Here is a 57,671-nt window from a genome sequence, read left to right as displayed (position 1 = left end):
CTTTTTTACCTGAGCTGTGGTTTGTTGTTTGCGTAGGTATGATTGCCCTAGCCTACTCGGTGTACTTGCTTTATACAGGCGTGCCAATACTAATGCATATTCCACAAGAGCGCGGCTTTATTTATGCCAGCTCTGTTGTTACCTGCGGGCTAATTTTATTGGTAATAATTTTAGCTGTAACCGCAATACTTTGGACTAACGGCATTGTGAGTCCAATGTTTACCTAATCAACCACGTTGTTTGATATGAAGTGTTCCCTTTCTTTCCTTCGCAAAAAAGGAGCTAATTAGCTCCTTTTTTTATGTCTGACTATATTTAATCACACATTAATCAGCTTCGTTGGCATCTTGATTGTGTATTTCAAGGCCTGATGACATGGCGTTTTCGCGGTTACTTTTAGCCGAGTCGTTACGTAATTGATCGATATGGTTTAAGTAATCTTGATCGATATCGCCAGTAATGTATTGCCCATCAAATACAGAGGTTTCAAACTTAGTAATTTCTGGGTTTTCTTGGCTTACAGCGGCAATTAAATCGTTTAACGATTGAAAAATTAAGCCATCAGCACTGATGCTTTGGTTAATGTCTTCAACTTCACGGCCATGCGCAATAAGCTCTGCGGCAGATGGCATATCAATACCATACACATTAGGAAAACGAATTTCTGGTGCTGCTGAGGCAAAATACACATTTTTTGCTCCGGCTTCACGGGCCATTTCTACAATTTGTGCCGAGGTTGTACCGCGTACAATTGAATCATCAACCAGTAAAACGTTTTTACCTTTAAACTCACGGTCAATCGCATTTAGCTTTTGACGCACTGACTTTTTACGCATTTCTTGGCCAGGCATGATAAATGTACGACCAATATAACGGTTTTTAACAAAGCCTTGGCGGTAAGGTAAATCAAGCATGCGGGCAATTTCTAACGCCACATCGCATGAGGTTTCAGGAATTGGGATAACAACGTCAATGTCTTTATCGCTCCACTCACGCGCAATTTTTTCACCCAGTTTAGTACCCATATTTACACGCGTTGCGTAAACCGACATACGATCGATGGTTGAATCTGGGCGAGCAAAATAAACAAACTCAAAAATACACGGCGCATAAGAGGCTTTTTCAGCACAACTTTGTGAATGAAATTGGCCATCTTCAGTTACGTAAATCGCTTCACCTGGCGCAACGTCACGCACAAATTCAAAGCCGTCTGGCTTTAATGCTACGCTTTCTGAGGCAAACATGTACTCAGTGCCTTTAGGGGTTTCACGCTTACCAAATACCAAAGGACGGATACCATTTGGGTCACGAAATGCTAAAACACCGTGGCCAATAATCATCGCAATAGCGGCGTAGCCACCGGTTACTTTGTTGTTTACTTCGGTTACTGCAGTGAAGATGTCTTCAGCGTCTAAATGTAATTTGTCAGACTTACTTAGCTCATGTGCCATGATATTAAGTAGTATTTCTGAGTCAGACGTTGTATTAACGTGACGACGCGCTTCTGAGAACAGTTGCTGCTTTAGAGTTTCAGCATTGGTTAAATTACCATTGTGCGCAAGTGCAATACCAAATGGTGAATTAACGTAAAACGGCTGCGCTTCAGATGAACTTGAGGAGCCAGCAGTAGGGTAACGTACGTGGCCAATACCAATTGTGCCTTGTAGTCGTTTCATATGGCGGGTGTGAAACACATCCTTTACTAGGCCATTTGCTTTGCGCAAGCTAAACGTATTGTTTTCAATGGTAATGATGCCCGCGGCATCTTGACCTCGGTGCTGCAAAACAGTTAAGCCATCATAAATCGCCTGATTAACAGGAGATGTTCCGACTATCCCAACGATACCACACATGTAATTTATCCTCGCCGATTAACGGTTTACTGAATTTAAAAAGCTCGAGTTGTTTTCTAGGTACGAAAAGAACCATTCAACAACAAAGCCAAATTCTGGAATCAAAATAGAATTGCCCCACCAGTGCGTGTTTGGTGCACCAGTAAAAGCATCAAGAAAGAAGAGTAACGCGCTCACGACCAACACGCCTCGTAACGCACCAAAAACAATGCCGAAGACACGATCGGTGCCAGATAAACCAGTACGTTGTACAAGCTCACCTAAAATGTAGTTTAGTAAACCGCCTAACAGTAGCGTCGCAAAGAAGAGTATGGCAATGGCCGCCGCATTTCTTAAAAGGGGTTCAGAAATACTTGTTAGGAAGGAAGCTAAATATTGGTAAAACAAACTAGAGATGATAAATGCGCAAGCCCATACTGCTAATGACATAGCTTCTTTAACAAAGCCGCGTATTAAACCGATGATGGTAGACAGTGCAATGATGCCAAGAATGGCGTAATCAACCCAGATCATATTAACCAATTAGTCGCTATTTTGGGGCGCATTCTATACCCAAACCTCGTTAATATGCAAGTTAAAGCGGGAGATAACCAGCAACTAGCACGTACAAAAACTTATCACTTTAACGGCTATTTTTAGCCCTTAAAAACAAAAAAAGCTTTCTATAGTAAGGCCTTTTAAAATCAATTAGAGACGCTGTATTGAGTGACTTTGCCGTTTAACTTAGTAAGCGCTTTTAGCTCGGGTAACTTTTTGGTCAGCTCCCCCCTATCAAGCGAGGGACCAACAAACACTTTAGTCAATGTGCCATTTGGCGTTTTAATTGGTTTTGTAAACGTTTTAAAGCCTTTCGCTTTAAGCTTAGCTTGTAAGGCCTTAACATTGGCGGCATGGGAAAAACTACCTAGCTGGATTACATAGGCCATATCAGTGAGGTTTTCTTCACTTTTACGTGGTGCAATAGGTTTTGCTTTTACCGGCTCTGGCGCTTTCGCTACAGGCTCTGGCGCAGTTTGAGGCTCTATGCTTGCTTCGACTATTTCAGGCTCTGCTGCGTATTCGCTCTGTTTGCTTGTTAGCACATCGTCATCGGCAGCTATGTCTTCAATTTGCTCTTGTTTTAAAGGCTCAGCCTGCGCTACTTTTTCATCTATAGACTCTTGAAGGTCAATAGTTTTAAACTCAGAGCGTTCAGGGATAGCTTTAAAGCCCTCTTTGTAGTGGACCTTTTCGCCATCGAGTATATTAGGAATAAACACAATTGCTGCGATCACCACAATACTGGTTCCGACTAAACGATTTATAAAACCTGAGTTCACCGACTTTCTCTCTATTTTTTAAAGTAGTTTATAGCATCTGCAACAGTAAAAAATGACCCAAACACAATTAAAAGCGTATCACTTTGCTGTGTAGGCATAATTACATTAAGTGCATCGTGCACACTATTATAGCGTTCATGCGTGCCTGTATGAGGTATAGTTTGCAACGCCGCGGCCATATTTTCAACGTTATCGCCACGAGGTATGTGCAAGCTAGTAAGAGACCAGTGATCAATTACATGGCTTACCTCTTTAAGTACACCCGCTTTATCTTTATCAGCAAGCATAGCGACTAATGCATGAATTTTAAAGCCTTTATCTTTATAGCTTGCAAGCTTTAGTGCTAAATAACGAGCAGATTCGGGATTGTGAGCTACATCGGTAAACACTAAAGGTGCAGTGCTTAACTGCTCAAAGCGTCCCTCAACAACTAAGTTAGCTAAACAATGCTTAATTACCTCATCACTTGGCAATAAATTTAGCACAGCTAAGGTTGTTAAGGCCGTTGCTGCATTTTGTGCAGGGATCGCTGGCTTATCTAACAGCAAATTATAATTTTTATATTGCCATGTAAAATGCGCTTCGTGCTCTTTGAATATAAAATCAGTACCGGATATAACCATGCCTGCTTTAATATCGGCACCGTAATCGGTCATTGTATGTGGTATGTTTAAATCACCAATAATAGCCGGCGTGTTTTGACGAAATATACCTGCTTTATCATAAGCAACTAACTCTCGTGTATCGCCTAGGTATTCTTTATGATCTAAATCTATGGTGGTGATCACGCTTGCATAAGGTGTAACAATATTGGTGGCATCAAAGCGCCCGCCCAAACCAACCTCAAGCAGCACATAATCAACCTCAAAGCGTTTAAAAATAGCCAGCGCACCTAGGGTGCCATATTCGAAATACGTAAGCGCCGTATTAGCGCGACCTTGCTCTAGCGTGTTAAAGGCATCCACATGGTATTGATCATCAAGCTCTTGGCCATTTATGCGCACACGCTCGTTGTATCTAATTAAATGAGGAGAGGCATACGTACCTACGCTGTAACCTTGCGCAAGTAATAGCGATTCTAAACAGCGTGCAGTTGTGCCTTTGCCGTTTGTGCCGCCAATAAGAATAATTTTGCTGGAAGTGTTTAATAAGCCAATGTTATTTGCAACAGTAGCAACGCGTTCGAGTCCCATTTCAATATTTGCAGGGTGAACACTCTCTAAATAACAAAGCCAATCATCAAGGCTTGATGATTGGCTAGGAATTGTATTTGTCATAGCGTGTAATCAGTAAAGCTGAAATTTACGCTACTCTATGCTCTTGTTCGGTAGAAGGCAAGTTCATAAATTTAGCAAGTACGCGTGCTAATGTGTCGCGCATTTCACGACGGTCAATAATCATATCAATTGCACCGTGCTCTAATAAGAACTCACTGCGTTGAAAACCTTCTGGCAAGGTTTCACGTACTGTTTGCTCAATTACGCGCGGGCCCGCAAAGCCAATTAAGGCTTTTGGCTCAGCTACGTTAATATCACCTAACATCGCTAATGATGCAGATACGCCACCCATGGTTGGGTCGGTCATTACTGATATAAACGGCAGGCCTTTTTCGCTCATTTTAGCAAGCGCAGCGCTGGTTTTAGCCATTTGCATAAGCGACATAAGTGCTTCTTGCATACGTGCACCACCTGAGGCAGAAAAACACACTAATGGCATATTGTGCTCTAAACATTGGTCTACGGCATCAACAAAACGTGCGCCTACAACCGAAGCCATTGAACCACCCATAAATGAGAATTCAAAAGCAACCGCGGCAACAGGAATACCTTTTAAGCGGCCCTTCATTGCTACTAACGCGTCTTTTTCGCCACTTGATTTTTGGGCTGCGCTAATACGGTCTGAGTATTTTTTAGAGTCTTTAAACTTTAATACATCTTTAGGCTCGTGCTCAGTGCCAAGCTCCGTGCGGTCACCTTCATCTAAAAAGTGCTCTAAACGTTTACGCCCGCTCACACGCATGTGATGGTCGCATTTAGGACATACGTTTAATGATTTTTCTAGTTCAGCTTTATATAAAATTGAATCGCAAGCTGTACATTTAGCCCAAACGCCTTCTGGAATTTCTTTACGACCTGACGACTTAGTCGTTTTAGGTAAGATTTTTTCTAACCAACTCATTTGCAACTCTCTTAATGCTGTTCTGTGTCGCGAGTCTGCTAATAAGTAGCAGACAGATTTTTTCAATTAAAACATGAATTACACAAACACGGTATAAAAAACTGGTCTTAGTAGTTAGATAAACGCTTATAAATTCAACACTAACATTCCGAGTCAGGTAAAAATAATGGCCCTAGTGGGGTTTTAGGAATATTAAAGTGCTCTGGGTAATCTACATCTACTAAATAAAGACCCGCGGCTTTTGCCGTGGCACTGGCTTTAGCACGCTCTTTTAAATCTAATAGCTCTTTTAACCATACAGGTTGGTGCTTGTGTAGACCTATATCCATTAAACAGCCGGTAATATTACGCACCATATGGTGTAAAAAAGCGTTCGCTTTAATATCAATAATAACGTAATCGCCCTGGCGTTGTACCGATAAATGATGAATAGTTCTGTTTGCTGTATTAGCTTGGCAATGCAGCGCTCTAAAAGAGGTAAAGTCGTGCTCGCCAATTAAGTACTGACACGCCTCTTGCATTTTTGTTTCATCAAGTGGGTGATGAAAGTGCGTAACGCCTTCATTCATAACTGCGCCTCTATAAGCGTAATTATAAATAACATAACGATAACGACGCGCTGTTGCGCTAAAGCGTGCATGAAAGTCTTCACTAACAGGTTGTGCAAAACGAATCGCTATATCTTTAGGGAGTAACGTGTTCATTCCCATAGTAAATGCAACCATCTCACGGGGAGCATGGGTTTCAAAGTGTACAACTTGACCAGTCCCATGTACACCTGCATCTGTGCGGCCCGCACACACTATTTCAACCGGATGATTACAAATGCTCGACAACGCTTTTTCTACTTCTTGTTGTACACTATTTACATGAGACTGACGTTGCCACCCACTGTAACGTGCGCCGTTGTATTCAACTCCAAGTGCTACTCGCATAATTACTGCTTTACCTACTGTGCTAATGAACGGGGCATTTTATGCTATCTCGCGATGCAATAAAAGTAACCTCGTCTATTTATAGTTATTCGCAAAATTAAGTAATTTATTTTACCCCAATAAAACACAGCGATAAGTTAGTGAGCTTTTAACGTCTTGGGTTTAATTAACGTCTAAAACTAATTAAGTGCTTTTATAGGTTAGAGTTATTCGTACCTATAAAAAAACCGCATTAACAAAGCTAATGCGGTTTTTATAATCATGAATGCTCTAGTTAAGTTTAGCTTTTAAACTTTGCGCTTCTTCTTGTACATCTTCAGGGCCACTTTCAATAACATCTTCAATCACTTTAAGGGCTGAGTCAAAGTCGTCAATTTCAATGTATGCTCTTGCCAAATCAAGCTTGGCAGAATAACCACCGCTTTCTAAGTCAACATCTGTTGGGTTATCGCCTGCAAGTAACGAATCAAAGTCACTTAACCCTACGTCCATATTAACCTCGTCATAGGGTTCGTGCTCAAGTACTGAGTCATCGCTTTGTTCAAGTAGCGCGTCAATATCAACAAAGTCATCGGTTGTAGCCTGCGGTTCATTTTGCGAAGGCTCTTCTTGCACCGCTTTCGCTTCAACTTCAGTGTCTAAGTCTTCGTTTAATAGGCTATCAAAGTCGACATCAAATTCGCTGCTATCTTCTAAATTTAACTCATCCGGTTCACCTAACTCACTAAGCAACGCATCAAAATCGGTTTGCGTTAAGTCAGCCATAAACTCATCGTCTAGCTGCTCGTCGGGTATAACGTCTTCATTAGTTTGATCATCAGCAGCCTGTGTTAGCTCGGCTTCTAATTGCGAATTTGTTATTTCATCTTCAACGTCTTCTGAAAGTGCTTGTTCTAAAATTGCATCGTCAAAATCAGGCTGTTCCTGCGCACTATCCGTTGTTTTCGCCTCACCTAGAGGTTCATCTTGAGGTAAAGGCGCATCAAGCTCATCGTCAATCAGCGGCTCGTCATCTAGGTCGGCTTCTAACGCATCAATACCAGTGTTACCAGCAAGTGCATTTGCTAAGTCTTGCTCAGCTTGGCTTGGCGCCATACCGCTTGCTTGTCCATCAAGTTCATCACCTTGTAACTCTTGCGGACTATATGATTGCTGAACATCTAAATCAATTTCGTCATCGTTATCAAGCTCTAACTCAGGGTACTCGTCAAGTTCTTCACTTGGAGTTACTTGCTCATCTAATAAAGCATTGAGCTCGTCGTCTAGCTCATCAACGCTTTGCAATAAATCATCATCGAAAACCCCTTCGTCTTCATCCGTATTTTCAGATAAATCTAGCTGGCTTTCATCATCAGTTAATTCATCTAGAGATGACGACACTTGAGCGTGGTTATCATCTGCACCTATATCATCGGTAAGCTTCGGCTCAAGCTCTGGCTCTGAAAAATCGTTATCAATGAGTAACTCATCATCAAAGTCGTCTTCTAAGCTATCTAATTCACTGCCTGAAAGTGCGTTTGCTAAGTCTTGTTCAGCTTGGCTTGGCTGCATGCCTGTTGCATCACCATCAAGCTCATCTCCCAATAACTCATCAGGAAGATATTGCTGTTGCTCTGTTACATCTAACGTCTCGGGCTTATCATCTGAAAAGTCTATATCATCACTAAGCGTATCATTTACAGCATCATTTTCAGGTTGAGTATCTAAAAGCGGACTCGCTGGTGTTTCTTGTGAATCAAGCGGATCGTCACCTAAATCAACCTCTACCTCTTCAATGTCATCATCAAGATCATCTAACGCCCAATCAGGGTTTTCAACATAGTCTTCGTCTGTAGCCTGCTGTAGCTCGTTGAGTAATTCATCAACACTTTTTAGGGTATCGTCGGTGTACTCTTCCTGTGCATCCTCTGGGTCGAGTAACGTTTCTGAACTATCTGTAAAGTCAGTGTTTTCAAGCAAGTCAGCATCAAGCTCTGGTTCTTCTACAAGCTCTGGTTCTTCTACAAGCTCTGGTTCTTCTACAAGCTCTGGCTCTTCTACAAGCTCTGGCTCATCTGCAAGCTCTGGCTCTTCTTCAAGCTCAGGCTCATCTTCAAGCTCTGGCTCATCTGCAAGCTCTGGTTTTTCTTCGAGTTCAGGCTCTTCTTCGAGTTCAGGCTCTTCTTCGAGCTCTGGTTCTTCTTCAAGTTCAGGTTCTTCTACAAGTTCAGGTTCTTCTACAAGCTCTGGCTCTTCTTCAAGCTCAGGCTCCTCTTCAAGCTCAGGCTCCTCTTCAAGCTCAGGCTCATCTACAAGCTCAGGCTCTTCTTCGAGCTCTGTCTCATCTACAAGCTCAGGCTCATCTACAAGTTCAGGCTCATCTACAAGTTCTGGCTCTTCTACAAGCTCTGGCTCTTCTAAAAGCTCAGGTTCTTCTACAAGCTCTGGTTCCTCGAGAAGCTCTGGCTCATCAATAAGTGAAGACGCTAATGTTTCAATATCATCTTCGTCAAAATCTTCCTGTGCATCAGCTAGATCTTCGACTGAATCAGCTAATGCGCTATCAATATCTCGCTCTGTATCATTATCTGTTGCTACTTGAGCGGCAGATGAATCTTCAGCTTCATCAATTAAGCTGTCTATGTCGTCTAAATCAAAGTCATCGCTCTCTTCAACTAGCGCATCAGCAGGAGCTTCTTCGGTTGTATCGCCGGCTTCATCAATTAAGCTGTCTATGTCGTCTAAATCAAAGTCATCGCTTTCTTCAACCAGCGCAGCATCAGCAGGAGTTTCTTCGGTTGTATCGCCTGCTTCATCAATTAAGCTGTCTATGTCGTCTAAATCAAAGTCATCGCTTTCTTCAACTAGCGCATCAGCAGGGGTTTCTTCAGTTGTATCGACCGCTTCATCAATTAGGCTGTCTATATCGTCTAAATCAAAGTCATCGTTTTCTTCAACCAGCGCTTCCGTAGGTGTTTCATCAGGTGTATCGCCTGCTTCATCAATTAGGCTGTCTATGTCGTCTAAATCAAAGTCATCGCTTTCTTCAACTAGCGCATCAGCAGGGGCTTCATCAGGTGTATCGCCCGCTTCATCAATTAAGCTGTCTATGTCGTCTAAATCAAAGTCATCGTTTTCTTTAACCAGCGCAGCATCAGCAGGGGTTTCTTCGGTTGTATCGCCGGCTTCATCAATTAGGCTATCTATGTCGTCTAAATCAAAGTCATCGTTTTCTTCAACTAGCGCAGCATCAGCAGGTGTTTCATCAGGTGTATCGCCTGCTTCATCAATTAAACTGTCTATGTCGTCTAAATCAAAGTCATCGTCTTTTGGTGATTCTGTATCAGCTTGTTGATCTAATAATTCATCAATATCAAAGTCATCATCCTCTTCTTGGGCAAGCTCTTCGCTTAAGGCGGCCAACTCATCATTGCTTTCTAAGCTGCTATCTGCGGTAGGTTGCTCAACCTCAGGCAAGTCAATTTCAGGCAGGCTATCGTCCTCATCAAATAAATCGTCTAGGTCGTCACTGCTTAAAATATCGTCCGAATCTTTTGTATCATCTAAATCAAGGTCAATTGATTCATCTTGTTTTTCATCTACAGGTTCATCAAAGCCCTGCTGCATGAAAACGTCTAACTCGTCCCCTTCACTGCCTTCGTCATCAAAAACAATATCATCACTTAATAGGCTTTCTAATTCGTCTTGATCGAGCAAGTTTTCTGAATCAGAAAATTCATCGTCTAACGCATCATCGAGAGAATCATCAAATGCAATATCATCCTCTGGCAAAATATCGTTGCTATGATTGTCATCTAGTTGAATATCTAAATCATCAAGAGGGTCAGGAATGATTGGATCGTCTAACGCATCATTACTTTGCGGCTCGTCTTCGGTAAAGCTGGGCGTTTGTGGCAGAAAATCATCGTCATCTTGAGTTTCTTCGTCTTTGTTGGCACGCTTTCGTAAAAACATCACCACAGCAAAAATAATTAATAACGCAGGAATGGTCATTAATAAAATAAGTACAAGTGGGTTAGACATTAAAGCGCCTAGGTCAAAAGATTCTGCTTTTGGTACTTCTTGCACTTTTTGCTGAGCTATTATTTCGTTTTGTTTTTCTATTAGCTCTTTTAGCTGCTTTTGAATTTCGCTGTCTTGACCTAGCTGTTCTTTTACATTGGCGAGCTCTTTTGAAATACCCGACAATTGTTTTTTGAGATTATTATTCTCAGCTAATATTTCTTCTACATTATTAACCGAGCTTTTAAATTGCTGCTGCAGCTCTACAAGCTTATTACCTTGCTGCGTTTTTATTTCATTTAATTCTTTTTGGATTTCTTTTTTAGCGTCGTCAACATCGGCTTTACGAGCTTGTGTTACTTTAGTTTGCGCGGCGTTAATTTCACTGGTGGTTAGTGTGCCATTTTTCTTTTTTTCCCACAGCGCGTCATCTTGCTCTGAGCGTTGTTTAGCAAGCTGTGGATTTACGCGTCTAATTTCCGCTAAAGTGGGTATTTTTAAATATGCACCACTTTGCATGTGGTTTAGGTTTTGTTCTAAAAAAGAATTAGGGTTTTTGTTATACAAGGCCTGCATAACTTGGTAGATACTAACTGAGTTATCTGGGCGTACTTTGGCAGCAATACGCCATAGTGTATCGGTTGGCTTTATAGGCCCTATTGATCGCCCTTGCGCACCATAGTCAGCGCCTTTTGGCCCCTTTAATTGGGTGCTGTCTTGAGAGTAAATTGGAGTTACTACCAATGCAGACGCTAATATAATAAGTGAAGCTAAACCGCGCATGCTGATCCTTTAATGTGTAAATGTTAAATGCTTTGCTATTTATTTAGCTGCTCAACATTAATTATTCTTGCCGTAACCAGCCAAATAGCTGATCTACATTTGTTATTACAATCTATTTTTATTGCAAGCTCTATTCCAGTTACAAACTATAAACCAGTTGCGGCCTAATATCCATTGCAACGCTTTGAAAATAAATACCTTAAAACTTTATTCTTAATACTATTTTATCGTGATAGATCAAGGCGTTTAGTTTAGTAGCAACGCTAAGCGGCAATAATTTGGCTCCCTTAAATACAAAAGCGGCAAACTATAAAAGTTTGCCGCTTAATTTACACACAATATTAGTGGGTATTTATAAGTAGTTAGCGATTAACTCTTCCGCTATTTGCACACTATTAGTGGCAGCCCCTTTACGGGTGTTATCACTTACAACCCACATATTTAAACCATGAGGGTGCGAAATATCGGCGCGTAAGCGGCCCACATAAACTGTATCATTACCACTAGCGTCTGAAACCGCGGTTGGGTAATCGCCCTCATCTTCAATAAGCTCGACTCCTGGGGCATCATTTAAAAGCTGTTTAACGTGCTCAAAGTCATACGGCATGCGTGTTTCAATGTTGATTGACTCAGAGTGGCCAAAAAATACAGGTACACGTACACAGGTTGGGTTAATAGCAATAGTGGTATCACCCAAGATTTTATGCGTTTCGTTTACCATTTTCATTTCTTCGCGCGTGTAGCCGTTATCTTCAAAGGTATCTATTTGAGGGATAACGTTAAATGCAATTTGCTTAGGAAAAATTTCGTTTTCCATTGGGCGAGCGTTCATTAAATTAGCTGTTTGCTTTGCTAATTCATCTACGGCTTCTTTACCTGCACCAGATACAGCTTGGTATGTAGATACATTAATGCGGTCAATACCATAAGCATCGTAAATTGGTTTAAGCGCTAGCATCATTTGAATAGTAGAGCAGTTAGGGTTTGCAATAATATTGCGGTTTCTAAAGTCTTCAAGGCTTGCTGCATTAACTTCTGGTACCACTAGAGGTACTTCAAAATCATTTCTAAAATGTGAGGTGTTATCAATTACAACACAGCCCGCATCGGCTGCAATTGGCGCGTATTTTTCTGATACACTGCCACCAGCTGAAAACAAACCTATGTGTGCTTGGCTAAAGTCAAAGCCTTCTACGTCTTGTACTTCAATGGTTTCACCACGAAACTTTATGTCTTCACCTGCGCTGCGGCTACTGGCTAGTAAAAAAAGTTGGTCTACCGGAAATTTACGATCTTCCAGGGTTTCAATAATTTGACGACCTACTAAGCCTGTAGCGCCAAGTACAGCAACGTTATATTTTTGCGACATATTTTATCCTCTTTAAGCAGTGTTAAAACAACACTACTAGTTAAATTAGTTTGCGGTGTTAAAGCCAAGCTGAGCGAGTGCATCTGTATGCTGTGCACTCCCTTTTACCGTTAAAGTGCTAAACTCACGCCTGACTGGGTAGTTTTTACGTAAACTATCAAACCCGTCTTTTGCTAAGTTACGCAGCAAAATGCCATCATCACGGCGTACGTCGTAAATTAAATGCACTAAACGCGCAATATCAGCCTCAGTAAAGCTGCTTTGTAAACTTAGGCTTGTAACAGCAGGTTGTGGTAAAAAATCAGCGAGAGATTTTTCTGCGGTTACGCCTTTTAATTTACACAATGCTTGGTACAGCATTTGTGTGCCGCGGGCTTTTCCTTCAAGGGTATGGCCGGCAATGTGCACGCTGGCATAGCGCACATGATCAAGCAATGGAATTAAAATATTAGGCTCGTTTTCCCAAACATCCAAAACCAAATCTAAGTCTGCCCCTTGCTCCATAACCGATAACAAAGCTTGATTATCAATTACTTCTCCACGGCTTGCATTTATAACTGCTAACCCAGGCTTTAACGCTTTAAGGCGTTTTTCATCAATTAAATGATGCGTTTTGTGCTCACCGGTTTTAATCAGCGGTACATGAAAGGTAACCGCATCTACGCGCTCAAGTAGTTCGTCAAGCTCAACATGCTCGGCTAATAAGCCCTGCTCATGTTTAATTGGGTCACATAATAAAACATCAACATTAAGTGCTTTTAGTTTTTGTGCTAAACAGCTGCCAATGTTACCCACCCCAACAATACCTATTGTTTGACCACCTAAAGGGGCTGCGTTTTCTTGGCTTAAGGCAAACAAGCTACTTATTACATACTCAGCCACCGCCACTGCATTGCAACCTGGGGCACTACTAAAGGCAATACCTTTATCGTTTAGTAACTGTGTATCTATATGATCAACACCAATAGTGGCGGTACCTACAAAGCTTAATTTATTAGCGTAGGCAAGCAAGTCACTGTTTACTTTAGTAACCGAACGCGTAAGTAATACATCAACATCAATTAACGCATCGGGTGTTAAGTTTCGTCCATCAAAGCGCGTTACCTCACCAAAGTCTGCAAAATACTGCTCAACTAAAGGCATGTTTTGATCGGCAAGAATCTTCATTGGGGAGTCCGTATGGCAAAATGAGGCGCTATTGTAACGAACAACCGAGCCATTACACAAACTAAAAAGCCGAGCAATGCTCGGCTTTTAATCACTATAAAGAGAAAACGAATTAACCTTTATATTTGCTCATAACTAATGTGGCGTTTGTACCACCAAAACCGAAGCTATTAGACATAACAGTATTAAGCTGTGCATCTCGGCGCTCAGTTACAATGTTAAGGCCTTGTGCTTGCTCATCTAGCTCATCTACGTTAATAGATGGCGCTACAAAGTCGTTTTCCATCATTAAAATTGAGAAAATAGCTTCGTGAACACCCGCAGCACCTAGTGCGTGACCCGTTAATGATTTAGTCGCACTAATAAGCGGCGAGTTACCACCAAATACTTCTTGAATGGCGCCTAGCTCTTTAACATCCCCTACTGGCGTAGATGTACCGTGCGTGTTTAAATAATCAATTGGTGTATCAACGCCTTGCATTGCTTGGCGCATACAGCGTACTGCGCCTTCACCTGAAGGTGCTACCATGTCGTAGCCATCAGATGTAGCACCGTAGCCTACAATTTCTGCGTAAATATGTGCGCCACGAGCAAGTGCATGCTCAAGCTCTTCTACTACAACAATACCGCCACCAGCAGAAATAACAAAACCATCGCGGTTTGCATCGTACGTACGAGATGCTTTTTCTGGTGTTTCATTATATTTGGTAGATAACGCGCCCATTGCGTCAAATTCCATTGCAAGAGTCCAGTGGAGCTCTTCACCACCACCGGCAAAAATAACATCTTGCTTGCCTAATTGAATTTGCTCAACAGCGTGGCCAATACAATGTGCAGATGTTGCACACGCAGAACTTATAGAATAGTTAACGCCTTTAATTTTAAATGGCGTTGCTAAACAAGCCGATGTCGTGCTTGCCATCGTACGCGGAACCATATAAGGACCTACACGCTTTACGCCTTTTTCGCGCAAAATATCGGCCGCTTCTACTTGCCACTTTGAAGAGCCACCACCAGAGCCAACTAATAAACCCGTGCGCTCATTAGATACTTGCTCATCAGATAAGCCAGCATCTTCAATTGCTTGCTTCATAGAAATATAAGAGTAAGCAGCAGCATCACCCATAAAGCGCATTGCTTTACGGTCTACGTGTTCTTTAACATCAATATCAATTTTTCCCGATACATTACTACGTAAGTTGTAATCGGCAAATTCTTGGTTAAAAGCAATACCGCTTTTGCCCGCTTTTAGTGACTCTAATACTTCTTGTTTGTTATTACCGATGCTTGATACAACACCGATACCCGTAATTACGGCTCTTCTCATGGGTAATTCCCTTAGCTTGATACTAAATTACTGTGTATTTTACGCTGTTTTTTGGTGTTAAGTGGTCAGCTTTCTAGCGTACACCTGTACTCTGAATTTAATAGCTTATAAATAACGCCAGACTATTTCAAAGAAAACCCGTAAAATAATTAAAAAATACTGTCTAAAAATTTAATAAGTCATGATAAAAAACGCCCAAATACACTTTAATGAAGTAGGCACACCGGTAGCCGATAACTTTGACGATGTTTATTTTTCTAATGACGACGGCCTTGCTGAATCGCATTACGTGTTTTATCAACAAAACAATATACAGGCGCGGTTACAAAATCATGACCAAACACATTTTGTTATTGCCGAAACCGGTTTTGGTACTGGTTTAAACTTTCTAAATGCATGGCAACACTTTAATGACCACCTTGCCAATCAACAAGTTCAAAATCAAGTAGACAAACGGGTTAAGCGATTGCATTTTATTTCGTTTGAAAAATACCCGCTTAATGCTGATGATCTAAAAAAAGCACTGCAAGCGTGGCCAACATTAAACAAGCTCAGTGATGAATTAATAACACACTACCCTATAAATTTAGGCGGCTGTCATCGCATAGAATTTAATAATGGCCAAGTTATTCTTGATTTGTATTTTGGCGACGTGCTTGATTCAATAAATGCAATGAGCTACCCGCAATCAGGGGTGGTCGATGCGTGGTTTTTAGATGGCTTTGCACCAAGTAAAAACCCTGACATGTGGCAACAAAGTGTGTTTAATGCCATGGTTGATATATCGCGCAAGCATGCAACACTTGCCACATTTACCGCTGCAGGCTTTGTACGCCGAGGCTTAATAGCTGCAGGCTTTAGCATGCAAAAAGCGAAAGGCTTTGGCCGTAAACGCGAAATGCTGATAGGCCAATTAGCACACGCTAATAGTGCACAGTCATCACCCCCATACTTTGAACAACCCCCTGCCAAGCTAGAGCATGTTGCTGTAATTGGCGGTGGGATTGCGAGTAGCTGTATTTTGCACAGTTTGGCTAAGCGTGGCATTAAAAGTAGCCTATTTTGCCAAGATGAAAAACCAGCTATGGGCGCTTCACATAACGTACAAGGCGCGGTTTACCCCCATCTGCAAGCTAAAAACTCACCTCATAGTGAATTATTTGCGCACAGTTTTTTATACGCTAAACGCAGTTACCAACAACTACTAAAAAACGGCTTTAATTTTGATTATAGCTGGTGCGGTGTACTGCAACATGCGGTAAAAAAGCCTCTTGCCGATAAACATCAAAACTTAGAACAAAAACAGTTATGGCCTCAAGCCTTAATGCGCAATGTAACTGTAGAGCAAGGAGATAAACTGGCGGGCGTAAAAACCGGCTACCCCGGCGTTTATTTTGAGCAAGGCGGTTGGGTAAACCCACCCCAGCTAGTTGAGGCAATGCTAAAAGCGGCCAATAGCCTTAACCCTATTAATAGCTATTTTAATTGCCATATACAGCAGCTTACTAAAACCGATGCAGGCTGGTATTTAACCCACAAGCATACCCAATATGGTCCTTTTAGTGATGTAATAATATGTGCAGGTGAGCATAGCGATGCGTTTGAACAAACAAACGCATTACCTATTGTAGGGGTACGTGGTCAAGTATCGCATATTCAAGCGAGTGAACAATCTAAGCAGCTTAAAACCGTGTTGTGCCATAAAGGTTATTTTACCCCCGCCTATTTAGGTAAACACTGTATGGGCGCTACATTTGAAAAAAACACAAAAAGTCGCGCCGTTACAGAAAAAGACAACCAGCTAAACCATGAGCAACTACTTAGCTTTTACCATCAAAGCGACTTTGCCACCACATTAGGTGACATTACCTGTGCTAAAGCAGCTGTGCGCTGCACGTTTATAGATCACTTACCAATGGCAGGGCAATGGTGTGAGCAAAGCGATTACAGCACCGCCTTTGCTAATTTACGCCTAGGTAAACGCTATCAATACTCACCTCTATGCAAGCCACAACAAGGCTTACATATTTTTACTGGGTTTGGAGCGCGTGCATTATGCAGTGCACCGTTATTAAGCGAGCACTTTATTAGCACGTTAAATAATGAACCACGCCCACTCAGCGAGCGTGTAAGCCAGGCCATTCACCCTGCGCGTTTTATAGTGCGTGATTTAATACGAAATAAAATTTAAATGACATCATTCATTTTTTGCGTAAAATAATAACCATAAAAGGAATTTATACCAATCCGCTTAATTAAGTGATCAATTTTGAGGCTGGAAAAACCTGTTGATGGCTAGGTAAAAAATTCGCTATTGAGTTGTTCTAAATGAGAATTTTTTAAAACAGGTAGCGACACAGTTAGCACCGCAAAATGATCAAGTATTATTGCGCACTGGTATTATATAACCAATGCGCACCATATGTATGAATGCGGATGGGTATCAATAAAAGGATCACAATGAAAGCTTTAACCTGTGCTGTAACATTACTCGCCGCTATATCGTTTAACACATTTAGCCAAGACGTAACCGCCATCCCCTTACCTGAAGAATTCATCACCACCATGGATGTAACTGGCGAATACCCACTGGTTAGAACAGGGTATTTAGCTGCTTCTATTGATGCTATTTCTAAATTTTATCAGCAGGCCCTTGGTGACCCCATTAACAGCAAAGGCGATAATAACTACCGCACCCTTTACTATAACTACCAAAACCATGCTGTTCGCATCAGTTTATACCATCATAATTATGTTACCGAAGTCAGCATAATGATTGAATAAACACAGTAAAAAGCGGCTAATTTTCATGCTCAGTTCAGACTCAATTTTTATTTACTTTTAAATAACCACTTTGTAGAGAAAAACAGCGTTTTACCCTTTAAAAACGAATGCCTACCCCAAGGTCTATTTGTACTAAATACCTTTACACTAAATTGAGAAGGAATTAATTATGAGTAAGACCCTAATTATTGGCGCTAGCGGACAAATTGGTAAAATGGCAACCAAGTTGCTTTTAAACAATGAGCAAAATGTATCTGCATTAGTGCGTGATAAAAGTAAGTTAGATGATTTAGATAGTCCATTTTTAACCATTGTGGAGCAAGATCTCGAAGGAGATTTTTCTGATGCGTTAAAAGATTGCGATCAAGTTATTTTTGCTGCTGGCTCTGGCGGAAGTACAGGCACAGATAAAACCGTGCTTATTGATTTATGGGCAGCCACCAAAGCAGCAACGTATGCTAAAGAGCATGGCGTAAAGCATTTTATTATGATTAGCTCTATTGGCGCTGACGATCCAGACTCAATTGAAAGCGACTTAAAACCTTACTTAGTTGCCAAACATATGGCCGATGAGCACCTTATCAACAGTGGCTTAAACTACACCATAGTGCGCCCAGGTGGGCTGACCGATGAAAGCGCCTCAATGAAAGTAACCACCGAGCGTCCAAACGATCGTTCTAAAGCTAAAATTAGCCGCGAAAACGTTGCCAATGCCCTATTACATATTGCTACTAACGCATTTAATGGCAACCGCGTTTTTGAACTATTTGACGGCGAAACGCCCATTAAAGCAGCTGTAAAATAAACACTCTGGTTGCCCTTTGTAAACCCCCTTGCAAAGGGCAACGTATTTAAATGCTAAATCGCACGCGCCCTCCCTTGCTTCACTATATTTATTAAATGTAAACAACACGTTTAAATCGCTTTATAAAAGCCTACACACCGCGTTCCTAATAAAACAACATGAAAAACAAGCACTTCCACTAAAATCACCACAAAACAATGCGTTAAAAACTCAACAGAGCAAATTTTGTTCAGGCTTTTTTACTAGTTTAATAAGGCTAAATACTAGAAACCCCTTATTTTATCTGGTAAATTAACAGCGTGTTAAAACAATAATAAAAATTCCTCAATGGAAGTTGCACGAATAAGGACATAGCGTGAGCGCCTCATTTAAAATTATTTTTAATGGTCAGTTACACCAAAATGCTGACATTAGTACCGTACAAGAGCAACTCTGTCAGTTTTTAAAAATTCCCCATAATGTCGCTGTAAAGTTATTTGATGGCCGAGCCTACGCACTCGTCAAAGACCTATCGAGTATTGATGCAGTTAAAACAGAATCTAAACTAAAAAGTTTTGGTTTAATCACCAAGGTAGAACCGCACGCAAGTGTAAGGGCGCCTCAAAATGCCGCGGGTACTAAACTGGTTGTTGCTCACAATGAGCCTGCTGTAAAAAACATAGCTAATACAATAACCAGCATTAAAAAATCCGGCGTAAATAGCCCAACCGCCTTGCCCAAATTAGCACTGCAAAGCGCATTATTTTTTTGTTATAGCTTATTATTCATCTGCCTTATTTGCTCAGCAGTAATAAGCTTTAACACACTTAAAATGAGTATGATAGACAGCTCATCAGCTTCGCCCTCAACAACATTAAATTACGTTCATTATAAGCAGTACTTAGCAAATCAAAAAAAGCACCCAGAAGTCACCTTGCCTAACACCCACAACACAGATGAGCTTAACCAAGGGGCGCAGCAAAAAATTGATAGCTATTTTGCTCGTTTTTCAACGCATATAAACAGTTACGCAAAAATTCTAAAGCAACCAAATATAAACAGCATGGGCGCAGAAAGGTTAAAGCAGCACCTACAAGAAATAGATGCGCTAGGCACTGAACATGTATTTTGGGAGCAATTAATTAACCTTGCTAAATCGCTTAATAACGACGCCCATGTAATGAGCAAGCTTGGTAATGATAACCCTGATAAAATTCAATGGATAAACGCCGTTGATTGGATAAGCCAAAGCTACATTAGGCAACAACAAAATAAGCCTGACGCTTTGCCCGTCACACCTACAAACACACAACTCGCCAAGTCACCGATATTAGATTTAACTCTACTAATTAGCTTAATGTCGTTTTTAACGCTTATTATTATTAGTATTAAAATGAAAGTAAGGACGATAAAAATGAAGCTAGCCACTACAAGCAAATAATAAATTAAAGCCATAAAAAAACCGCCAACTTGATTGCTCAAATTGGCGGTTTTTTATGGTTTTTAAGTAACGAACTTAAATACCTGTATTGGTGGAGCTGGGGGAGTCTCAATTGAAGCTGCAACCAATTGTTTTGAAAGTAATTTTAAATCAACACAAAAGAAAACAGGTACTAACCTTGGTACTAAATAAAAATGTGCTTAAGCTACGTTTAGTTTTGTTATAAGAGCTAAATCACTTAATATTAGCTTGTTTTGCTACATCTGATAAGAATTTAGTCTTTGGCAACTCTGACATATTACTATTGTTTAACTGCTTACCAAAAACATTCTCTTTTACTTCATTAACTGTAATACCAAGCATTTTCGACATATTTATTAACTTATCTGGAGTATATCTACGACCTTTGCGTATTAAATCTAAAGCTTCCCCTTTGAACTCTTTATATCGAGCATTTAGCTTAAAAGTCTGATCATATCTATCATACTCATTTTTCTTTGTATTAGGTTTAAGCCTTATAGCGAAGTTATCAATAGCTTTTATGTGAGTAACGGATGTTATCTCGGAACTGAAATATATTTTGAAAGTATTATCCTTACAGAATGAAAATTTATCTGACGTAGGGCTTAAAAATTCATCGTTTTTATCTTTGATCAACACCCTAGTTGTTTTGAATTTGGAATTACACGCATAGCAACTTGGAACTAAATTAAATAATGACAAAGATGAAAGTGGGTTATCGCCTTTATGTAATACATGGTCCAGAGTAAAATAATATTTATGGGCGCTAAACTCACCCCTTTTCAAGCTTGTTATCTCTTTTTTGCCTACTGCATTTTCTTTTAACTTTTCAAGTATGTCCCCTAAGTCGAGCATTCCACGAAACTCATTCTGACAACCCTTAATTTTTTCTGCTGTTGTATTTCCAATACCTCTTATTGCAACTAAATCCTCTTTGGTTCCGTATTTCAGTAGTTCCACTTCATTAATATAATCAGACGTATCTATAAACGCTGAAATTTTTTCTAAGTTGCAAAAATAACAAGTTTTTAATTTTAGAACATCCTTATTTTTTACAAAAAATTTGGCTATCTTACTCTGGTATTTGTCACAAGAAGGGTTGAATGTGGAGTCATAATTGAAGATTTTCTTAATAGATTCTTTGTCTTCCTTTGTAGGCTTACAAGAAGCGAAAGCTTTATTCAAGTCAATTAGATACCCCAAATCAGATGTCAAAATTTCTGAAACTTTAAGTTTCTTTAAAATTTTAAATTTCTTAGATTTTGCTCCAAGAAATGTGTCTAACTCTCTCTGCATAACTATTGTATCGAATATTTTTCTATAATTAGACAAAAATTCTTCAAGATCATTTTGAGGAGGGTAATTAATTTTATTCATCACTTATCCTATCCTTTATTCTTTTTATCTCAGTCTGTAATTCTAAGATTCTCTTTTCATCATCCTCATTAAGTTTAGGTTTAGAAGGTAAGTTGAGCATATCCTCAATCTCAAATATATGATTAGCTAATATATTTTTGATATGTTCATCACCTATGATTCTTAGAGTATAAGAAAACTTAGATTTAAGATTTTTATACTCCTCCTTAAGTTTTTCATGTTTTTCTTCTGTACCTCCAATTTCAGATCTAACCTTTCCATTAAATGCTACAACTTCTTTAATACATGATTCGGCAAAATTACCTATCGTTCCATTAACAAAAAAACCATTATTCAAAAGATCATGTATATTAGCGGCAAACGTCTCTATTTTTTCTCTATAAGGAACTGTTTGAAGCTCATTAATCTCATCATGGTCTAAAAACAATACATTTTCACTTGGAATATCGGATAAAACAAATGGTGAGTGAGTTACAAAACAAATATTTAAGCCTCGAATATATGAAGCTTCATAAGAAAATTGAATTAATTTATTTCTTAATTCTGTAAAATAAATTCGTTGTAACTCAGGATGAAAACAAAGTTCTATCTCATCTAAGAATATGTTAAATGACTCATATTTATAAGAGTCATCTTCAACTTGGATTGTGTCCACATTTCTTAAATGGTACATCAAAGAACTAATTGAAAATATAATTTGCTTTTCACCAGAGCTCAATTTAGAAAACTCAACCCCATTTTCTAAAAATATGGAAACAGAAAAGAAAGAAGGAGGTAATAAATAATCTAACTTCTCCTCATCTAATACTACTCCACTTTTATTCACACCGCTCAAAACATCTTCAATTTCAATAGAGATCTTATCTATTGAAAAAGCACTTCCAGAATAGCCCTTATACAAATCAAATTTCAAATAATTGATAGTACGTCTTAACTTCACTACTCTGTGACTAGTATCAAGCCTAAGGGCTTTAACAAAATCATCAATATAAACAAATCTATTTTTCTTTGTATTGTAAAACTTTTTATACTGGGCATATTTTTTAGTTATAGATGTTAACTTATGCTTTAAATAGCTAAGTACAAAATGGTTAGCATTTATGCTACGCCGTACTTTAAAGAAGTTATCTGGAATTGGACACTCAAACTTTCTCAATAAAGCGACTGAAAGCTTTTCGAAACTATCTTTAAACGCCCTTGTATTATAATTTTTTCTACTTCGATATTTTTTATTATCTAGCTCTAAAGTAAAAGACTCTGCTTTATATGCATCATTATTACCTCTTTTCAATATTCTATGACTTTGCTCAAGATCATCTTTATCTTCTGGTATCAGTAGATTATGTAGTAGCCTCTGCTTTACTAGGCTATCCTGTAAATTAATACTGATATTGCCATTATCTCTGAAAGGCTCTATAACAACAGGGGTCTGGTAACCATCATTTTTATGAAAGAGAGGTTCAAGCCATTCATTGTCTAACGACGAATTAAGCCCGTGTAATGAGTAATTAATGAGTATTGAGTAAAAATAGGAGTTGAAATTAAACTCATTTACATTAAATTCTTTTTGCTCTTCAAATATAAATTTTTTTACTTCTTTATATTTTATTATTTTTATTTCTTCATTTAAAAAAGTGACTTTGTAAATGCTATCTGTTTCAAAGTATAACTCTATATTTAAGTTTTCTATCCAGTGCAATTGATGTTCATTAAGGTTAGTATCTTTATAGTACAGGTTATTAGAAGCCGCCATAAATAGCTCTATAATAGTACTTTTACCAGTACCATTTTTACCCACGATAGCATTCACATTAACTTTTATGTCATCCACATCAAAAAGGCTATATTCACTTTTTCTGTAAACCCCACCTTTAGTTAATTCGAACCCATTACTCAGTTTATAAAGCTCATCTGCCTTCAAAGATTTAATTAAATTAGCATTACACCCCTCTAAAGGCTTTATCGCTAACAAGCGAAATTGATGTTTAACACCTTCAAAAATATTACTATTTTCCCTTTGCAAATATAAATCAATCTCTTTCTTTTTTAAGTTAGATAAATTGTTGTAAAACTCAGGATCGTAAGATACTAAAGCTAAATTTTTATAAAAATCCGTTTCTCTTTTTTTAATAAGTAATGGTGTATATTCAGCGCTATTCCTAGGGTCTCTTTCTATAATTTTGTTTTCTTTCAATATTCCTACTGTATTTCTATCTAGTGGTAAGAAACTATCTGGCCTTATCCAAAATAAGTATATCGTTAACAACCTTGTAGAAAATCCATACCATTTTTTACTTTTTAAAAATATATCGTTTAAATCACAATCTTGACCTTTAACATAAATATCGATGAAACTTCGCCAAATCTCCTTCTGACTATCCTCATTTCTTATTGCCAACGAGTGTATTTGCGGTGGTGCTGGGCAGCCATCGAAACTTAATATAAAAAATTCACCTTTTTTTTCTTTATTCAATGAATAAGGTTCACCTTTTAAAATCTCTAAAAGTAGTTTAATTCTATATTCTCTTTTTTTACCGCTGAGATTATTAGGTGATATAGATGCAAAAAGATGCATAGGATCAACGGATTTAATTAGATTACTATTAGTAAACTTTTCAAACCATTTATTTTCTTCTAGAAAACGGCTGTCGTTTATAAGTAAGTTATAAAGTTCCTGCCCAACAGAATTAGAATTGCGTTCCTTTCTTTTATAAAATGAATACAACTCTGAAGATAATTCCTTATATACATCAAACCACATAGTAGTTTTGACTAGACTCATATACTTACCCCTTTAAACCCACTCAACATATCAAATATCACTCGCGCGAATTGCTGGTTTCTTGCGGGATCTGACAGTAGCTGCATCATTTGTTCTTGGTGTGCGTCACTGCTTCCTAAAATGGCGTCATCCATTGCTTGAGGGAAATCGCCTAGCATAGCTTGCTCTGGGCTATTATTTGCAATCTGGCTCATTACAGAGGCGTTTTCTGTTAGTTTATCGCGTACTGTAAAAGCATAATTAAGCATGTCTTTATTAGTTAGGTTATCCGTGATGAAAACCTCATTAAGCTTGTCGATTATTTGCGATAAAAACGCCTCTTTTTTATCCTTTGCTTTAGCACTACCAACGTCATTACTTGGCTCTAGCTTATAGTCAGGCTCGTCTTCTTTTAACTGTATATCTTGTTGGCGTATTTTTGATAAACGGTAATGGCTCATTACCACGTTATCTAAATCAAGTTCATCTTCAGTCACTACTTTTTCACGTAACAGTGGGCGTAAGTGGCGGGCGAATAAGCTTAGCTTTTCAAGCTCTTTGTCATCGTATTCCACCAGCTGCGACATAAACTCGTAAAAGCGGGTAAAGCTGCCTAAATCCTTTTTGAATATTTCTAGGCGGTCTTTTTCTTGTTTGCACTCTTTAAAGCTTGTTTCTGCGTTAGCTATTAATACAGCGTCTTCAGTCTTTTTAGTGCGTTCAAACATTTCTTTGGCTTTTATATACGCCTCAATTGCAGATGCGTAACGCTTTTGCCAACGCTCTTTAGCGGGGTGAATAATATTACTGATCGCCGCGTTTGACTTGTTCTTGGTAAAGAAAGCTGCACAAAACTGCTCAACCTCTGACCACAAAAATATACCGCTAGCACGCAGCTTCTCAAACAAATCAAAAACAATTTGAGGGTCAGTAACATCGGCAAGCTCTGCTGTTTGGTAGTAAGGCTGAAATGCTTCTAGTATGTCTTCTGGGGCATTAAAGAAGTCTAATACAAACGTGCCTGTTTCTGCTTTACTTGGGTAAGTACGATTTAATCGCGACAGGGTTTGTACACACTCAACGCCGCCTAGCTTTTTATCTACATACATAGCGCATAGTTTTGGTTGGTCGAATCCTGTTTGAAACTTATTAGCCACCAGCATTACTTGGTAATCATCACTATCAAAGGCTTTGCGCATATCGCGGCCTTTAAGATCAGGGTTCATGCTTTTTTCGGTAAACTTTTTATCTAAAAATGCAGCACTATCAGGGTCGCTTTTAGTAAATTCAACTTCGCCTGAAAATGCCACCATAGCGCGTATTGTCGAATAACCTGTTTTTTGCTCTGCTAGGGCTTCAGCTACATATTTATCAAATGCTAACTTATAACGTACAGCCTCTTTACGTGAGCCCGTTACTACCATTGCTTTGGCTTGCCCGCCTAATAAACCCATTACGTTATCTTTAAAGTGCTCAATAATAACTTTAACTTTTTGCGATATATTATGGTCGTGTAAACGCACCCATTGGTTAAGTTTTACCGCTGCTTTTTTACTATCAACCTCTTCATCTGCCGCTTCTATTTTTTGAGCAAGTTGGTACATCACTTTATAGTTAGTGTAATTTTTAAGTACATCTAATATAAAGCCTTCCTCTATTGCTTGGCGCATTGAATAAACATGATACGCCACTGGCTTATTTTGTTTTGATGGAGATAGTTCTGGGTTAGGTAATCGACCAAACAGCTCTATTGTTTTTGCTTTAGGTGTGGCAGTAAATGCATAGTAGTTAAGGTTTGCACTACCACGGCGGGCTGCAACGGTTGCATCGAGTATATCCTCTGACGATAACCCAACATCGTCATCAGTCTCTTCAGTCATTAGTACTTCTTTTAACTGGCGAGCGGTAGAGCCGCTTTGTGATGAATGAGCTTCATCGGCAATAACTGCATAGCTGCGCTCTTTTAAGCTAGTACTGTTCTCTATAGCACGTAATACAAACGGAAAGGTTTGAATGGTCACAATAATAATAGGCTGGGCGTTTTCAAGTGCGCTGGCGAGCTTCTCTGATTTAGAGCCATCACCTTCTTTATTATTAATACGCCCTACTACACCGTCTGCATGCTCAAACTGATAAATAGTATCTTGCAGCTGATCATCAAGTACTGTTCGGTCTGTTACAACAATCACTGAATGAAACTGTTTGTTACCTTGCTCGTCATAAAGAGTAGAAAGCTGGTGGGCTGTCCAAGCAATAGAGTTTGATTTACCTGAGCCCGCACTGTGTTGCACTAAATACTTATTACCTGTGCCCTCTTCTATTGCCGCATCAATCAGCTTACTTACTACATCCCACTGGTGATAACGCGGGAAAATAAGCGTTTCTTTTTTGTATTTACGCCCTTCCCAATCTTCTTTGTCTTCTATCTGCAAATGTACAAAGCTGCCTAAAATATTAAGCAGATTTTTAGGCACTAATACTTCATTCCACAGGTAATCGGTTGCATAACGGCTAGTGTCTTCAGGTATATCATTGCCTGCACCACCTTCGCTTGTGCCTTTGTTAAAGGGTAAAAAGAAGGTGTCGTCGCCTGCAAGCTTGGTAGTCATATACACTTCGTACTGGCTTACAGCAAAGTGTACTAATGCACCGCGCTTAAAGGTAAGTAGTGGCTCTGGCTTTTTAGTTGCGGGGTCTTTAGGTAAGCGGGTTTGTTTGTATTGCTTAATTGCATTTTCAACCGCTTGTTTAAATTCTGATTTAAGCTCAAGGGTTGATACGGGTAAGCCATTTACAAACAATACTAAATCTATACGCCAGCTTTTGGCTTTGCTGCCTGTTGCAGCTAAGTGCTCAGCATTGGCATACGGGCTATACACCAACTCTTGCACTATACGGCAGGTGTTTTGCTCATAACGGGCTAGGGTTTCGGGGTTTAGGTTATGCTCTGGTTTAAATTGGCATAGCTCAAACCGCGCATTACGAATTTTTAAACCATGGCGTAATACACCTAATACACCATACGTGCGTGAGGCTTTATCTGTGGCGTTTATATCGGCTTTTTTAAGTTGTGCCACCAGCGCTTCTAAAAAGTGGCGTTCAGGGTCATTGGGGAACACCTTACACAGCTTTTGCCACTCTTTAGGCTGGGTGTTTTTAACAAAGGTCAGCGCATCTTGCTCATACAAAGCAGTTTCGCAGTTATAGCCTGCACCTGTGCCTTCAACCCAACCATTCGCAACCATCTGGTTAATTATGTCGTCTTGAAAAATACGTTCTTGAGTTACATCATTCATGATTTTATTCTTATAATATTTAGTTATTTAAAACTTCAGGAGCTGCTTGCTTATGTTCTAGCTGTAACTTGTCTTTGCCAAACCTTAAAGCTAGCTTATCGTAAACGTCCTTAAGCTCATCGAAACGAGCATTACGATCATAGAGCTCTAAAACAAACTGAAACATTTGGAAGGCATACAATAAATCGAGTTCAGTAACATCTGACTTATGAGTTCCTTCATTTCCTACTAATTTCAATGGCTCAAGGTACGAGGCTTCTTCAGGACGGGTCTTAGCCAAATTTTGAATCATACGGTTAAGATTACTTCCCTCAACTTTCATATCCTTACAAAACTTCTCGATTGCTCGTCTTAACTTAGAGGCTGATGATGGTGGGTCAAAATGAAAATGTTTAAATGCGTCAAATAGTTCTTCACTAATCTCTTTCGGGGTGTTTATCGACAGAGGAAATATAGGCACGGTTGGCGAAAAATGATCTATTTTTATTTGTTTTGTTTTTTTTGCCTTGGTATCAAAGCTATTACTCGATTCAAGTAATACACCCGATGCAGTAGTACTTTTTTTACATTCGCTACAGCTCAAGAAGCTATTAAACAAATAAGTATCACCATTTATCGGATCAATATGGTCAGAATACACCGTAGCAATTGCGCCTATTAGGGGTAACCAAAAACCATCACTTTTACTAATCACTTCTTGGCTAGCTTCTAACTCAACCCGCCTAGTTTCTTTTTCTGAACGAAACTTCCTGCTCGATAGCAGTAAACTTTTTTCTGATGTTGGCCTTGTTTGAATACTTTCTTTATCTAACTTTAGCGCCAACTTATTACAGTGAGGGCAAGGAAGCTTAGGGTAATTATCTAAGTTCGCAAAGCCTGAAATCCTTTTCCATAATTCTATATCCATTACTTCTATCCCTTTATTTATTTTTTTCTTTATATGCAAAGTCTTATTAAGTTACTTTTCAGGTTTATCCTGCAGCTGCTTTAGCGCATTCGCTAAGTCTAAATCAACCTTTGATGGCTGGACATCAATTACTCTGCGGTACTTATCGTATTCTTGCTTGGCTTTTTCAGTCGCTTGCGCCTGTGAGATATTGCCAGCATGGTTAAGCACTTCATAATCACTTAGGCGCAAAAAGTCATCAAGCTTACTTGCCCAGTCTGCCATTTTCATTAACTTGCCATTACGAGCTTGTAACTCTGCAAATTCTAAATAGGAGTTAACCAGTCTGTTTAAAGTATCGAGCTCTTGCTCATTTAAATAGTTTTTGCCTGTCACCACCTCTTTGCGGGTTGGCTCTGTGCCTGCAAAGCTGGTTAAGCCTAAATGAGGTTTGTCGGCATCAATTCGTTTAAACACGAGCTCTGCTGCGGTATTACCATGGGCAGCCCAATGCATCTTGTTTTGTACTTTGGCAAAAAAATCAACACTGGTTTGTGCTTTGCCATCGTAATCAATGCTGGTGGCGTATATGTCGCATACTTTGCGCCAGAATACCTTCTCTGATGAACGTATGTCGCGTATGCGGTTTAATAGTTCGTCAAAGTACTGCATGTTATCTGGATTTTTAAGGCGCTCGTCATCCATTACAAAGCCCTTAGTTAGGTACTCTTGTAATGTTCTTGTTGCCCACTGACGAAACTGTGTGCCTTGCTTAGAGCGCACACGGTAACCAACAGATAATATGGCTTCTAAATTATAGTGCGCTACATCACGAGCAACTTCTCGAGTACCCTCTTTTCGAACTATTCGGAAATTCCTAATGGTTGCATTTTGTTCAAGTTCACCTTCACTATAAATGTTACTTAAATGCTCATTTATAGTGGGTACACTCTTTTGATATAGCTCAGCTATTAAGTTTTGAGTTAGCCAGAGCGTTTCAGTTTCAAAACGACATTCAACCTTGGTTTGCCCTTCGTCTGTTTCAAACAAAATAAACTGCCCAAGCGGTGGCGTGACGTTGTTAGTCATTAGGTTGCTCCCAGTTACGCACGTCGATTTTGCCTGTCACTGCAGCTGAGATTAAGGCGATGCGGCGTTCTTTAGATAGTATAATTGATTGTTCAACTTTACTTATTAACACTTCAAGCCTATCTAATTTAATTTTTAGATATTCAACAATTTCTTGTTGTTCAGTCAATGGTGGAGATACAAAACCTAAATTCAAAAGATCTTCTTGAGTCATGCTTGGTAATGCAGTACTTGTTGAAAGCAGTGAAAACGGAAACATAGATGCTTGGTAATAAATATATTTAGCTTCATGAAAAGTGTTTATTTCACTATAAAACATCGTATCTACAGTCCAGAACTTCCCACTCACAACAAGTGGTTTGTCAATTGTTCCCTTTCTTCCAAATAGGACTGAGCTACCATCAAATAAGTACTTGGAGCTTCTTTTAAATACTCCGCCTGAACCGTAAACAGGATATCCACCACTTTCAACCTCAACCTGTTTATAATCTCTACCATTTCTTATAGTTAAAGCATTTTTTAAACGACATACAATCCAATGTTCAGGGACTTTACCCAACCACTCAACACCAGAACCTTTCATTGGGGCTTGTGGATTGAGGCCTTTAGCCACTGCATGTCTGATCACTGCTTGGCGCTTTTCTTTTAGCAGCTTAATCAGTTGTTGTTGCTTTTCAATCAAAGCATCAATTTTAGCGGTTTCATGATCAAGAAAGTTAGCAATATTTTCTGCTTCTTCAAATGTTGGTTCAAGTAACTGTGCATTATTAATTAGTTCTTGGTTAAGTATTCTTGCGCCATAAATATTTGTTGAAGCATTCTCAATTACAAACTTAGGTAATGCATAATATAAATATGATAGAGGTAATCGAGCTGAGTCTAAAAAAGACGCTATTGCTTCATTGGTATACATATCTTCACCAGCGAAAGATACTGAACCAACTGACAACTTAAAGCTATACATTAGTGACCCCTTAGGTGTAATGCTCATAGACGCTTCTTTGGCAGCCCTGTCAGAAATGCGTTTTGATGTGTTAGTAATAACCTTTTTTTTAAGGTCTGAAATATTGACCCAAAGGTTTTCACCAACAAAATTTTCGTCATTCTTTGTTGGTGGTGTCCACCCGACTTGAAAAGGAGCGATATACTTTACTTTACTAAGTATCCAATGCTCCGGCATTTCATCTAGCCAAGTTACTGAGGCTTTTTTGTAATTTGGATAAGGTTGATACTTGCCCATTATGAATGTACCTCTGGCAATAACTCCCTTATTTCATTACTCACTGCATTAAGCTCTTTATCAATTTTAGATAAATCACGCGGGCGCTTGTACTCATAAAAATGGCGGTTAAACGGTATTTCGTAGCCGACTAAACCTAGTTCGCCATCTTTATCATCGCGCTTAGTGCCGTTTATCCATGCATCGCTTACGTGCGGGGCTACTTCGCGATTAAAGTAGTTTTCAACCATTTGGGTTGTGCTAATACTTGGCTGAGCTGAGCCGTTTAAATAGGCCTCTTTTAACGGTACGTTTTCGTTATCGCGTAAGTCGCCATCTTGCTTATAAGTTACTACTTTACCTTGCCACTTTGTCACATTACCTTGATATTCAAATGCGCCATACATTGGGTCTGCTGAATCTTTATAGATTTTATCAACCACGCACTCTGCCGCTGGATTTTTAAAAGTAATGGCATCGAGCAGCTGTTTTTTCTCTTTGCTGTCGAGCTTAATACCTAAGGCTTTAATCGCTTGTGTATAGATAATGTCAAACTGGTTAAAATCGTCTGATTGCAAGTACTTGCCACCAGCATCGTCACCTAATTGTGTTTGTAGCTGCTGTGCTTTTTCCATAAGGGATTTTTGGAGTAACCAAAGCTTGGGCTCTAGTACATCTTTAATTTGCTTTTCTTTCAGCTCTGGGAAGTCAGCTTTAATAATAGCTCTGGCTTCAATTTCAACGGCGCTCAAATCGCCATACTGATCGTCAGTAGTCCACTGTGTACCAAATTTTTCATATAGCGCCATCATGGCTGCATTATAAGGCTTAGGAGCAAAACGCAGTGATGCAATGGCTTCATCAGTTACTTGCGCAGACAACCTAAGTGGACGCTCTATAGTGATACGGCGATAACCAAACTCATAGGTATTAAATATTTTACTGGCAAAGGTTTTTGCTACATCGGCTTTAGGGTTAGCCGCTTGGCGACCACGGCTACTTTTAGCATCGGTTGGTTTAGTTAAGCCTAGCTCGTCAAGCGTTGTTGTTTCTACTTGTTCAAAGTTACCAAAGCTGCGAGTGATAACTTTAATGTCGTCTTCGCTCATAATGTTACGTTTAGAACCAAGGGATTTACGCATTTTACCGCATAGGTTAGCACCATTAATTAGTTGAACCTTATTTTTACGCTCTGGGTTTTGCTGCTGCGCTTTTTTGTTCGACAATACCCACACATAAGTAGCAATACCTGTGTTGTAAAACATATCAGTCGGTAAGGCAATAATTGCCTCTAGTAAGTCAGACTCTAAAATATAACGGCGAATCTCACTTTCACCACTGCCTGCACCGCCCGTAAATAAAGGTGAGCCATTTAGAATAATACCAATACGCCCGCCGTTATCGGATGCATCGCGCATTTTACTAATAAGATGCATTAAAAATAATAATGAACCGTCTGACACTCTTGGTAAGCCTGCACCAAAGCGACCATCAAAGCCCTTAATTGTATGCTCGTCTTTAATATCGCCTTCAATCTTTTTCCAATCTACCCCAAAAGGCGGGTTAGACAGCATGTAATCAAACTTATCTACTGCTAGCTGATCATTAGATAAGGTGTTACCTAATTTAATATTATTTACTTCCTGACCTTTGATAAGCATATCGGCTTTACAAATAGCGTAAGATTCAGGATTTAACTCTTGTCCGAAAGCAACCATACGAGCTGCAGGGTTAAGCTTTATAACATAGTCCATGCCTGATGATAAAAAGCCGCCAGTTCCCGCTGTTGGGTCGTAAATGGTACGGATAATCCCTTCTTTAGTTAGAGCCTTATCGTCTTCCATGAAAACTAGCGATGTAGTTAGTTCTACAATATCGCGTGGGGTAAAGTGCTCACCTGCGGTTTCGTTAGAGCTTTCAGCAAAGCGACGTATTAACTCTTCAAACACTAAACCCATATCGTGATTTGATATAGCTTGTGGGCTTAAGTCGGTCGTTGCGAACTTTTTAACTACTTTAAAAAGCAGGTTGGCGTCATCTAATAGCCCTATAAACTCATCAAACTTAAAGTGCTCAAAAATCTCGCGGGCATCGGCTGAAAAGCATTGAATATAACGCTCAAGGTTGGCTTTAATATCGCTTTGACCCATTTTGCCTAAATCCATAGGCGAGGTATTAAAAAAGGTTAAGCCTTTGTCATCATCTGGCGTTTTAGTTGCTTTTAATAAAAACTTTTCTTGAACTTCTTCAGCTAAGTTTAATGGTTTAATACGTTCAAATTCAGCGACCACAGCATCTTTAGTTGGTTCAAGCACACACTCAAGACGACGCAATAAGGTAAAGGGTAAAATAACACGGCCATATTGAGACTGCTTAAAGTCACCACGAAGGAGATCAGCTACTGACCAGATAAAGGCAGCTGTTTGAGAAAAGTTATTATTAGTTGTCATTTTAATCTTCCATAAAGTAATCGCTATCGAGCGCTTTTACTTCAAATACATGTTTGGTGCTTACACCTAAATTATGAGTAAGCATGAGTTCGGTTAGTTGTGCGCCATCCACCAGCACTATACGTTTTTCTATCATGCCTACATATTCGAGGGCATCTTTACTAAAGCTGCTAGTGGTAATGAAAACGCCCTTTTTAGCACGGTGCATATCAAGCGCACCCGCAAAGGCTTGTATATCAGGGCGACCAACCGTTTTATTGGTATAACGTTTGGCTTGCAAGTATATCATTTCAAGGCCAAGTTTATCTTCTTTGATCACACCGTCAATGCCACCATCTTGTGTATATTGTGTTGCTTGACCTGCATCTTTTCGAGAACCGCCGTAACCCATGGCAAGCATTAAATCGACCACTAGGTTTTCAAAAAATACTGGGGATGCTGCTAATATCGCTTTTAGTATTTCGTCACTTAGGTTGGTATTGAGCGTGTCTACCGCAGCTTCTATAAGCTCTTCAGGGGTTTTATCTGCGTTATTACTTACTATGCTGGTGGTGTTTACTTGTGTGGGCTCGTTTGCGTCTTTAGAGCGTGTTTTAAAATCGAGGAAAGCATCGAACTTACTTAAGTATTGGTTATTGATTGGTTCGCCCGACTCAATTGCAGCTAGCCCTTTTTGAGTGATTTTGCAAAAAGCCCTTTTAGGCTGTTCTATTAAACCCGCTTGAACTAAGTAAGTTTTAGCCCACCCCAAGCGATGATAGGCATATGTTTGCTTACCGCTGGGTATGCGGAGCTTTAGTTGATCGGCACTAAGCCCAAGTTTACGGTAAACATCGGCATCAATATCACGCAGTTTAACGGTTTTACCGTCGGCTAAACATACTAGCAACGGGGTCATAAATGATTGGTAATCAGGAAGTGACATAGAATTCCTTTACTAGTGAAGTAGCTATAATCCATTATTAAGTAAAAGATATTATATAAAACTGACCCGTTTATCAAAACAAAGGCTGCTTTAACTCTTGCATGGTAGTGAAATGGTAAATTTAAAGACCAAAGGTGATCGAATACAAGAGCGATCACCTTTTAGAATGTATACAAGGCTAGTCATAAAAACCTTAAAACACTGAATTTAAATGAGAAATAAAAATACATTTGATTGTTTGGTAGCTTGATCGGTTACTTTCCTTTTTTTATTTTACCGTGTTAAAGCGACTCTGCTGTGTACCAAGCCCACCTAAATCCTTAAAAGTCGAACGACAAAGTGCCTTTATACCTCATAAAATGTTTATAAATTAGAAGTCTGGATTCGTAACTGTCATCTTTATTAAGCTTTTTGAGGGTTTCTAACTGCACTAAGCACAAGGCTTTATATTCAAAGTCAGATAGCTCTTTATCTAAGGGTACACCATGCATTACCTTAGCCCTGCCGCCATGCTTAAGAGCATTTTTGTTACCTTTTGGCGCACCTGCACCTTTTCTTTTACCACCCCTAGCCATTTAACTACCCTCACTATATTCAAGCCGACTTGAAGAGTAGTTTTTTACTGATTGCGAAACACGCCGTTTAGAATAGCATTTAGCAAGGTAACTAAGCCTGTAAACGGCCTCCTTAAAGTTATCGTAAAAGTTAGGCTGATTAGTAAATAACTGATAAAAGCAATGCTCAGGTATATATAGTGCTCCACCAGCCGAAGCCTTAAACCATCCTGTCTGAATTAAACTTATGACCTTACTAGGGTGTATGATTTTATGACCATTAAAAAAGTAAGCTATGTGGTAATGCTGCTTATCAGCTTTGTTTTGCTCTCTTACCCATATATAAGCGAACTCACCGTACGTATTTTTTATTTTCTTTTGAATACTATTAATAAACTGTGAAACAACTTTATTGTCTTTACTATATTGTTCTAATCTTAAATCGAGCCTGAGTACGAGCACTTTGGAAAACTTGCAAAGCATCACATCCAATTGCTTTAGCATAGTTTTAATAATGTCGTAGTAATATCCACTTGGGAAATTCATTATCTCCAAAGCCATATAAGATTCTTCTGATAGTTTTTGATAATGTACTTCAACACCATATTTATCTTTTAATTTTTGAACTAACTGAGATGGCATGATTTTCTCTAAATATTATAAATAACCTGCACTACAACAATGAAGTTAACCGCACTATGATTGACGCTTTAAGCAAGTAAAGGTCATATAAAAGGGTCTAACTAATGAAATAACATCCCTTGTTATCCTAAGAAGTGCTAATTTGGTTGAGTTGCTTTACCTCTGTCAAAGGCCAACCAGTAACTTTTTGAGCTAACTCCACAGGCTCTGAAAGAGTCCTTTCTTTTACTAGCTTGCCGACTAAATAAGATGAAAAACCAAAGTGCTTTTGAATTGCAACTTTTGAAATAAAAATATCTTCATCAGCAATTTTAACTTCTCGTTTAGCTAAAAACCTCATGCTTGTACTCTTGAGTCAATCCAATCAATAACATCACTATATTGCCACCCCATAGCGCGCCCACTTTGCACTAACTTTATACTTTGTGGGAAATCGCCTTTACTCTGTAAGTCGTAAATCATAGTTCGAGATAAACCAGTCAAAGTTTGTACATCTTTAAGGCGAAGAATTCTTTTGCTGTTAGTTAATAGGTTATCTAAGTTCATGGTACTGCTCCAAATTATTTGAGACTTTATCCCGTTAATTTCTAAGATAGACAGATATGTCCGTCTAGGTACGAAGCTATATTGCAAAACTTTTTTCATCGTTTAATTAACTATTCCGTGAGGAATCGGCATTAAAACAACTCAAGTGCACAAAAATCATACATAAAACTTAATTTTTTATAATTTAATTGAGTTACTACTGATATATGTGAGTAATTTGGAGAGTATTTATGGTTAATTATTAGTTTTGTCTAACAAAGTAATTTTTAACTGATTAGCACTGCATACTTATAGTAAAAGCCCATAGAAATAAACTGACAGGGCTTTGTAACTGTGCTCTATAGTTTGTATTTAACCTTTTTGTTATTTGTTAACCCTGCCCCATTAAATGAGTACTTAATTCTGAGTTCAAGTAGCTGTGATTCAATAGGTGTTAAACAAAAATTACTTGGCTGAGAAAAAAATGCAGGACTTATTGCTCTGATTTCATTATAAATAGACTGGCTATACATACACTCATCTAAATCGGTTAAGGGCTTGCTACCTGATATTTTAATTAATGATTTAAGATGTGAGAGTATATATTGAGTTACAAGCTTTGCAGAAAGCCTCATTATAAGAGGTACATGAAGTGGCTCCACCTCCTCATCGTAACGCAATTCATACTTTAATAAGTAATGTAAGGCATCTAAGCACTTACTTAAATTAGCGTCTGTTGAATCAGTGATCGTGTGATTCTTGTATTCGAACTCTTCACTTTTATAAAATGTTGAGTAAAGTTCATAAATATCAGAGCTATACTCGCGATTTAAAAAAGCAACAACCTTATCTCTTAATTTCAGCATTGCACTATTTGGCTTTCCTTTGCCTATTTCTATGTTTAAATATTTAGCAATTTTTTGGGATGAATTCTTTTTTTCTATAAGCATTGCACTATCTAGTGAAGCCTTCAAAAAAATATCCACGCCACTGATAATCGCCCAATCGTTATTTGCTAAACCTAGATTTTTTATTGCGCAAAAAATTTCTTTAGAAAGTTTTAAATAAGTTTGAGTTTTTATTTGTTTTCCAATATTAGCTTTTTGCGCTTTTTCTTTCGTTTGTTGATGTAGAAGTAAGCTATTAGCAAACCGATGAAGGGTGTTGTATTCGCCTATTAGAGCACCTAATGAAAATAACTCTAAGCCTTCAGGTTGCTCATTATTTAGCAAATTAGACAAAAGTTCTTCCGCTTTTGTTTTTAAGTGACTAAGGCTAACTCCTGTTAAATGCAACAAATCAAAGTCATTTAATATCCTATCCGATATATTAGCTTCAATCGCGTAAATAGACGTGATGATATCTTTTAGTGTTTGCTTTAAACAAACTTTCTCTCCCTCTGCAGACTGAAGCCGAGAGGGATCAAAATCAATCCGTTGAATTGTTGTTTCTTGTAGCAAATTCAGGTTAGCTAACGCTTTAAAGTTAGACAAGCGACTGTACCTTAGCGTTATGAATATACTCACTCCACCAGCACATTATTTCTCTTCTACTTTCTAAGTAGTCACTTCGATTATATGCAGCTCGAACTTGGTTCGTGTCTTGATGCGCTAATGCAACCTCTATTAACTCAAAGTCAAATAACCTAGATTCATTTAACGCGGTACTTGCTAGTGATCTTAAGCCATGAGCAACAAGCTCTCCTTTATAGCCCATTCGACCAATTGCGGTATTTGGGGTTTGAGGATTCATATGTCCTCTAGGGTTTCTATCAGCGGGAAAAATATATTCACGATGACCACTTATCGGTCTCATCAATTCAAGTAATTTTAACGTTCTTGGAGTTAATGGTATTTTATGGACTTTAGCTGCTTTCATTTTTTCTGCAGGTAATATCCACACATTGTTTTCTAAGTCTATCTCAGACCATTTTGCTTTTGTGGCTTCATTTGGCCTTACCATTGTATGTAATTGCCACTCAATCGCACATTGAGTAGGAAACTTTATACTGGCTCTTAAAAGATCTCCCATAAGTTCAGGCATCCTTATAACATCTATCGTTGGCATCGGCTTTGTTACAGGTTTTGCAAAGGCATCCCTAATCCCCTCTAAAGGGTTATGTTTGATGACTCCTGTATTTACTGCGTAGCGCATAATTTGATTGAGGATCTGACACGTCCTTCCCACTGTTTCAAGAGCACCTTTTGCAGCAACAGGCTTTAATGTATTAATTGTAATTACTGCATCGATACTACTTATAGGTCGCTTACCTAATTCAGGAAGTACATGGTTTTTAACCTTACCCCAAATGCCTTCTGCGTGCTTAGGCTTTACTGCTAACTTTTTAATTTCAAACCATTCCCACGCTACTTTCTCTAAAGTATTTAAACGTGCTTGGGTCTCTTGAGTATATTGTTGCTCTTTGTACTCTTTTGGGTCTATTTCATTAGCAAGAAGCCCGCGTGCCTCTTCCCTTTTTACTCTAGCGGCGGCAAGGGTAATTTGAGGATACTGTCCAAAAGAAAGGTTTGTTCTTTTTTTAGTGAATGGCTTGTAATACTTAAATATCCAACTTTTAGTACCATTTGGTCTTATAGATAATTGAAGACCACTGCCATCTGAAAGTGAGTATTCCTTTTCCTTAGGCTTAGCTTGCTTAATTTGTGTATCGTTGAGGGGTTTTACAGTTCTGGCCATTTCTTTTATGTATACCATGTTCTAGCCCTGTGAATTCAAGGCTTTCTTATTTTTAGTACCACAGCATTTTCACGAATAAGTGCTGTGGTACTAACCATGGTACTAAAAATACTGGATGCAGGTAAACATCTTGGGATATTACAGGCAATAAAAAACCCGCTAGCCTATATGGTTAGCGGGTTTCCTGTATCTGTTCGGATGTTATCGAACAGCGAATTGGTGGAGCTGGGGGGATTTGAACCCCCGTCCGAAAAGCCTCGACCGTCGGTACTACATGTTTAGTATTGTCATTTAGTTAACCTTTAAATCCCGGACAAACACGGTAGATAAAGGCGAGGCCGCTTAGTTTTAACGCTTCAACCCCGGCCAGGGTTTCCGTCGCGATCAGGTGTTAGGGTGACACTCCAAAATCCAGTCCACAAGAATACATGGAAGGAGCGCTAGCCAGCCTAAGCTGCTAGAGAGTAGTTATCGTCGTTTGCGATTACTTTAAATTGCGGCTTTTTTACGAGGCAAACCGCACCTCGACATGCACCTCAGGCTTCTTGAATTCCGTCGAATCCTAATCAGCCCCTGAAATATGAATTTCTTTCAGTGAGGGCAGTATAACTGAGTAAACGACTGATACTCAAGGGGTGTGACACTTTTATTTTAGCTAACTGAATCAACTGAACAGTAAACAAGCACAAGTTTGTAAAAAAGCAAACAAATACTGAACATTTACTTAACATGTCGGTCAAGTTGTGCTCAAATAAGGAGTTAAATTTTACACTAGCTATAAGGCTTTAGTAGTAAAAGTAATAATCATAATAACAGGCATATTACGTAGGGAATTTATAAATGTCGGTTTTTTTATTTAATGAACAAACGGGCGAGCTGGCGTTATCTGCACACCCTATTGATAATGGATTTCCGGTGACGAGTGCTCAACTTATTGAGCTACTTGAACAGTCGGATTATTGCGAGTTTGAAGTACTCTCTGGCAATATTGGTAAGTTATTTTCACCGAGTAAAAATTATCAGCAAGAATCATTAGTAATTGCCAAAGCCACGGACGCGAGCATTGTTATTAACGTTGATGAAAAAAACATGGTTGCAGAGGCTACGCTTACCACGGCCAAAGGCGGCGCATTACTCTCTATGGAGGCAGCTCAAGCAGCTTTAGTTAAAGCCGGTGTAAAAAAAGGCATTAGTCCTCGTGCACTTGATACGTTTTTAGGTCAACAATTTTCTCACCCTGCAGGTACATCATACAGCGCTATTGTGGCTCATGGCCGAAACCCTAAAGAAGGCAGTGATGCGAGGTTTGTTCGTCTTTGCTCTACTGCGCAAGACCGCGTACTTAGCCCCCAAGCAAAAGAAGGTGGCAAGGTCGATATGAAAGACCTTGGCGCGATTATTACGGTAAAGCCCGGCACCCCTTTAATGCAGCGAGTAGCTGCTACTCCAGGTGAAGATGGCTATACGGTTTTTGGCGATATGATCAAGGCAACGCCTGGTAAAGAACATCAATTACAGCCCTTTGAAGGCACAAAAATAGACCCTAATAACCCAAACATGCTCATTGCCGATTGTAAAGGTGTCCCTGTGGCCTTACCTAGAGGCATGCGGGTTGACGATGTTTTGTGTTTTCATAATGTAGATGTAAGTACAGGCCACGTTGATTTTGATGGCAGTGTAATTATATCTGGTGATGTAAAAGATGGTATGCGGGTTAAAGCCAATGGCGATATTACTGTATTAGGGTTTGTAGAATCAGGCACGATTGAAAGCCAAAGCGCGGTAACTATTATGCTCGGCGCTATTGGCCGTAAGCGTGAAAATGAAGAAGCATTTACGTGTGAAATTTCAGCCCAGCGAACTATTTCTATTGGCTATGCCCAGTACTGTAATATTAAAAGTGCGCAAGATTTATTTATAGAACGCCAAGCATTGCATTGTAATTTAAGTGCAAGGCGCTTAATACGTGTTGGTAAAGCAGGTAACCCTCGCGGCAAAATAATTGGGGGAAATATTCTTGATGCTATGCGTATAGAAACAGGTGAACTAGGTGCGCCGGCAGGGACTAAGACCCGTGTGTTTTTAGCTCAAAACTGGCATGAACTGCGCTCAAAACAATCTCAAATAATTGATTTTGAAAAAGTATTAGCAAGTAAAACATCTGCACTTAAACAAGCTAAAGAAAAAGCGATAAAAATTCCAGTTGCTGCTCAACGCAAACAGCTACTAGATAAAATTGCCGCTAATGAGCAGCATATAAAAACTCGCGCTATGCACGTACAACGTCAAAAAAGATTGGTGAAGCAAAAAATTTCTCAGCTATTGGCAACTAGCCGACTTAAAATTAACGAAATAATGCACCCAGGTGTGGAGCTTAAAATAGCAAAAGACACAAAACAGTTTTCGCGTATTTACCCACCCCACTTAGTAAAACTTTCTGAGGGAAAAATCACTCAGTCGTTTTAGTATCCTCTTCGGTGTTTTCAGTTTCTTGGGCGTCACTTTCAGGTAGTGGCGCTAACGGCCAGCCCCCTAGTTCTTGCCAACGGTTTACTATTAAACAATATAGTTCTGCTGTGCGTTCTGTATCGTAAAGTGCCGAGTGTGCTTGGCTGTTATCAAACTCAATCCCCGCGGCTCTACATGCTTTAGCCAGTACCGTTTGGCCTAAAGCTAACCCTGCAAGCGAGGTTGTGTCGAAACTCACAAATGGATGAAATGGCGTACGCTTAATATTGTTACGCTCAATGGCTGCATTTAAAAAGCCATGATCAAAGGCGGCATTATGTGCCACTACAACTGAGCGTTGACACCCTGCAGCTTTTTGCGCTTTACGTACTGCTTTACAAATTTCTTTAATTGCTTCGTCTTCTGGTACAGCGCCGCGCAACGGGCTAAACGGGTCTATGCCGTTAAATTCAATTGCGGCTTGTTCAATATTAGCGCCTTCAAAAGGCTCTACATGAAAATGAACGGTATGATCTATGCTGAGTAACCCTTCGTCATCCATTTTTAAAATTGATACGGCAATTTCAAGTAAGGCGTCGGTTTCTTTATTAAAGCCGGCGGTTTCTACATCAATAACAACAGGAAAAAAGCCGCGAAAGCGTTGTGCGAAAAGTGTTTGCTCAGTATTTGCCATAGTCTTCTTGGTTTATGAGGATAAGCTCACTATTATGTCAAAATTGGGGGCTACTCGGCTAGGGCTTTATAAATTATTTAATTAATATATTGTAGGCATGCTATTTGCTTTTAAATAACTGCTAATTGTATTGGCTGTTATTAATTCCCATCGCATTAAATTACGGATACCAGTATGGCGCCTAGAAAATAGCGCAATAACAAGGCGAAAATTATTTATAGCTTTGTTTTACATCAGTAAGTTTAACGCAGTGAGCAGGCTATTTAATACGATACGAAGATTATGTTTTTAATTAAGTTGGTATAGAGCCCTACTTTAGCCGTACGCCAAAATATTGGCTTAGTAGATTAACCGGAGCGTTTTATGAAGTGTAAGTTGTTTTTTATTAGCGTAAGCCTTGGCACCGCATTGATGAGTTATTCATCGCAAGCGGCTATGCGCCAATACAGCGCAAATCAAGATAACTCCAATTGGGAAGTTATAAAAACAACACGCTTACAGTGCCAATTAAACCACGAAGTGCCCTACTACGGTGAGGCCATATTTAAGGCATCGGCCAGTAAAAACAAAAACCTAACTTTTAATCTAGATATGGTTGTGCGCCCCGACAATTACGATATAGCCGGTTTAAAGGCGGTGCCACCAGCATGGCGTTCAGGCCTGCCCGCGCGTGATATAACCACGATGAAGTTACTTAAAAAGTTTGATGGTGAGCTTGGTAATAAAACCGCATGGGAAATGCTAACTGAACTTGAAAAAGGGTTTCATCCTACCTTTTACTACCAGGACTGGCAAAATAGTGCCGACAAAATTGCCGTTGGTATTTCAAGCGTTAATTTTAAACAAGCCTATTGGGCGTTTTTGCAGTGCCGCGATGAACTTTTACCATACAGCTTTGAAGATATTTCATTTACTGTAATGAACTACCAATCAAATAGCAGTAAGCTCACTAAAGAGTCGCAAAAGCGCTTAGATAAAATTGCTGAGTATTTAAAAAATGATACCAGTATTGAGTCTATAAGTATTGATTCGTATACCGATAGCTACGGTGGCCGTTGGAATAACTTAGATTTATCGCGTAAGCGTGCTAAAGCTATAAAAGATTATATGGTCAGCTTAGGGGTTGATGAGGGCAAAGTAGAAACCACAGGCCTAGGTGAAAAACGTTTTGTTGATACTAACGAAAATATTTTAGGGCGAAATAAAAACCGTCGTTTAATTATTCAAATAGCAAAAATGTAACCGCCCTAACTGCTAACTACCGCTGCGCCGCTTTATGAGCTTATCGCCAAACTGAAAAAACGTTAGGCTCAAAAATATAATTATGGCTCCTATAATAAGCTCCTGACTTAAAGGCTCGTTATTAAGTAATGCGCCTAGCGCTAATGCAAAACTTGGTGTAATTAAACTACTTAAGGCTACAGTACTGGCGTTTAACTTTTGTAATACATGAAAATACGCTAGAGCCCCTACAATCGAGCCAAAAATACCTAAATACGCAATACTCCATAACGAGCGTGCACTCCAATAATCCATACTTATTTGCCCATCTACCAGCCACCACAGCAGCCCAAATAAAGGAGTAACAAAAACCAGCGCTCCAAAAGTGGTTGCCATAGGGTGAATAGCAATTTTTACACGTTTGATCATCACCCCACTGAGGCTAAATAAAGTAACGGCCAATAACACATACATCAGCCCTATGCCCTGAGTTTGTGAGGTTTGTAGCTGGTTATAACTTACAAAATAAAGACCTATTAATGCACAGCTCAGCGCTATTAATTTAATAGGACTAAATTTAGGCTCATTAAGTAACCTTTGTGCTAAAAAACCAGAGAGAATAGGCGCAAGGCCAAACACTAATGAAATAATACCTGAAGGTACTGTGGTAGCAGCCATGTAACTTAATGACATACCGCCAAAAATACCCAAACTGGAGTATGCATATAACGTACACGCGTTTTTGCTCCAAGGTACACGAATATTGGCTATAGCAACAATTAACCCAGCAACAAATAAGCCTATAATCATGCGCATTAAAACGGCGAGCGTTGGTGCTACAGTTTCACTGCTCCATACAATACCTAAAGGCGTAGTACACCAAATAATGACAAGTAGTAAATAAGATAATTTAACTGGCACACGCCATTCCTTTGCACTGAGGAGGTAGAAACCCTATTAAAGTAAATTATACGCGCGAAAGTAATACGCAGTACATATATAAACGTCTAAATACAGCTGTAAATTCATAGTTACATTATTATTTACCGGCATTTATTACAAAACTATTTATGTTTTAAGTAACTAGTTATATCTTGAGTGCCTCTCACACATTTTAGGATAGTTAAGTGCTTAAAAATAAAACAATAGGCAGCATGTTAATTGTTGCAGGCACCACCATAGGCGCAGGTATGCTGGCATTGCCAATAGCCTCTGCAGGGCTTGGATTTAATACCGCGCTTGCACTGATAATAGCCAGCTGGTTACTGATGACCTACACCGCTTTATTAATGCTAGAGCTCCACCAATACGCCCCTAGAGATGCAACATTAAACACCTTAGCAAAGCGCTGGTTAGGAAAGCGCGGCCAGTACGTAGCTAACTTTTCGATGATATTTTTGTTTTACGCCCTGTGCGCAGCCTATATAGCCGGGGGTGGCGCGCAGTTGCAGTCGCGTATTAGTAGTGATTTGAGCATAAACATAGCGCCACAAATTGCCTCTATTGTTTTAGCCATTGTAATAGGTAGCGTGGTTACTTTAGGCACCAGTAAAGTAGATAAACTTAACCGCGTGTTATTTACGATTAAAATTTTAGTACTAGGCAGCTTGTTTTATATGCTTACACCCTATGTACAAGGTAAGCACTTACTTGAAATGCCCGTTGAGCAAGGGCTGATTTTATCTGCCTTACCCGTTATTTTTACCTCATTTGGTTTTCATGGCTCTATTCCGTCAATTGTTAAGTATGTGGGGCTGGAAACAAAAGTATTGCGTAAGGTAATGATTGCAGGGGCTGCTTTACCTTTAGTGATTTATATTTTTTGGCAACTGCTTAGCCAAGGGATTATGCAGCAAAGTGATTTACTCAATAGTAATGGCTTAACAGGCTTTGTAGAGAGTGTGGCAAGTATTGCGCATAATCCGCAGGTAACAAGCGCTGTTACACTGTTTGCCGACTTAGCATTGGCCACCTCTTTTTTAGGTGTTAGCTTAGGGTTATTTGATTTTTTTGCTGATGCATTTAATAAAGGCGACACCAAATCAGAAAGAATAAAAACCGCACTAATTACTTTTATTCCCCCTTTAGGATTTGCGCTATTTTATCCTCAGGGATTTATAATGGCGCTAGGCTATGCAGCCATCGCCCTTGTGGTATTAGCAATATTTTTACCGGTTTCTATGGTGTATAGGCAGCGTAAATCGGGCCCTCAAACGGGGTACCAAGTGCGAAGTGGTAATATGGGATTAGCGGTTGCAGGGCTGTGCGGCATTGTAATTATTGTCGCCCAATTTATGCAAATGCTGGGTTTAGTACCCGCTATTGGTTAATAAAAAATCTAACCCCTTTAGCTAAAGGGGTTAGTTAAAAATGTTAAAATACCCGAGACTCACCACGGCCTGTAGCCTGAGAAGCTGCTTGTAACTCACCGTCTTTATTTACAATAACCTGCAAATCGCCAAAACGGCGCTCATCCAGTGTGTAGCCCATTTTTATAAGTTCAGCTTGAGTGTTTTCACTAAGCCCTGCGTGTGTTCTGATCACGTTTTTAGGCCATAACTGATGATGAAACCGCGTGCTATTAACAATATCGTTGGCGCCCATGTTAAATTCAACCGCATTTAAAATAGATTGATACACCGAGCTGATAATTGTTGTGCCCCCAGGCGAGCCTGTGACCATTTTAACGCTGTTGTTTTTGAGCAGTATGGTTGGCGACATTGAGCTAAGCATACGCTTTTGTGGCTGAATTTCATTGGCTTTACCGCCGAGCGCACCAAAGGCGTTCATTACCCCAGGTTTAGCGCTAAAGTCGTCCATTTCGTCATTTAATATAAAGCCTGCACCTTCAACCACAACGCCACTACCAAAGCTTAAATTAATCGTTGTGGTATTGGCCACTGCATTACCCATTTTATCAATAATAGAAAAATGCGTGGTTTGCTCACTTTCTTTGAGGCCCGGTTTAATGTTTTCGGTGGTTGAAATAGCTGTCAAAGAAATATCTTTACTGCGCGCTTTTAGGTAATCAATATGAGTAAGCTCAGTCACTGGTACATCAAAAAAGTCCGGATCGCCCAAGTACTCTGCTCTATCGGCAAACACACGTTTACCTATTTCAGCAAGTAAATGCACGTATTGAGTAGAGTTATGTACCATCCCCATTTCGCTTTTTTTAAGCTCAAACATTTTTAGCCACTGCAAAATAGCTATTCCGCCAGAGCTTGGCGGTGGAGAGGTTAATACTTCATAACCGTTCCAGTTAGCTTTAATCGGCGTGCGCGACACAGCCGTGTAATTAGCCAAATCAGTTTGGTTAATAATGCCGCCGTGCTGGTGCATAAAGTTGGCAATAATGCGGGCCGTTTCGCCTTTATAAAACCCGTCTTGGCCGTTATCTCTTATGCGTTTTAAAGTAGCGGCTAGCTCAGGCTGTTTAAAAATCTGATTTGCTTTTATATCTGCAAAATAGTGTTTAAAATTTACATTTATATTTTGTTTGTCTAACTGAGCAATGTATTGTGCGACCCCTTGAGCCAATTTGGGCGGCACTTTAAAGCCTTGCTCTGCTAAGGTAACCGCAGGCTGTACTAATGTTTGCCATTTTAAGGTGCCGTGTTTTTGATGCGCCAGCCACATACCGGCTACGCTCCCTGGTACACCACTTGCGTGAATACCATAAATTGACTTGTTTTTAATTACATCGCCCTTGGCATCTAAATACATATCTCTGTGCGCTGCTTGGGGAGCCGTTTCGCGATAGTCTATAAAGTCGCCTTTTCCCTCTTTTTGTATAAGCATAAAGCCTCCCCCGCCAATATTTCCGGCTTCGGGAAGCGTTACCGCTAATACAAATTGCGCAGCAATAGCCGCATCAACAGCATTTCCACCTTGTTCTAAAATAGCTTGTGCTGTATCTGCACTAAACGAGTCAGGCATTGCGACAGCGCTTTTAGTAACTTGCTCCGCCTGCACGCTAAATATACAAAATTGTGCAATCAACACACTCTTAACAATGAGCCGGCTTGGTCGAAAAAATAACTCCATAAAACATCCTTACTTTATTATTTGAATCTCGCTTGGCTCATTTATGCATACCATAGAACGTTAGGTCAATGTTTATACAAGTGATTTTTTTGTATGCTATAACGCCTTTGCGTATAAAACGGCATCCAAATCGCCTTGTTCATCAGTGTGTATATAGTTTTTAACCCAGGTAAATCCCAGCTTTTGCATGACACTAATTGAGGCTTTATTATCGGCCAGTGCCATTGCAGATAGTGTTTTTATCTCTGGCTGCATTTTTAAGGCGTTACATAATGCACTAGCCGCCTCCGTTGCATAACCCTGTCCCCAACTAGATTGCTTAAAGCGCCACCCTATTTCAATATTTGTAAAATCGGGAGTTTGAGTAAAAAAGTGCATAGGCCTAACAAGCACCCACCCTATAAAAGAGTCCTCTTTTTTAAGAGTGACTTTCCACAGCCCCCAGCCTTTGTTTGCATTTTTATAGGCAAGCATTCTGGGGATCCCTATTTCTTTAATTTGTTTTAATGTTGAAGGCGTTCCTCGGTTTATGTATTTCATTACCGCGGGGTCTTGATCTAGTTCATGCAGCAGCGGCCAATCGTGTTCATTCATTAATTTGAAATTTAAGCGTGTTGTTACAGGTGTGTTCATCTTCGCTGTTCTATTATTAAGTGGAATTAATTATTTGTCTCTAAGGAGAGATAGCACATGAACAAATTAGCAGGTTTAGCTTTATTAGGCACTTTAATTACACTAACGGGCTGTGAAGATGCTCAGGAAGTACAAGAAGATGCAAAAGATAAAAGCGCGCAAATGCAAGAGCAGCTTGGTGATACATGGAACGATGTAAAAGATAAAGCCACAGAGCTTAAAAATGATGAGTCATTAAATGAGCTGCTTGAACAAAGTAAAGCAATGGGCTTAGACATGTACGACGATGGCAAAGAGATTGCCGTTGATGCATGGATAAAAAGCAAAGAAGCAGCGGGTGAATTAACCGAAAAAACGAAGCAAAAAGCGCAAGAAATTGCCGAAGAAATTGAAGAAGCGCGTGAAGAACATGCTGAAAAACAGTAATATTATTGATACTAATTCATTTAATTAAGTAATTTTCTTTGGGGTAAAAACATTGTTTAGTAAGTAAAAAATTGCTATCTAGGTGTTCTTAACAAGCGTTTTAACGCACTTAGCGTGAGGCTTAGCCCCTTAAAATACTTAATTATTATTGCTGATTGGTATTAAATAGTATTTACAAAAAAAGGCTGCAAATAACATTATTTGCAGCCTTTTTATTTATGCGCTTATTACTATAATTAAATTGCTTCTTCGTCTTCTTCTGCGGTGCGTATACGTACTACACGCTCAACATCTGTGACAAATATTTTACCATCACCAATTTTGCCTGTTTGCGCTGTTTTTACTATTACTTCTATAGCGCGTTCAACATCTTCATCGGTTAGCACAATATCAAGTTTTACCTTAGGTAAAAAATCCACCATGTACTCAGCGCCACGGTAAAGTTCTGTGTGACCTTTTTGACGACCAAAACCTTTTACTTCACTTACAGTCATACCCGTAATACCTACATCTGATAGGGCTTCGCGTACGTCGTCTAACTTAAACGGTTTGATGATTGCTTCTATTTTTTTCATGCTCACTACTTATTAAAGCTTTAGTTGCCTCGATTTTAGACAATCATCGAGTTCATAGCAAACAAAGCAATTGAATTCGATGATAAAACAACCAAGCGTGGTATAATTATTTATAAGTCTGAATTATAAATCATTCTCAACTAGCTATAATAACAAATGTAGTAGGTATAAATAATATGAAAAAATTCCAAACTGGTTTAACTTTATTAGAGCTCATGGTGGCAGTAGCCATAGTCGGTATTATCGCCTCTATAGCTCTTTGGGACAGTAGCGATATGCTTGAGGAAAACCGCGCTGAGAATTTCTTGCTTGAACTAAAGCGTAATATTAGCTTTGCTCGCTCACAAGCCGCCAGCACAGATGAAATTGTTGTTGTGTGCCCTACTGGCCAAGGTAAAATTAAAAACAGCAAAGACACTTTCAACTGCAACAAAAAGTGGGACGAGAATAAAATTATTGTTGTATTTATCGATGTAGATAACGATGGGCACTATAATGGCGCTTCCGATACACTGCTTAGAGTCATGGAAGAAATATCAGATAACGACAAGTTAACCTTTACAGGAAATGAGCGTCGCTTGCGTTTTAATACTAGTGGACGAATTACCACAAACCCAGGTGACTTTATTTTTTGCCCCAATGGTGGCACTGAAAATAATAAAGCGCTTACATTATTGCTATCAGGTACTGCTTTTTATGCCGGTGACAGCGCACTTAAATGCGGTTAAAAAACATACAATTTAAGTTGTCATATTTTTATCATTTACTACACTGAGCTAATACATTTTTTGACTCAGGGCTTCAGGGATGAGGTTATCTACCCAAACTCAGGCTGGCTATACGCTTTTAGAATTAATGGCATCTATTGCTATTGTGAGCATTGTTAGCCAAATTTCTCTATCGGTTTTTCCTGACTTTTTAGCGAAAAACCGAGCCGACAATCATGTTAGTTTGCTGCACAGAAATATTAATTATGGCCGCCTTTACGCCATTGAAAATGGCACTTATGTTACTTTGTGTGCTTTAAAAGATAATCAATGCACTAAAGATGAGTGGGATGGGCAAATGTCGCTGTTTATTGATAACGACAAGTCTACGTCATTAGACACCGACGACTTATTAATAAGCACATTTGAAAAAATCCATGATGCAGATTCTATGCAATACCCCCGAAGTGCAATTACCTTTCGGCCCGATGGCTCTTTAAATGGTTTTCAAAATGGAACATTTATATATTGCCCAAATAAAGATAAAGCCAACCTTGAGGGGCTGGCTTTATCTGTCAGTCAAACAGGCCGTATACGAATTAAATCAACCGACAAATGTCAGAGCGACTAGTTAACCCGATTAAGTTAACGTCCCCAGCAATACTCAACATCTGAATTACCTTTACTGCCTTTTGCGCCTTTATAGCCTGTGTCAGTAATTGTAATTTGCGTGCAGTCACCGTCGCCTTTTACAGCACCCGCAATAGGTTTTGCAGTAATTGTAAACGTATTATCGTTATCATCCACATCAATCGACAGCTCAAAATAGCCGTTTTCTGTGGTCTCTTGTATACCTAAGTCTGAGAATGTCTCTGTGTACTCACGATTATCTACGAAGTACTGCTCTTGTTTGTTTGCAGCGTCTAAAAGCACAGCTGCGGCCTCGGCCCGAGAAGAGCGTTTAACATACTCAGTATAATTAGGCAGTGCTATTGAGGCTAAAATACCTACAATAGCTACGGCTATCATTAACTCTATCAACGTGAATCCGCGTGCTTGTTTATTCATTAATATTCCTTAATCATCAATTTCATCATTTTCTTCACGTTTATAAATATAGGTTTGTTGGGTTTTAAAGCCAAACCCTACACTATCATCGTCATTCACTAATTGTACGCTACCATCTACAACCGTTAAGCCTGGGCCCATTATTTCTACTGGCTTCATTGGGTTTTGTGCATCTTCGCCTTTTATTCCCGGCCCAATTAGGTAAAACTGGCTTTCTTCGGTCACTTCAATGGTTGGGTTATCATCACAAAAGCCGTCGCCATTTCCATCGGCACAAGAGGGGCCTTCACCAAAGTACAATTGTGGTGTATCAGGTACATCATAGCTAGTGGTAAACTTTAAGTCGTCATATACCTTGGTGCCATAATGTAAATGGAACGCATACAACGAGCCGCCGCCGCCACTTAACGAACATTGGTTCTCTGTAGAGGTTTCTGATGATGGAGTAAAGCTTGTATAGTAAGCGACACCGCCCACCACTGTGGCTGCTGCTAAAGATTTTTCACCGGTGCCTAATTCATAGCGCCAGCCTTTAAATTTAGCTAAATCGACTTCTAAATCAACAAACTCATCTACATCATCAAGAGCATTACCAAACGGGTCGCTGTTCATTAGCATTAAATCTGCTGGTTTAATCGCTGTAGGGGCGCTAGTGAATGACTGAGTTACTGTATTTTCATCTCTTATCATAAACAGCTGATCGTCTTCATTTGTACCTGTTGGTTTTGAGCGATTTCCGCTGCCTATTACAATAGCGTCATACGGCGTATCTAAACGTGTAATCACTGTTTCACCATTAATCGTTGTTTCACTTACTTTGCTATAAAGTGTACGTGCCACCAACGGCTGGTAAAAAAAGCGACGGTCTTGGCTTGCTAAACTGCTACCAAGCTCTGCAAGTTTAAAGTGCGTAAAATTACTGGTGCTTGTGCCTGGCATGTCTATACGCCAAATATCGCCCCCGGTATCGGCAGCATAAATTCTGTCAATGTAACCATCGTAATCTGAATCAAGCGTAGAAACATTTGCTGCAATCGAGTGCTTGCCTTTAAATCCATTTTCGTTTGGCGTTAAAGCCCACACTTTTTTACCTGTTTCAGCTTCTACTATATAAATACCGCGACCAACCGAGTCTTCACTTCTTACCACGGCATCTTTATTTGTATCGTACCCTGCACCAAAAACGAGTAATGGCTTATCACCAAATGCTTTTATGTACGCTATTTGGGGTTTGGACCACGTTTGAGCTAGCTCTTTAAAATCGCCAGTACCGCCTTCTATAGGGTTATCCCATAGTTTTTTAGGCTGATCGGGGTTAGTAATATCAAAGGCGTAATAGTTTTTTCCACCACGGCGCATACCTGCAAATGCCCACACGTCATCACCATCGCTTGCATCAACAATACCATCGTTAATGCCTTCGTCATTTAAGCTTTTATCACTAAAGTAAACACTGATTGGGCCGTCCATCCCGTAGAGTTTACCGGTGTCTTCATTGCGTAAAGGCTGAATTATATCGTAAAGATCAGAGGGAATGAACGCCCAGCTTTCGGTCACTTGGTTATTGGTATCATCGTCTTTAAACATATGTAAAAAGCCGGCATTAGTACCAATCAATATACGTATGTCGTCATTGCCATAGTCGATTGCCACTGGCTTAGAATGTAAAGGGTCGCCAAAAATATCGCTGCGTTGATCGGTGTTTGAGCCATCGTTGTCTTCATCGTCAACATCTATCCCCATTGCCCATTTTATATCTGAACTAGCTAGGCTAATCGGGTTATTGGTGACTAAATCTAAAATATCGCTCACAATATTAGTAGTAAACTCAACTAAATCGCCTTGCTTATCTGTATAGAGGTTGCGTCTTTCTTCAGCTGGAGTCCCCGTGAGTGTAGCTAAATGATAGTTTACACCCCCTTGTGCAACTAAGTTACCATCGGCAGACTGGCCATCTGGCAGCCAAAACGTTTTAGCATCTGTGTCTATTAAGCCATCAGAATCAAGCGCTGTATTATCTTCAGAGTCAACTATTTCACTGCCTGATACTTTTAATTTTTTTAAATTCCCACCCCATCGAGTGTTTGTTTCTGGGTAAAACATGGCAAAGTAAATAGCATCACGGCTACGTGTTTGGTCTACGTTGTTACTTGCAACTGAAGGCGAAGAAAAACTATCGTTAACTTCACGAATGCGAGAAATAGCGCTATTTAGCGAGTTAGAAAGCTCATCCGGTGTACTTGCTGGTAAGTTTTCACCACCACCTAATAAAGCTGTTTGCCGCAACAACTCTTGCCCTTCGTCACTCATGCCTGACCCAAAACCTATGGTGTATATGCGGCCTGTTTCATGAATATCAGGTGTTGATGGATACAAATCAACTGTCGTATTACTGGTGCCATGAATTATTTTAGCTAATTGATGCAAATAATTATTATAAACGTAGTCCCCCTCGACCAAAGGTTGCCCAAAATAATTATTGTGTATTGCGCTTATTGAAGCATCACTGCCATTATCGCTATTTTCGTTAATGTAACGTCTTCCCCAACGATCATATACATATCGGGGTGAAGGGTCTCCATCCGTCATGTAAATTATATTTACTGAATTATCACAACGTTTTGCCTCTGCATTTGAGTCAGCGAAAGGGGAAATATAGTTATAACTATATGTATTTTCCCACTCGTTCCAACATCTCCATCTATTACATTTACGAACACGCTCTCTTCCAGTTAATACTTCGTTCTCGATTGAGGTGTCTCTATCTGATTGATCTATTGGCTCCGCATACTCTAAACCGCCACCTGTAATATACAGATATGCTTCCCACAGAGTCTCGGCTAATGGCGTACCCCCATTAGCAGGAAGCCTGTCGATTGATGAAGTAATATCCGAGTGCGGGCTTCCTATGCCTTCAACCACATAGCCACCAGCTGTTCCTACAAAACGCATTAAACCGAAATCGATCCCTTCATTGTCATTCACTACTTTTTTCATTGCAGTCTTTGCAGCAGCAAGACGGCTATCTGGGCAAGGAATATACAGGTTACTACTTTCATTGAAACCACAACTAAGACCTGTGTTAGATGAAAACGCCATACTGCCTGAGGTATCAAATATAAGTAAAACCCTTGGCTTTTCTTCCACATCTACATCGTGGTTTACATAAAGCTCTATATCTTCAGCAACTACTGAGCCGCTCAGTGCGAGACCAAGTAAAGAGACCAATGGCTTATTAAGATTAAATTTCATTTTAAATCCCCTTACTTATACTGGCCATTTCTTGAGCTACACCTGTTACAATTGTAAGTTCGTGCTTTGCTTTAGAGCCATATTGAATAGTGGTAGAAACTTGCAACATGTTACACGATATACCGGCAGTAAAATTAAATCGGCGTGGGCACTCTAAATCAAGCGCCCCCTGATTTAGGTTTACCATTTTGCTTTGCATATCGTCGTGCGTGGCTATTACCATCCCTTCATCATCTGCGCCTGCATGAGTTGATACTTCATCTGGCGTTAAAAAAAACTGATTAGCAGCACCTTTGCTTGCCTCATCAGAAATCATTCGCTGTACTTCTCCAATAAGCTCATTTTCAGCGACTTCTCGCTCTTGAGCTGCATTGGTAATTTTTATATCTACACTACTGCTGCTCATTAATGTAACGGCAATTCCCGTTACAGCAATAACCATAATAAGGGCTGTAATAAGCACAACACCTTGTTGTTTATTTGCGTGTTTACTTAGATACGCCATAAATTTGCTCCCACGTTATTTAAACGAATTGTGGTGGTAAATACTGTTCTTCTGTAAGTATCGGTAAAAGTGAGCTCTCGGGAGTCTTCATCTTCACCTAAAATATATGTTTGATTTTTTATTTTAAGACCCGGATCTGGTTGCAATGCTCTAACTAATAAAAAAACCTGCACTGTTAGAATACTTTTGCGGTTTTCCCAGTCAGAGTGCTGCATGTCCTCAATGCTTCGGTACGAATCAACACGGCTATCACTGTCTGTATCTAAACCAAATACAAAGCGCATGTTTTCAACGCCCTCCATTATGGTTTCGGCCTTCATGTTGGCGCCATTTAAGCGTTTACGCATTAATGCTGGTACTGTAAGGCTTTTATTATTTACCGTATAAGTTTGCTCTGCGAGGTAATAAACATGATGGCTATAAGGCCACACCGTGGCATTAACGTTTAAACTACCCGCAGCTACAACGCCTCGGGTAAATTCTGCGCTTTCTTGCTCAGCTATAAAATAGTTTTCATCCGCTTGTGTTTCATTAGTGGCGCCATCTACCGTGAGCTGCTCACCTTGTAAAAACTTGATTTGTAAAATGTCAGTTCCTGCAATTGGCTTACTTATACAGTTAAGCTCACTTGTTGAACTGGCCTCTTTTGCATAAATAGTTCTGAAATTGCTAGAGGATGCTAAATCTGGAAAGCTGCCGTTATTAAGCCCTTCGAAGCAATCACCACCAGGGTTAGCTAACGTTTGTGTGTTTGCTGCAGTAAACGAATCATCATAATAAGTTCCCCAAAAGCCTACCTGCTCTATATCACGCTGCATAATATTAATGGCTAAGCGGCCTGACTCTTGTAACTCGCCTATTGTCATTGTGTCTTTTGTGGTTACTTTCATGCCAATATAGGTAAACATCACCCCACCTAAAATGAGCCCACCAATAAATAATGAAATCATCATTTCTATTAGTGTAAAACCTTTTTCTCTCATGTTAGCTCCTTAGGTATATATAGCTATTTAATGCAACCAAACGGCGTTTTTTATCGTCAGTACCGCATTTTAGCGCTTTGGTTTCATCATTGGCATTAAACTCTTGGCGGCCTTGCCAAGACACTATTACTTCAATATTAAACCCACGCCCACCCGTTCCTGCTGCAGCCGTAGGGTTTATACATACTGTGGCATCATCGAGAGAGCCGGTGTTTTCGCGTGCACGAATGGCGCGTTTCCATTGCTGTAAATCAAGGGCTGCAACTTGCGCTGCAGTGCATGACCCACTAAAACAAGCCGTAGAGGTAGACGTTGATGTTTTACTGGTGAAAGTTTGCGTATATAAAGTAACTAGCTGTGCGGTATCATTTGCTCTAATGCGCTGAATAATATCATTTCCTAACGCCACCGCGGCTGCGCGCTGCATAGAGTCAAAGCTTGCCTGCTTAGCTTTTGCTTGCAGTGCAACAGCGCCTAATAAGCCAAAGCTTAAAATAATAAACGCAATCAGCACTTCAATTAAGGTAAAGCCTTTTTGAGGTTTTTTGTGGGGTGAATGCATAATAAAAACCAAATAAATTTTATCTGATTATAAGTTTATGCATTGAAAATGTAGATGCAATATATACTAGGACAAGCGGTTAAATTTGTTGATAAACGGTTAACAGCATCAAGCCAATTGAGCTAATTGATGATTAAAGTTACTCTATCTGGAGGCGATTTAACTCCAGCGCAATGCTGCTAATTTAGTGGGCTCAATAGCGGCCTCTGCCTTACTTAAAAAGCCAAGCAACCTACTAAAAATTCAACCTAAAACATAACAGGCTCTAACTTAGCGCATTTTTTACTGTTTTTAGCTCTCGCCTACTTACGCTTAATTGCTCCTTACATCCGGCTAGTTCTACGCTATGTACACCAGGGCTTTGGGTATGCAAGGCAACAAGCTTTTGTTTGTTTATGAGCGTATTTCTGTGAATACGTAATAATTGCGTTGGGAAGCGTTGCTCAAGTTGTTTTAAGCTTTGTTCAATTAGGGCCTCGCCCTCTTTAAATACCATATTGGTGTATTTTTCTTGGGCATTAAAGTAATACACTTGATCAAGTTCAATACTTTTTATTGTGCCACCAAGCTGATAACTAATTTTTGTAGATTGCTGCTTTTGCATATGCGCTTTATTTAAACGCCCTACTTGCGCTAACACTTTATTTAATGCCTGTTCAGTAACGGGTTTTACTAAGTATCCTGCGGCACTAAGCTGTAGCGCATCAAGTGCATGCTCGGGGTAAGCCGTTACAAATACTATTGCCGGTGGCACGCTCAGCGTATTTAGTTGCTGTGCTACTTCTAGGCCATTAATACCCGGCATATCTATGTCTAAAAAAACCAAATCGGGATGAACCTGCTTGATAATGGCAAGCCCCTGCGCGCCGTTATCACCTTCGCCTTTAACTAAAATATGCTCGTTTTGCTGCAGTAGCCGCTTTATTCTAGTGCGAGCTAGCGGTTCATCATCAATAATTACAACATTCATTGGGGGTTCTCAAACTGCTTAGGGATCACCACTTTTACTCTAAATACACCCTCTTTTTGTGTGATCGTTAGTTGGGCTTTTTCTTTGTAATATATAAACAATCGCTGGCGAATATTTTCAAGTGCCATGCCGTTATTTGGTCTTTTTAACGCCTCATTATGGGTGATAGGGTTAGAAACAATCAATGTTAAATACCCTGTTGTTACGTGTAGCTCTACACTAATAACGGCCCCTGTTTCACTGGGCTCTACCCCATGACACACCGCATTTTCTATTAACGGCTGAAGGGTTAAGCACGGAATATTAATATCTGGTAAATCAGCAGGCACTTGCCAATTAAGCTTTAAACGACTGCCAAAGCGCCAAGTTTCCAGCGCAACATATTGTTTTGATAAGGTCAGCTCATCTTCGAGAGAAACGCGCTGCCCCGAGCGCATAGCCGCTTGCGACAGCGCCGCAAGCGCAAGTATTGCTTGCTCTGCAGCATCAGCGTCATGATGTGTAAGCTCGGCGGCGGTATTAAGGCTATTGTACAAAAAATGAGGGCGAATTCTGGCTTGCAAAGCATCAAGCTCCGCGCGCGAAAGCGCTTTTGTTTGCTGCTCTTTTTCAAAGTAAATCAGTAAAAACTGAACAAATAAAGCCGTGATCAAAAAAACAATTAAGCAGTTTCGTAATACAAAATAAATACTCGTTTCATCATTTGTAATATCTAAAAAGTAGCGGGCACACAGCACACTAAATAAAGCGGTGCTGGCTAAAAAGGAAATAAAAAAAGCAAAAAGCTGGGTGGTTTGCGGCTTTTTTTGTAAAACACCCCGAAAAGAGTATAAAGCAGAAATACTGACCAAAACGGTCATATGAGAAAATAAACTAATTACGCCAAGGCTTTGCCAGCTATCCCCTTCAACAAAAGGAGCAAACGCTAAGATGGTAGCTACAACTTGGGTAACAATAAGCGTGGCAAGTACCCCGCGCTCATTAAAAAGAGCCGAAAAAAGCAATGTTTCACCTTGCGGCACCTTGCTCATAACGGCTCTCCTTGTAATCTAAATAATTAATTTATATAGATTAACGCAGCTCAACAGGAACGGCAAATACGATATTCTCTTCTTCACCTGGGTTTTCAACTACCTGCTTGCCGCCTAGCTCTTTTAAGCGTGCAATAACTTGTTGTACAAGCACTTCTGGCGCAG

The 57,671-nt window shown here is 39.6% G+C and carries 48 protein-coding genes and 1 other RNA gene (2 of these 49 cut by a window edge); 11 read left to right on the top strand and 38 right to left on the bottom strand.

Features of this window, described 5'->3' with window-relative positions; translation table 11 throughout:
* Nucleotides 1-227: the 3' portion of a Yip1 family protein gene (locus MTF68_RS13190; RefSeq protein WP_004586887.1), read on the top strand. Its footprint begins 373 nt before the window's first position; only the last 227 of its 600 coding nucleotides appear in the window; its start codon lies beyond the left edge, outside the window; its stop codon occupies nt 225-227.
* A 99-nt stretch (nt 228-326) separates the two neighbouring features.
* Here the strand turns inward: MTF68_RS13190 and purF are convergent, their stop codons facing one another.
* From purF to fabB, 10 genes are all read right to left on the bottom strand, one after another.
* On the bottom strand, nt 327-1,853 hold the full coding sequence (gene purF / locus MTF68_RS13185; protein WP_004586886.1) for an amidophosphoribosyltransferase: 1,527 nt from the start codon (nt 1,851-1,853) through the stop codon (nt 327-329).
* 18 nt (nt 1,854-1,871) lie between these two features.
* Complete coding sequence (locus MTF68_RS13180) at nt 1,872-2,366, bottom strand: CvpA family protein (RefSeq protein ID WP_004586885.1); 495 nt, start codon at nt 2,364-2,366, stop codon at nt 1,872-1,874.
* A 170-nt stretch (nt 2,367-2,536) separates the two neighbouring features.
* Nucleotides 2,537-3,172, bottom strand: coding sequence for an SPOR domain-containing protein (locus tag MTF68_RS13175; RefSeq protein WP_248462750.1), 636 nt, complete (start codon nt 3,170-3,172; stop codon nt 2,537-2,539).
* Between the two features lie 11 nt (nt 3,173-3,183).
* Nucleotides 3,184-4,449 carry a bifunctional tetrahydrofolate synthase/dihydrofolate synthase gene (gene folC, locus MTF68_RS13170; protein ID WP_248462749.1) on the bottom strand — a complete coding sequence of 422 codons (1,266 nt, stop codon included), beginning with the start codon at nt 4,447-4,449 and terminating at the stop codon, nt 3,184-3,186.
* A 25-nt stretch (nt 4,450-4,474) separates the two neighbouring features.
* Nucleotides 4,475-5,350: an acetyl-CoA carboxylase, carboxyltransferase subunit beta gene (gene accD / locus MTF68_RS13165; RefSeq protein WP_024032247.1), complete on the bottom strand. Its 876-nt coding sequence runs from the start codon at nt 5,348-5,350 to the stop codon at nt 4,475-4,477.
* Nucleotides 5,351-5,490: 140 nt separating this feature from the next.
* Entirely contained in the window at nt 5,491-6,285 is a 795-nt protein-coding gene (gene truA, locus MTF68_RS13160; protein WP_054983053.1) for a tRNA pseudouridine(38-40) synthase TruA, read from the bottom strand.
* Between the two features lie 270 nt (nt 6,286-6,555).
* On the bottom strand, nt 6,556-11,070 hold the full coding sequence (locus MTF68_RS13155; RefSeq protein ID WP_248450618.1) for a FimV/HubP family polar landmark protein: 4,515 nt from the start codon (nt 11,068-11,070) through the stop codon (nt 6,556-6,558).
* A 352-nt stretch (nt 11,071-11,422) separates the two neighbouring features.
* Nucleotides 11,423-12,439, bottom strand: coding sequence for an aspartate-semialdehyde dehydrogenase (locus MTF68_RS13150; RefSeq protein WP_248450616.1), 1,017 nt, complete (start codon nt 12,437-12,439; stop codon nt 11,423-11,425).
* A 45-nt stretch (nt 12,440-12,484) separates the two neighbouring features.
* Nucleotides 12,485-13,606 carry a 4-phosphoerythronate dehydrogenase gene (locus tag MTF68_RS13145; protein ID WP_248450614.1) on the bottom strand — a complete coding sequence of 374 codons (1,122 nt, stop codon included), beginning with the start codon at nt 13,604-13,606 and terminating at the stop codon, nt 12,485-12,487.
* A 112-nt stretch (nt 13,607-13,718) separates the two neighbouring features.
* Nucleotides 13,719-14,933 (bottom strand): beta-ketoacyl-ACP synthase I, encoded by a 1,215-nt coding sequence (gene fabB / locus MTF68_RS13140; RefSeq protein ID WP_004588393.1) that lies wholly within the window; start codon nt 14,931-14,933, stop codon nt 13,719-13,721.
* 181 nt (nt 14,934-15,114) lie between these two features.
* Between fabB and mnmC the strand changes: the two genes are divergently transcribed.
* The 4 genes from mnmC (at nt 15,115) to MTF68_RS13120 (ending at nt 19,942) form a co-directional block, all read left to right on the top strand.
* Nucleotides 15,115-17,124, top strand: coding sequence for a bifunctional tRNA (5-methylaminomethyl-2-thiouridine)(34)-methyltransferase MnmD/FAD-dependent 5-carboxymethylaminomethyl-2-thiouridine(34) oxidoreductase MnmC (mnmC, locus tag MTF68_RS13135; RefSeq protein WP_248462748.1), 2,010 nt, complete (start codon nt 15,115-15,117; stop codon nt 17,122-17,124).
* A gap of 269 nt (nt 17,125-17,393) precedes the next feature.
* Nucleotides 17,394-17,717: a hypothetical protein gene (locus tag MTF68_RS13130; protein WP_029772569.1), complete on the top strand. Its 324-nt coding sequence runs from the start codon at nt 17,394-17,396 to the stop codon at nt 17,715-17,717.
* 169 nt (nt 17,718-17,886) lie between these two features.
* Nucleotides 17,887-18,522 carry an NAD(P)-binding oxidoreductase gene (locus MTF68_RS13125; RefSeq protein ID WP_055253132.1) on the top strand — a complete coding sequence of 212 codons (636 nt, stop codon included), beginning with the start codon at nt 17,887-17,889 and terminating at the stop codon, nt 18,520-18,522.
* Between the two features lie 355 nt (nt 18,523-18,877).
* Nucleotides 18,878-19,942, top strand: coding sequence for a hypothetical protein (locus MTF68_RS13120; RefSeq protein WP_248462747.1), 1,065 nt, complete (start codon nt 18,878-18,880; stop codon nt 19,940-19,942).
* A 234-nt stretch (nt 19,943-20,176) separates the two neighbouring features.
* Here MTF68_RS13120 and MTF68_RS13115 read toward each other — a convergent pair whose 3' ends face one another.
* The 15 genes from MTF68_RS13115 to ssrA form a co-directional block, all read right to left on the bottom strand.
* Nucleotides 20,177-21,343, bottom strand: a complete 1,167-nt coding sequence (locus MTF68_RS13115; RefSeq protein WP_248462745.1) for a hypothetical protein — start codon at nt 21,341-21,343, stop codon at nt 20,177-20,179.
* Nucleotides 21,333-24,122 carry an AAA family ATPase gene (locus MTF68_RS13110; RefSeq protein WP_248462744.1) on the bottom strand — a complete coding sequence of 930 codons (2,790 nt, stop codon included), beginning with the start codon at nt 24,120-24,122 and terminating at the stop codon, nt 21,333-21,335. Before MTF68_RS13110 ends, MTF68_RS13115 begins: the two co-directional genes overlap by 11 nt.
* Entirely contained in the window at nt 24,119-27,397 is a 3,279-nt protein-coding gene (locus tag MTF68_RS13105; protein WP_248462742.1) for a DEAD/DEAH box helicase family protein, read from the bottom strand. The genes MTF68_RS13110 and MTF68_RS13105 overlap by 4 nt, the downstream gene beginning before the upstream one ends.
* A gap of 19 nt (nt 27,398-27,416) precedes the next feature.
* Nucleotides 27,417-28,304 carry a DUF4145 domain-containing protein gene (locus MTF68_RS13100; protein WP_248462740.1) on the bottom strand — a complete coding sequence of 296 codons (888 nt, stop codon included), beginning with the start codon at nt 28,302-28,304 and terminating at the stop codon, nt 27,417-27,419.
* A gap of 51 nt (nt 28,305-28,355) precedes the next feature.
* A complete protein-coding gene (locus MTF68_RS13095) occupies nt 28,356-29,372 on the bottom strand; it encodes a virulence RhuM family protein (protein WP_248462738.1) in 1,017 nt (338 codons plus the stop codon).
* Complete coding sequence (locus MTF68_RS13090; RefSeq protein ID WP_248462736.1) at nt 29,365-30,612, bottom strand: restriction endonuclease subunit S; 1,248 nt, start codon at nt 30,610-30,612, stop codon at nt 29,365-29,367. Before MTF68_RS13090 ends, MTF68_RS13095 begins: the two co-directional genes overlap by 8 nt.
* A complete protein-coding gene (locus MTF68_RS13085) occupies nt 30,612-33,041 on the bottom strand; it encodes a class I SAM-dependent DNA methyltransferase (protein WP_248462735.1) in 2,430 nt (809 codons plus the stop codon). The genes MTF68_RS13090 and MTF68_RS13085 overlap by 1 nt, the downstream gene beginning before the upstream one ends.
* A 1-nt stretch (nt 33,042) precedes the next feature.
* A complete protein-coding gene (locus tag MTF68_RS13080; protein ID WP_248462734.1) occupies nt 33,043-33,966 on the bottom strand; it encodes a restriction endonuclease in 924 nt (307 codons plus the stop codon).
* A 320-nt stretch (nt 33,967-34,286) separates the two neighbouring features.
* Complete coding sequence (locus MTF68_RS13075; protein ID WP_248462733.1) at nt 34,287-34,541, bottom strand: hypothetical protein; 255 nt, start codon at nt 34,539-34,541, stop codon at nt 34,287-34,289.
* Entirely contained in the window at nt 34,542-35,162 is a 621-nt protein-coding gene (locus tag MTF68_RS13070; protein ID WP_248462732.1) for an inovirus-type Gp2 protein, read from the bottom strand.
* 127 nt (nt 35,163-35,289) lie between these two features.
* Nucleotides 35,290-35,502: a hypothetical protein gene (locus MTF68_RS13065; protein WP_055018124.1), complete on the bottom strand. Its 213-nt coding sequence runs from the start codon at nt 35,500-35,502 to the stop codon at nt 35,290-35,292.
* Nucleotides 35,499-35,708, bottom strand: a complete 210-nt coding sequence (locus MTF68_RS13060; RefSeq protein WP_248462731.1) for an AlpA family phage regulatory protein — start codon at nt 35,706-35,708, stop codon at nt 35,499-35,501. Before MTF68_RS13060 ends, MTF68_RS13065 begins: the two co-directional genes overlap by 4 nt.
* 338 nt (nt 35,709-36,046) lie before the next feature.
* Nucleotides 36,047-37,180: a hypothetical protein gene (locus MTF68_RS13055; protein WP_248462730.1), complete on the bottom strand. Its 1,134-nt coding sequence runs from the start codon at nt 37,178-37,180 to the stop codon at nt 36,047-36,049.
* Nucleotides 37,173-38,402, bottom strand: a complete 1,230-nt coding sequence (locus MTF68_RS13050; protein WP_248462729.1) for an integrase domain-containing protein — start codon at nt 38,400-38,402, stop codon at nt 37,173-37,175. Before MTF68_RS13050 ends, MTF68_RS13055 begins: the two co-directional genes overlap by 8 nt.
* Nucleotides 38,403-38,601: 199 nt before the next feature.
* Nucleotides 38,602-38,958: a transfer-messenger RNA gene (ssrA, locus tag MTF68_RS13045) on the bottom strand.
* A gap of 266 nt (nt 38,959-39,224) precedes the next feature.
* Between ssrA and MTF68_RS13040 the strand changes: the two genes are divergently transcribed.
* Nucleotides 39,225-40,850 (top strand): FapA family protein, encoded by a 1,626-nt coding sequence (locus MTF68_RS13040; RefSeq protein WP_248462728.1) that lies wholly within the window; start codon nt 39,225-39,227, stop codon nt 40,848-40,850.
* Here the strand turns inward: MTF68_RS13040 and rnt are convergent.
* Nucleotides 40,834-41,526, bottom strand: coding sequence for a ribonuclease T (gene rnt / locus MTF68_RS13035; RefSeq protein WP_029774102.1), 693 nt, complete (start codon nt 41,524-41,526; stop codon nt 40,834-40,836). The genes MTF68_RS13040 and rnt overlap by 17 nt on opposite strands.
* 363 nt (nt 41,527-41,889) lie before the next feature.
* Between rnt and MTF68_RS13030 the strand changes: the two genes are divergently transcribed.
* Nucleotides 41,890-42,768: an OmpA family protein gene (locus tag MTF68_RS13030; protein WP_054983043.1), complete on the top strand. Its 879-nt coding sequence runs from the start codon at nt 41,890-41,892 to the stop codon at nt 42,766-42,768.
* Nucleotides 42,769-42,780: 12 nt separating this feature from the next.
* On the opposite strand, the gene MTF68_RS13025 is transcribed toward MTF68_RS13030, so the two are convergent.
* On the bottom strand, nt 42,781-43,668 hold the full coding sequence (locus tag MTF68_RS13025) for a DMT family transporter (RefSeq protein ID WP_154945647.1): 888 nt from the start codon (nt 43,666-43,668) through the stop codon (nt 42,781-42,783).
* Between the two features lie 206 nt (nt 43,669-43,874).
* Here MTF68_RS13025 and MTF68_RS13020 point away from each other — a divergent pair, with 206 nt between their 5' ends.
* A complete protein-coding gene (locus tag MTF68_RS13020) occupies nt 43,875-45,077 on the top strand; it encodes an aromatic amino acid transport family protein (protein ID WP_121637771.1) in 1,203 nt (400 codons plus the stop codon).
* 43 nt (nt 45,078-45,120) lie between these two features.
* Here MTF68_RS13020 and ggt read toward each other — a convergent pair whose 3' ends face one another.
* Nucleotides 45,121-46,794: a gamma-glutamyltransferase gene (gene ggt, locus MTF68_RS13015; RefSeq protein WP_248462727.1), complete on the bottom strand. Its 1,674-nt coding sequence runs from the start codon at nt 46,792-46,794 to the stop codon at nt 45,121-45,123.
* 96 nt (nt 46,795-46,890) lie between these two features.
* A complete protein-coding gene (locus tag MTF68_RS13010) occupies nt 46,891-47,427 on the bottom strand; it encodes a GNAT family N-acetyltransferase (RefSeq protein ID WP_024032264.1) in 537 nt (178 codons plus the stop codon).
* Between the two features lie 57 nt (nt 47,428-47,484).
* Here MTF68_RS13010 and MTF68_RS13005 point away from each other — a divergent pair, with 57 nt between their 5' ends.
* Entirely contained in the window at nt 47,485-47,853 is a 369-nt protein-coding gene (locus MTF68_RS13005; RefSeq protein ID WP_024032265.1) for a hypothetical protein, read from the top strand.
* Nucleotides 47,854-48,089: 236 nt separating this feature from the next.
* Here MTF68_RS13005 and MTF68_RS13000 read toward each other — a convergent pair whose 3' ends face one another.
* Complete coding sequence (locus MTF68_RS13000) at nt 48,090-48,428, bottom strand: P-II family nitrogen regulator (protein WP_004588371.1); 339 nt, start codon at nt 48,426-48,428, stop codon at nt 48,090-48,092.
* Nucleotides 48,429-48,604: 176 nt separating this feature from the next.
* On the opposite strand from MTF68_RS13000, the gene MTF68_RS12995 reads away from it, so the two are divergent.
* Together MTF68_RS12995 and MTF68_RS12990 are read left to right on the top strand one after the other, a co-directional pair.
* Nucleotides 48,605-49,156, top strand: a complete 552-nt coding sequence (locus tag MTF68_RS12995; RefSeq protein ID WP_248450598.1) for a GspH/FimT family pseudopilin — start codon at nt 48,605-48,607, stop codon at nt 49,154-49,156.
* Between the two features lie 79 nt (nt 49,157-49,235).
* Nucleotides 49,236-49,766 (top strand): GspH/FimT family pseudopilin, encoded by a 531-nt coding sequence (locus MTF68_RS12990; RefSeq protein ID WP_096041389.1) that lies wholly within the window; start codon nt 49,236-49,238, stop codon nt 49,764-49,766.
* A gap of 14 nt (nt 49,767-49,780) precedes the next feature.
* Here the strand turns inward: MTF68_RS12990 and MTF68_RS12985 are convergent, their stop codons facing one another.
* The 8 genes from MTF68_RS12985 to ispH form a co-directional block, all read right to left on the bottom strand.
* Nucleotides 49,781-50,203, bottom strand: a complete 423-nt coding sequence (locus MTF68_RS12985; RefSeq protein WP_248450596.1) for a type IV pilin protein — start codon at nt 50,201-50,203, stop codon at nt 49,781-49,783.
* A 9-nt stretch (nt 50,204-50,212) separates the two neighbouring features.
* Nucleotides 50,213-53,455 (bottom strand): PilC/PilY family type IV pilus protein, encoded by a 3,243-nt coding sequence (locus tag MTF68_RS12980; protein ID WP_248450595.1) that lies wholly within the window; start codon nt 53,453-53,455, stop codon nt 50,213-50,215.
* Between the two features lies 1 nt (nt 53,456).
* Entirely contained in the window at nt 53,457-53,960 is a 504-nt protein-coding gene (locus tag MTF68_RS12975) for a hypothetical protein (RefSeq protein ID WP_029774108.1), read from the bottom strand.
* Nucleotides 53,948-54,943 (bottom strand): PilW family protein, encoded by a 996-nt coding sequence (locus tag MTF68_RS12970; RefSeq protein WP_029774109.1) that lies wholly within the window; start codon nt 54,941-54,943, stop codon nt 53,948-53,950. The genes MTF68_RS12975 and MTF68_RS12970 overlap by 13 nt, the downstream gene beginning before the upstream one ends.
* Nucleotide 54,944: 1 nt before the next feature.
* Nucleotides 54,945-55,505 carry a type IV pilus modification protein PilV gene (gene pilV / locus MTF68_RS12965; protein WP_064386015.1) on the bottom strand — a complete coding sequence of 187 codons (561 nt, stop codon included), beginning with the start codon at nt 55,503-55,505 and terminating at the stop codon, nt 54,945-54,947.
* Nucleotides 55,506-55,770: 265 nt separating this feature from the next.
* Complete coding sequence (locus MTF68_RS12960; RefSeq protein WP_064386013.1) at nt 55,771-56,475, bottom strand: LytTR family DNA-binding domain-containing protein; 705 nt, start codon at nt 56,473-56,475, stop codon at nt 55,771-55,773.
* Nucleotides 56,472-57,506: a histidine kinase gene (locus MTF68_RS12955; protein ID WP_248462726.1), complete on the bottom strand. Its 1,035-nt coding sequence runs from the start codon at nt 57,504-57,506 to the stop codon at nt 56,472-56,474. The genes MTF68_RS12960 and MTF68_RS12955 overlap by 4 nt, the downstream gene beginning before the upstream one ends.
* A gap of 40 nt (nt 57,507-57,546) precedes the next feature.
* A protein-coding gene (gene ispH, locus MTF68_RS12950; protein ID WP_029774112.1) for a 4-hydroxy-3-methylbut-2-enyl diphosphate reductase crosses the window boundary here: on the bottom strand, nt 57,547-57,671 show its 3' end. 805 nt of this gene lie beyond the right edge of the window; the window shows 125 of its 930 coding nt (coding positions 806-930); its start codon lies beyond the right edge, outside the window; it ends in the stop codon at nt 57,547-57,549.

It is taken from the genome of Pseudoalteromonas sp. 2CM37A, assembly GCF_023161885.1.
GTDB lineage: Bacteria > Pseudomonadota > Gammaproteobacteria > Enterobacterales > Alteromonadaceae > Pseudoalteromonas > Pseudoalteromonas atlantica.
Note: the sequence above shows the minus strand (reverse complement) of the source record. Positions and strands in the feature narration are given on the sequence as shown.

Bases quoted from the DNA above. Each gene is read 5' to 3' on its own strand.
- purF (WP_004586886.1), bottom strand. From the start codon at position 1,853: ATGTGTGGTATCGTTGGGATAGTCGGAACATCTCCTGTTAATCAGGCG.
- MTF68_RS13180 (WP_004586885.1), bottom strand. From the start codon at position 2,366: ATGATCTGGGTTGATTACGCCATTCTTGGCATCATTGCACTGTCTACC.
- folC (WP_248462749.1), bottom strand. From the start codon at position 4,449: ATGACAAATACAATTCCTAGCCAATCATCAAGCCTTGATGATTGGCTT.
- accD (WP_024032247.1), bottom strand. From the start codon at position 5,350: ATGAGTTGGTTAGAAAAAATCTTACCTAAAACGACTAAGTCGTCAGGT.
- truA (WP_054983053.1), bottom strand. From the start codon at position 6,285: ATGCGAGTAGCACTTGGAGTTGAATACAACGGCGCACGTTACAGTGGG.
- MTF68_RS13155 (WP_248450618.1), bottom strand. From the start codon at position 11,070: ATGCGCGGTTTAGCTTCACTTATTATATTAGCGTCTGCATTGGTAGTA.
- MTF68_RS13150 (WP_248450616.1), bottom strand. From the start codon at position 12,439: ATGTCGCAAAAATATAACGTTGCTGTACTTGGCGCTACAGGCTTAGTA.
- MTF68_RS13145 (WP_248450614.1), bottom strand. From the start codon at position 13,606: ATGAAGATTCTTGCCGATCAAAACATGCCTTTAGTTGAGCAGTATTTT.
- fabB (WP_004588393.1), bottom strand. From the start codon at position 14,933: ATGAGAAGAGCCGTAATTACGGGTATCGGTGTTGTATCAAGCATCGGT.
- mnmC (WP_248462748.1), top strand. From the start codon at position 15,115: ATGATAAAAAACGCCCAAATACACTTTAATGAAGTAGGCACACCGGTA.
- MTF68_RS13130 (WP_029772569.1), top strand. From the start codon at position 17,394: ATGAAAGCTTTAACCTGTGCTGTAACATTACTCGCCGCTATATCGTTT.
- MTF68_RS13125 (WP_055253132.1), top strand. From the start codon at position 17,887: ATGAGTAAGACCCTAATTATTGGCGCTAGCGGACAAATTGGTAAAATG.
- MTF68_RS13110 (WP_248462744.1), bottom strand. From the start codon at position 24,122: ATGAGTCTAGTCAAAACTACTATGTGGTTTGATGTATATAAGGAATTA.
- MTF68_RS13105 (WP_248462742.1), bottom strand. From the start codon at position 27,397: ATGAATGATGTAACTCAAGAACGTATTTTTCAAGACGACATAATTAAC.
- MTF68_RS13100 (WP_248462740.1), bottom strand. From the start codon at position 28,304: ATGGATATAGAATTATGGAAAAGGATTTCAGGCTTTGCGAACTTAGAT.
- MTF68_RS13095 (WP_248462738.1), bottom strand. From the start codon at position 29,372: ATGACTAACAACGTCACGCCACCGCTTGGGCAGTTTATTTTGTTTGAA.
- MTF68_RS13090 (WP_248462736.1), bottom strand. From the start codon at position 30,612: ATGGGCAAGTATCAACCTTATCCAAATTACAAAAAAGCCTCAGTAACT.
- MTF68_RS13085 (WP_248462735.1), bottom strand. From the start codon at position 33,041: ATGACAACTAATAATAACTTTTCTCAAACAGCTGCCTTTATCTGGTCA.
- MTF68_RS13080 (WP_248462734.1), bottom strand. From the start codon at position 33,966: ATGTCACTTCCTGATTACCAATCATTTATGACCCCGTTGCTAGTATGT.
- MTF68_RS13075 (WP_248462733.1), bottom strand. From the start codon at position 34,541: ATGGCTAGGGGTGGTAAAAGAAAAGGTGCAGGTGCGCCAAAAGGTAAC.
- MTF68_RS13070 (WP_248462732.1), bottom strand. From the start codon at position 35,162: ATGCCATCTCAGTTAGTTCAAAAATTAAAAGATAAATATGGTGTTGAA.
- MTF68_RS13065 (WP_055018124.1), bottom strand. From the start codon at position 35,502: ATGAGGTTTTTAGCTAAACGAGAAGTTAAAATTGCTGATGAAGATATT.
- MTF68_RS13060 (WP_248462731.1), bottom strand. From the start codon at position 35,708: ATGAACTTAGATAACCTATTAACTAACAGCAAAAGAATTCTTCGCCTT.
- MTF68_RS13050 (WP_248462729.1), bottom strand. From the start codon at position 38,402: ATGGTATACATAAAAGAAATGGCCAGAACTGTAAAACCCCTCAACGAT.
- MTF68_RS13040 (WP_248462728.1), top strand. From the start codon at position 39,225: ATGTCGGTTTTTTTATTTAATGAACAAACGGGCGAGCTGGCGTTATCT.
- rnt (WP_029774102.1), bottom strand. From the start codon at position 41,526: ATGGCAAATACTGAGCAAACACTTTTCGCACAACGCTTTCGCGGCTTT.
- MTF68_RS13030 (WP_054983043.1), top strand. From the start codon at position 41,890: ATGAAGTGTAAGTTGTTTTTTATTAGCGTAAGCCTTGGCACCGCATTG.
- ggt (WP_248462727.1), bottom strand. From the start codon at position 46,794: ATGGAGTTATTTTTTCGACCAAGCCGGCTCATTGTTAAGAGTGTGTTG.
- MTF68_RS13010 (WP_024032264.1), bottom strand. From the start codon at position 47,427: ATGAACACACCTGTAACAACACGCTTAAATTTCAAATTAATGAATGAA.
- MTF68_RS13005 (WP_024032265.1), top strand. From the start codon at position 47,485: ATGAACAAATTAGCAGGTTTAGCTTTATTAGGCACTTTAATTACACTA.
- MTF68_RS13000 (WP_004588371.1), bottom strand. From the start codon at position 48,428: ATGAAAAAAATAGAAGCAATCATCAAACCGTTTAAGTTAGACGACGTA.
- MTF68_RS12995 (WP_248450598.1), top strand. From the start codon at position 48,605: ATGAAAAAATTCCAAACTGGTTTAACTTTATTAGAGCTCATGGTGGCA.
- MTF68_RS12990 (WP_096041389.1), top strand. From the start codon at position 49,236: ATGAGGTTATCTACCCAAACTCAGGCTGGCTATACGCTTTTAGAATTA.
- MTF68_RS12985 (WP_248450596.1), bottom strand. From the start codon at position 50,203: ATGAATAAACAAGCACGCGGATTCACGTTGATAGAGTTAATGATAGCC.
- MTF68_RS12980 (WP_248450595.1), bottom strand. From the start codon at position 53,455: ATGAAATTTAATCTTAATAAGCCATTGGTCTCTTTACTTGGTCTCGCA.
- MTF68_RS12975 (WP_029774108.1), bottom strand. From the start codon at position 53,960: ATGGCGTATCTAAGTAAACACGCAAATAAACAACAAGGTGTTGTGCTT.
- MTF68_RS12970 (WP_029774109.1), bottom strand. From the start codon at position 54,943: ATGAGAGAAAAAGGTTTTACACTAATAGAAATGATGATTTCATTATTT.
- pilV (WP_064386015.1), bottom strand. From the start codon at position 55,505: ATGCATTCACCCCACAAAAAACCTCAAAAAGGCTTTACCTTAATTGAA.
- MTF68_RS12960 (WP_064386013.1), bottom strand. From the start codon at position 56,475: ATGAATGTTGTAATTATTGATGATGAACCGCTAGCTCGCACTAGAATA.
- MTF68_RS12955 (WP_248462726.1), bottom strand. From the start codon at position 57,506: ATGAGCAAGGTGCCGCAAGGTGAAACATTGCTTTTTTCGGCTCTTTTT.